The 56,771-nt window shown below is 73.1% G+C and carries 49 protein-coding genes, 2 pseudogenes and 1 riboswitch (1 of these 52 cut by a window edge); of the genes and pseudogenes, 27 read left to right on the top strand and 24 right to left on the bottom strand.

What is annotated here, in order from left to right; genetic code table 11:
* Window positions 1–228 carry the start of a TetR/AcrR family transcriptional regulator gene (locus AC07F0_RS34225; RefSeq protein ID WP_467370234.1) on the bottom strand. Its footprint begins 363 nt before the window's first position, so the window shows 228 of its 591 coding nt (coding positions 1–228); its start codon is at window positions 226–228; its stop codon lies beyond the left edge, outside the window.
* A gap of 103 nt (window positions 229–331) precedes the next feature.
* On the opposite strand from AC07F0_RS34225, the gene AC07F0_RS34230 reads away from it, so the two are divergent.
* Both AC07F0_RS34230 and AC07F0_RS34235 read left to right on the top strand, forming a co-directional pair.
* A complete protein-coding gene (locus AC07F0_RS34230) occupies window positions 332–1,549 on the top strand; it encodes an FAD-dependent monooxygenase (RefSeq protein WP_478983813.1) in 1,218 nt (405 codons plus the stop codon).
* Window positions 1,550–1,562: 13 nt separating this feature from the next.
* Window positions 1,563–2,468 carry a Gfo/Idh/MocA family protein gene (locus tag AC07F0_RS34235; protein WP_478983814.1) on the top strand — a complete coding sequence of 302 codons (906 nt, stop codon included), beginning with the start codon at window positions 1,563–1,565 and terminating at the stop codon, window positions 2,466–2,468.
* On the opposite strand, the gene lnt is transcribed toward AC07F0_RS34235, so the two are convergent.
* The 5 genes from lnt to AC07F0_RS34260 form a co-directional block, all read right to left on the bottom strand.
* A complete protein-coding gene (gene lnt, locus AC07F0_RS34240) occupies window positions 2,392–3,957 on the bottom strand; it encodes an apolipoprotein N-acyltransferase (protein WP_478983815.1) in 1,566 nt (521 codons plus the stop codon). The genes AC07F0_RS34235 and lnt overlap by 77 nt on opposite strands.
* A 70-nt stretch (window positions 3,958–4,027) precedes the next feature.
* Window positions 4,028–4,498, bottom strand: coding sequence for a nuclear transport factor 2 family protein (locus tag AC07F0_RS34245; protein ID WP_478983816.1), 471 nt, complete (start codon window positions 4,496–4,498; stop codon window positions 4,028–4,030).
* 52 nt (window positions 4,499–4,550) lie between these two features.
* On the bottom strand, window positions 4,551–4,730 hold the full coding sequence (locus tag AC07F0_RS34250; RefSeq protein WP_436727691.1) for a hypothetical protein: 180 nt from the start codon (window positions 4,728–4,730) through the stop codon (window positions 4,551–4,553).
* 97 nt (window positions 4,731–4,827) lie between these two features.
* The gene (locus AC07F0_RS34255) at window positions 4,828–5,703 is read right to left on the bottom strand and encodes an undecaprenyl-diphosphate phosphatase (protein WP_478983818.1); all 876 of its coding nucleotides are present in this window, start codon (window positions 5,701–5,703) and stop codon (window positions 4,828–4,830) included.
* A gap of 162 nt (window positions 5,704–5,865) precedes the next feature.
* Window positions 5,866–6,336: a winged helix-turn-helix transcriptional regulator gene (locus tag AC07F0_RS34260; protein WP_436727689.1), complete on the bottom strand. Its 471-nt coding sequence runs from the start codon at window positions 6,334–6,336 to the stop codon at window positions 5,866–5,868.
* A gap of 93 nt (window positions 6,337–6,429) precedes the next feature.
* Here AC07F0_RS34260 and AC07F0_RS34265 point away from each other — a divergent pair, with 93 nt between their 5' ends.
* Window positions 6,430–7,599, top strand: coding sequence for a thiolase family protein (locus AC07F0_RS34265; protein WP_478983819.1), 1,170 nt, complete (start codon window positions 6,430–6,432; stop codon window positions 7,597–7,599).
* A gap of 46 nt (window positions 7,600–7,645) precedes the next feature.
* On the opposite strand, the gene AC07F0_RS34270 is transcribed toward AC07F0_RS34265, so the two are convergent.
* Window positions 7,646–8,437, bottom strand: a complete 792-nt coding sequence (locus AC07F0_RS34270; RefSeq protein ID WP_478983820.1) for a TVP38/TMEM64 family protein — start codon at window positions 8,435–8,437, stop codon at window positions 7,646–7,648.
* Window positions 8,438–8,789: 352 nt separating this feature from the next.
* Here AC07F0_RS34270 and tuf point away from each other — a divergent pair, with 352 nt between their 5' ends.
* A complete protein-coding gene (gene tuf, locus AC07F0_RS34275) occupies window positions 8,790–9,959 on the top strand; it encodes an elongation factor Tu (RefSeq protein ID WP_478983821.1) in 1,170 nt (389 codons plus the stop codon).
* Between the two features lie 87 nt (window positions 9,960–10,046).
* Window positions 10,047–10,892, top strand: a complete 846-nt coding sequence (locus AC07F0_RS34280; RefSeq protein ID WP_478983822.1) for a spermidine synthase — start codon at window positions 10,047–10,049, stop codon at window positions 10,890–10,892.
* Here AC07F0_RS34280 and AC07F0_RS34285 read toward each other — a convergent pair.
* Both AC07F0_RS34285 and AC07F0_RS34290 read right to left on the bottom strand, forming a co-directional pair.
* Window positions 10,854–12,167: an MFS transporter gene (locus AC07F0_RS34285; RefSeq protein WP_478983823.1), complete on the bottom strand. Its 1,314-nt coding sequence runs from the start codon at window positions 12,165–12,167 to the stop codon at window positions 10,854–10,856. The genes AC07F0_RS34280 and AC07F0_RS34285 overlap by 39 nt on opposite strands.
* 111 nt (window positions 12,168–12,278) lie before the next feature.
* Complete coding sequence (locus AC07F0_RS34290; RefSeq protein WP_478983824.1) at window positions 12,279–13,298, bottom strand: DUF8017 domain-containing protein; 1,020 nt, start codon at window positions 13,296–13,298, stop codon at window positions 12,279–12,281.
* A 160-nt stretch (window positions 13,299–13,458) separates the two neighbouring features.
* Between AC07F0_RS34290 and AC07F0_RS34295 the strand changes: the two genes are divergently transcribed.
* From AC07F0_RS34295 to AC07F0_RS34310, 4 genes are all read left to right on the top strand, one after another.
* The gene (locus tag AC07F0_RS34295) at window positions 13,459–13,911 is read left to right on the top strand and encodes a DUF4442 domain-containing protein (RefSeq protein ID WP_236711722.1); all 453 of its coding nucleotides are present in this window, start codon (window positions 13,459–13,461) and stop codon (window positions 13,909–13,911) included.
* A gap of 309 nt (window positions 13,912–14,220) precedes the next feature.
* Window positions 14,221–16,059 carry a ricin-type beta-trefoil lectin domain protein gene (locus AC07F0_RS34300; RefSeq protein ID WP_478983825.1) on the top strand — a complete coding sequence of 613 codons (1,839 nt, stop codon included), beginning with the start codon at window positions 14,221–14,223 and terminating at the stop codon, window positions 16,057–16,059.
* 185 nt (window positions 16,060–16,244) lie between these two features.
* Entirely contained in the window at window positions 16,245–18,632 is a 2,388-nt protein-coding gene (locus tag AC07F0_RS34305; RefSeq protein WP_478983826.1) for a phosphoketolase family protein, read from the top strand.
* A gap of 71 nt (window positions 18,633–18,703) precedes the next feature.
* On the top strand, window positions 18,704–19,327 hold the full coding sequence (locus AC07F0_RS34310) for a DedA family protein (RefSeq protein ID WP_436727680.1): 624 nt from the start codon (window positions 18,704–18,706) through the stop codon (window positions 19,325–19,327).
* A gap of 12 nt (window positions 19,328–19,339) precedes the next feature.
* On the opposite strand, the gene AC07F0_RS34315 is transcribed toward AC07F0_RS34310, so the two are convergent.
* A complete protein-coding gene (locus tag AC07F0_RS34315) occupies window positions 19,340–19,867 on the bottom strand; it encodes a gamma carbonic anhydrase family protein (RefSeq protein WP_478983859.1) in 528 nt (175 codons plus the stop codon).
* 112 nt (window positions 19,868–19,979) lie between these two features.
* Here AC07F0_RS34315 and AC07F0_RS34320 point away from each other — a divergent pair, with 112 nt between their 5' ends.
* The gene (locus AC07F0_RS34320; RefSeq protein ID WP_478983827.1) at window positions 19,980–20,777 is read left to right on the top strand and encodes an acyltransferase; all 798 of its coding nucleotides are present in this window, start codon (window positions 19,980–19,982) and stop codon (window positions 20,775–20,777) included.
* A gap of 15 nt (window positions 20,778–20,792) precedes the next feature.
* Here AC07F0_RS34320 and AC07F0_RS34325 read toward each other — a convergent pair whose 3' ends face one another.
* Window positions 20,793–21,650, bottom strand: a complete 858-nt coding sequence (locus AC07F0_RS34325) for an EamA family transporter (protein ID WP_478983828.1) — start codon at window positions 21,648–21,650, stop codon at window positions 20,793–20,795.
* Window positions 21,651–21,747: 97 nt separating this feature from the next.
* Here AC07F0_RS34325 and AC07F0_RS34330 point away from each other — a divergent pair, with 97 nt between their 5' ends.
* Together AC07F0_RS34330 and AC07F0_RS34335 are read left to right on the top strand one after the other, a co-directional pair.
* Window positions 21,748–22,320, top strand: coding sequence for an XRE family transcriptional regulator (locus tag AC07F0_RS34330; protein ID WP_359038179.1), 573 nt, complete (start codon window positions 21,748–21,750; stop codon window positions 22,318–22,320).
* A gap of 42 nt (window positions 22,321–22,362) precedes the next feature.
* Entirely contained in the window at window positions 22,363–22,920 is a 558-nt protein-coding gene (locus AC07F0_RS34335) for a YbaK/EbsC family protein (protein ID WP_478983829.1), read from the top strand.
* Between the two features lie 9 nt (window positions 22,921–22,929).
* Here AC07F0_RS34335 and AC07F0_RS34340 read toward each other — a convergent pair whose 3' ends face one another.
* Complete coding sequence (locus tag AC07F0_RS34340; protein ID WP_478983830.1) at window positions 22,930–24,000, bottom strand: cation diffusion facilitator family transporter; 1,071 nt, start codon at window positions 23,998–24,000, stop codon at window positions 22,930–22,932.
* 62 nt (window positions 24,001–24,062) lie between these two features.
* Here AC07F0_RS34340 and AC07F0_RS34345 point away from each other — a divergent pair, with 62 nt between their 5' ends.
* Window positions 24,063–24,422, top strand: a complete 360-nt coding sequence (locus AC07F0_RS34345; RefSeq protein ID WP_478983831.1) for an ArsR/SmtB family transcription factor — start codon at window positions 24,063–24,065, stop codon at window positions 24,420–24,422.
* 1 nt (window position 24,423) lies between these two features.
* On the opposite strand, the gene AC07F0_RS34350 is transcribed toward AC07F0_RS34345, so the two are convergent.
* On the bottom strand, window positions 24,424–25,647 hold the full coding sequence (locus tag AC07F0_RS34350; protein WP_478983832.1) for a 4-hydroxybenzoate 3-monooxygenase: 1,224 nt from the start codon (window positions 25,645–25,647) through the stop codon (window positions 24,424–24,426).
* Between the two features lie 91 nt (window positions 25,648–25,738).
* Here AC07F0_RS34350 and AC07F0_RS34355 point away from each other — a divergent pair, with 91 nt between their 5' ends.
* Together AC07F0_RS34355 and AC07F0_RS34360 are read left to right on the top strand one after the other, a co-directional pair.
* Entirely contained in the window at window positions 25,739–26,269 is a 531-nt protein-coding gene (locus AC07F0_RS34355; RefSeq protein ID WP_478983833.1) for a hypothetical protein, read from the top strand.
* A complete protein-coding gene (locus AC07F0_RS34360; protein ID WP_478983834.1) occupies window positions 26,266–30,606 on the top strand; it encodes a hypothetical protein in 4,341 nt (1,446 codons plus the stop codon). Before AC07F0_RS34355 ends, AC07F0_RS34360 begins: the two co-directional genes overlap by 4 nt.
* Before the next feature lie 13 nt (window positions 30,607–30,619).
* Here AC07F0_RS34360 and AC07F0_RS34365 read toward each other — a convergent pair whose 3' ends face one another.
* A complete protein-coding gene (locus AC07F0_RS34365; RefSeq protein WP_478983835.1) occupies window positions 30,620–32,260 on the bottom strand; it encodes an APC family permease in 1,641 nt (546 codons plus the stop codon).
* 133 nt (window positions 32,261–32,393) lie between these two features.
* Window positions 32,394–32,822 (bottom strand): CoA-binding protein, encoded by a 429-nt coding sequence (locus AC07F0_RS34370; RefSeq protein WP_478983836.1) that lies wholly within the window; start codon window positions 32,820–32,822, stop codon window positions 32,394–32,396.
* 96 nt (window positions 32,823–32,918) lie between these two features.
* A riboswitch (cobalamin riboswitch) is annotated at window positions 32,919–33,079 on the top strand.
* Window positions 33,080–33,114: 35 nt separating this feature from the next.
* Here AC07F0_RS34370 and AC07F0_RS34375 point away from each other — a divergent pair.
* The 9 genes and pseudogenes from AC07F0_RS34375 to AC07F0_RS34415 all read left to right on the top strand — a co-directional run.
* Window positions 33,115–33,818, top strand: a pseudogene (locus tag AC07F0_RS34375) (ABC transporter ATP-binding protein); the annotation flags it as partial.
* 292 nt (window positions 33,819–34,110) lie between these two features.
* The gene (locus tag AC07F0_RS34380; protein WP_478983837.1) at window positions 34,111–35,046 is read left to right on the top strand and encodes a hypothetical protein; all 936 of its coding nucleotides are present in this window, start codon (window positions 34,111–34,113) and stop codon (window positions 35,044–35,046) included.
* Window positions 35,043–35,585, top strand: a complete 543-nt coding sequence (locus AC07F0_RS34385; RefSeq protein ID WP_478983838.1) for a SixA phosphatase family protein — start codon at window positions 35,043–35,045, stop codon at window positions 35,583–35,585. Before AC07F0_RS34380 ends, AC07F0_RS34385 begins: the two co-directional genes overlap by 4 nt.
* Window positions 35,586–35,633: 48 nt before the next feature.
* Entirely contained in the window at window positions 35,634–36,260 is a 627-nt protein-coding gene (locus AC07F0_RS34390; protein ID WP_478983839.1) for a YigZ family protein, read from the top strand.
* Between the two features lie 93 nt (window positions 36,261–36,353).
* A pseudogene (locus AC07F0_RS34395) lies at window positions 36,354–36,467 on the top strand (DsbA family oxidoreductase); the annotation flags it as partial.
* 292 nt (window positions 36,468–36,759) lie between these two features.
* On the top strand, window positions 36,760–37,923 hold the full coding sequence (locus AC07F0_RS34400; protein WP_478983841.1) for an exonuclease SbcCD subunit D: 1,164 nt from the start codon (window positions 36,760–36,762) through the stop codon (window positions 37,921–37,923).
* Window positions 37,920–40,916, top strand: coding sequence for an AAA family ATPase (locus AC07F0_RS34405; RefSeq protein ID WP_478983842.1), 2,997 nt, complete (start codon window positions 37,920–37,922; stop codon window positions 40,914–40,916). Before AC07F0_RS34400 ends, AC07F0_RS34405 begins: the two co-directional genes overlap by 4 nt.
* 58 nt (window positions 40,917–40,974) lie before the next feature.
* Window positions 40,975–41,487, top strand: coding sequence for an immunity 21 family protein (locus tag AC07F0_RS34410; protein ID WP_478983843.1), 513 nt, complete (start codon window positions 40,975–40,977; stop codon window positions 41,485–41,487).
* Between the two features lie 109 nt (window positions 41,488–41,596).
* Entirely contained in the window at window positions 41,597–42,442 is an 846-nt protein-coding gene (locus tag AC07F0_RS34415; RefSeq protein WP_478983844.1) for an SDR family oxidoreductase, read from the top strand.
* A 21-nt stretch (window positions 42,443–42,463) separates the two neighbouring features.
* On the opposite strand, the gene AC07F0_RS34420 is transcribed toward AC07F0_RS34415, so the two are convergent.
* Both AC07F0_RS34420 and AC07F0_RS34425 read right to left on the bottom strand, forming a co-directional pair.
* Window positions 42,464–44,155: a DUF885 domain-containing protein gene (locus tag AC07F0_RS34420; RefSeq protein WP_478983845.1), complete on the bottom strand. Its 1,692-nt coding sequence runs from the start codon at window positions 44,153–44,155 to the stop codon at window positions 42,464–42,466.
* 32 nt (window positions 44,156–44,187) lie between these two features.
* Window positions 44,188–44,679: an Lrp/AsnC family transcriptional regulator gene (locus AC07F0_RS34425; RefSeq protein WP_356923810.1), complete on the bottom strand. Its 492-nt coding sequence runs from the start codon at window positions 44,677–44,679 to the stop codon at window positions 44,188–44,190.
* A 59-nt stretch (window positions 44,680–44,738) separates the two neighbouring features.
* Here AC07F0_RS34425 and AC07F0_RS34430 point away from each other — a divergent pair, with 59 nt between their 5' ends.
* A complete protein-coding gene (locus tag AC07F0_RS34430; protein WP_478983846.1) occupies window positions 44,739–45,971 on the top strand; it encodes a trans-sulfuration enzyme family protein in 1,233 nt (410 codons plus the stop codon).
* Here AC07F0_RS34430 and AC07F0_RS34435 read toward each other — a convergent pair.
* The 4 genes from AC07F0_RS34435 to AC07F0_RS34450 all read right to left on the bottom strand — a co-directional run bounded on the left by AC07F0_RS34435 (window position 45,960) and on the right by AC07F0_RS34450 (window position 51,472).
* Window positions 45,960–47,231, bottom strand: coding sequence for an N-acetyltransferase family protein (locus tag AC07F0_RS34435; RefSeq protein WP_478983847.1), 1,272 nt, complete (start codon window positions 47,229–47,231; stop codon window positions 45,960–45,962). The genes AC07F0_RS34430 and AC07F0_RS34435 overlap by 12 nt on opposite strands.
* 108 nt (window positions 47,232–47,339) lie before the next feature.
* On the bottom strand, window positions 47,340–48,914 hold the full coding sequence (locus AC07F0_RS34440) for an alkaline phosphatase D family protein (protein ID WP_478983848.1): 1,575 nt from the start codon (window positions 48,912–48,914) through the stop codon (window positions 47,340–47,342).
* A gap of 140 nt (window positions 48,915–49,054) precedes the next feature.
* Window positions 49,055–50,503, bottom strand: a complete 1,449-nt coding sequence (gene pdxR / locus AC07F0_RS34445; protein ID WP_478983860.1) for a MocR-like pyridoxine biosynthesis transcription factor PdxR — start codon at window positions 50,501–50,503, stop codon at window positions 49,055–49,057.
* Window positions 50,504–50,641: 138 nt separating this feature from the next.
* On the bottom strand, window positions 50,642–51,472 hold the full coding sequence (locus tag AC07F0_RS34450; protein WP_478983849.1) for an alpha/beta fold hydrolase: 831 nt from the start codon (window positions 51,470–51,472) through the stop codon (window positions 50,642–50,644).
* A gap of 163 nt (window positions 51,473–51,635) precedes the next feature.
* Here AC07F0_RS34450 and AC07F0_RS34455 point away from each other — a divergent pair, with 163 nt between their 5' ends.
* Complete coding sequence (locus tag AC07F0_RS34455) at window positions 51,636–52,520, top strand: RNA polymerase sigma-70 factor (protein WP_478983850.1); 885 nt, start codon at window positions 51,636–51,638, stop codon at window positions 52,518–52,520.
* Between the two features lie 169 nt (window positions 52,521–52,689).
* Window positions 52,690–53,451 carry a GntR family transcriptional regulator gene (locus AC07F0_RS34460; protein ID WP_478983851.1) on the top strand — a complete coding sequence of 254 codons (762 nt, stop codon included), beginning with the start codon at window positions 52,690–52,692 and terminating at the stop codon, window positions 53,449–53,451.
* A gap of 114 nt (window positions 53,452–53,565) precedes the next feature.
* On the opposite strand, the gene AC07F0_RS34465 is transcribed toward AC07F0_RS34460, so the two are convergent.
* The 3 genes from AC07F0_RS34465 to AC07F0_RS34475 all read right to left on the bottom strand — a co-directional run bounded on the left by AC07F0_RS34465 (window position 53,566) and on the right by AC07F0_RS34475 (window position 56,657).
* Window positions 53,566–54,723, bottom strand: coding sequence for an ROK family transcriptional regulator (locus tag AC07F0_RS34465; protein WP_478983853.1), 1,158 nt, complete (start codon window positions 54,721–54,723; stop codon window positions 53,566–53,568).
* A gap of 87 nt (window positions 54,724–54,810) precedes the next feature.
* A complete protein-coding gene (locus AC07F0_RS34470; RefSeq protein ID WP_478983854.1) occupies window positions 54,811–55,473 on the bottom strand; it encodes a response regulator transcription factor in 663 nt (220 codons plus the stop codon).
* Window positions 55,474–55,487: 14 nt separating this feature from the next.
* Complete coding sequence (locus AC07F0_RS34475; RefSeq protein WP_478983855.1) at window positions 55,488–56,657, bottom strand: sensor histidine kinase; 1,170 nt, start codon at window positions 56,655–56,657, stop codon at window positions 55,488–55,490.
* Window positions 56,658–56,771: the final 114 nt, after the last annotated feature.

Here is a 56,771-nt window from a genome sequence, read left to right on the forward strand (position 1 = left end):
CTCGTGCAGCGCCAGCACCCGCGCCTCGCGGTCGGCCAGGCGCCGCACCGCCAGTTCCAGCAGGGCCTGCCGAGTGCGCGCGAGGTTCGACGTGGAGCCCTGGGGGAGCCCGGCCGCCTCGTCGACCGCCCGGTGCGTGAGGCCCCGCATCCCGCGCTCGGCGAGCAGGGCGAGGGCGGTGTCGGCGACGAGGTCGGAGCGGGAGGGGCCGGCGGTGCGTACGGACATGGACCTCACGCTACCCCTCTCACTACAGCCGTAGTAAGCTCACGGTGAACTACAGGTGTAGTCACCGGCCGGGCTGGTCCGGCCGCCGGTTCGAGGAGGAGCCATGACACAGGCGAGGCGAGCTGTCGTGATCGGCGGCGGCATCGGAGGCCTGACCGCGGCGGCCGCACTGCACCTGCTCGGCTGGCGGGTCACCGTGCTGGAGCGCGCCCGTTCACTGGAGCCGGTCGGCGCCGCCATCTCCCTCGCCCCCAACTCCCTGCGCGCGCTGGACGTCATCGGCCTCGGCGACGAGATCCGTGACCTCGCCGCCTGGTCCGGGGACGGCGGGCTGCGCACACCGTCCGGCCGGTGGCTCTCGCGCTCCTCCGCCGACGCCGCCGCCGAGCGCTTCGGCGGCCCGCTCGTGCTGCTGCACCGCGCCACCCTGGTCGAGCGCCTGACCGCACTGCTCCCGCCGGACGCGGTCCGCACGGCCGCCGCCGCGACCCTCGCCCACAGCGGCGACCCCGACCGGCCCGCCCGCGTCACCACCGCGGACGGCGAGTTGGAGGCCGACCTGGTGGTGGGCGCCGACGGCGTCCGGTCCGCCGTACGCAGGGCGCTCTTCCCCGGCCACCCGGGGCCCGTCTACTCCGGGTTCACCACCTGGCGGGTCGTGATCCCCGTGCCCGGCGCCGAGTTCGCCTCGCACGAGACCTGGGGCAGGGGCCACATCTGGGGCACGCACCCCCTCAAGGACGGCCGCGTCTACGCCTACGCCGCCGCCGTGACACCCGCCGGAGGACGCGCCCCCGACGACGAGAAGGCCGAGCTGCTGCGCCGCTTCGGCGACTGGCACGACCCGATCCCCGCCGTGCTCGCCGCCGCCCGCCCCGAGGACGTCCTGCGGCACGACGTCCACCACATCGCCCCACCCCTGCCCGCCTACCACCACGGCAGGGTGGCCCTGGTCGGCGACGCCGCGCACGCCATGCCCCCGACCCTCGGCCAGGGCGGCAACCAGGCCATCGAGGACGCGATCGTCCTCGCGCACCACTGCGACGACCTCCCCGCCTACACCGCCGCCCGGCTGCCCCGTACGACCGCCGTCGCACGCCAATCCGTGCGGGTCGCCCGCCTCAACCTCATGACCGGCCGCCTCGGGGCAGTCGTACGCGACACGGCCCTGGCCGCGCTGTCGAAGGCCGGACCGGCCCTGTTCCTGCGGAGCTTCGACGGCATCGCCGACTGGCGGCCCCCTGGGGGCACCGCCCGCTCGGGCGAAGCCGAGAGCGGGGGAAGCCGTATGCTCCGAGCAGACCCGGCAGGCAACCGTTAGAGGAGAGCACCCCGTGAAGGTCGGCTGCATCGGACTCGGCGACATCGCGCAGAAGGCCTACCTTCCGGTGCTCGCCTTCCAGCCCGGGGTGGAGCTGCACCTCCAGACGCGCACGCCCGCCACGCTCGACCGGGTCGCCGACGGCCTCCACATCCCGCGGGAGCGGCGGCACACCACCCTCGACTCCCTCCTCGCGACCGGCCTCGACGCCGCCTTCGTGCACGCGCCCACGCTCGTGCACCCGGACATCGTGACCCGGCTGCTGGAGGCGGGCGTGCCGACGTACGTCGACAAGCCGCTCGCCTACGAACTCGACGCGTCCGCACGGCTGGTGGCGCTCGCCGAGGAGCGGGACACGAGCCTCGCGGTCGGCTTCAACCGGCGTCACGCCCCCGGCTACACGCAGTGCGCCGACCATCCGCGCGAGCTGATCCTGATGCAGAAGAACCGCATCGGGCTCCCGGAGGAGCCGCGCACGATGATCCTGGACGACTTCATCCACGTCGTCGACACCCTGCGGTTCCTGGTGCCCGGCGAGGTCGACGACGTCACCGTGCGCGCCCGCGTCCAGGACGGCCTGCTGCACCACGTCGTGCTCCAGCTCGCCGGGGACGGCTTCACCGCGCTCGGCGTGATGAACCGGCTCAGCGGTTCGGCCGAGGAGATCCTCGAGGTGTCAGGGCAGGACACCAAGCGGCAGGTGATCAACCTCGCCGAGGTCGTCGACCACAAGGGGCAGCCGACCGTGCGGCGGCGCGGCGACTGGGTGCCGGTGGCCCGGCAGCGCGGCATCGAGCAGGCGGTGCTGGCGTTCCTGGACGCCGTGCGGGCGGGCAAGGTGCTCAGCGCCCGGGACGCGCTGGAGACTCATGAACTGTGCGAGCGGGTGGTACGCGCGGTCCAGGAGCGGACCGCCTGAGCCGCAGCGTCCGTACGCCCTCGCCGGCGGCCCACGCGGCGAGGATGAGCATGGCCGCGTGCACGGTCCAGTCACCGAGGCGCACATACGGCGTGGTGCCGTGGGCGAGGGGCACGTCGTAGACCTGCGTGGCGGACGCGTCCGTCCCCAGCCACGGGCCCAGGCCCTGCCCGCTCGGGCCGTAGACGGCGGAGACACCCGTCAGCGTCGCGTGCACCATCGGGCGGCCGGTCTCCGCGGCGCGCAGCGCGGCGAGCGAGGCGTGCTGATCGGGCGCCCAGCTGTTCTGGAACGTGGAGGTCGACGACTGGCCGATCAGCACGTCGACGCCCTCGCGGGTGAGGTGGCGGGTCATGTCGGGGAAGGCCGTCTCGAAGCACACCATCGGGCCGACGCGCAGGCCGTCCCCCACGTTCATCACGACCGGCTGGGAGCCGCGCATGCGGTCCTCGCCCGCCGCCTTGCCGACGGAGGTGGCCCAGCCGAGCAGGGAGCGGGCCGGGACGTACTCGCCGAAGGGGACGAGCCGCATCTTGTCGTAGCGCTCGCCGGTGAGGCCGTCGGGGCCGACCAGGATGGAGCTCTTGTAGATGCCGGGCTTGTCGGAGCGCCGGGCGTCCACGTTGACCAGGATGCCGGCGTCGGTCGCACGGGACAGGTCCGCGAGCCGCCGGGCGAGGTCGGGCCGGTCCCCGAGGTCGAAACCGACGCTGCTCTCGCCCCAGACGATCAGGTCGACGTCCTGTCCGGCGAGCCGGCGCGTGAGCTGTTCCTCGCGTGCGAGCCGGTGGCTCGGGCCCTCGATGACACCGGGCTGGACGACGGCGATCCTGACCTGGCCGTCGACGTCGGGGCGGGGCGAGAGGGACCAGGCGGCGGAGGTGGCGGCGGCCGTGGCGACGAGCCCGGCCACGGCGGGCACGCGGGCCTGCCGGACCGCGACGAGGATGGCGACCGCGACGTTGACTACCACGAGCAGGAAGCTGAGCAGCCACACTCCACCGACCGAGGCCAGCCGCAGCGCCGGCTCGACCTGCCACTGACTGGAGCCGAGCATGCCCCAGGGGCCGCCGAGGCCCTGCCAGGAGCGGACCAGCTCGACGGCCAGCCAGCCGGACGGCAGGACGACGAGCGCGGCTGCGATCCGCCGCCGCGAGGGCAGGCCGGCCAGCAGCCGGTGCACGAGCCACCCCCACAGGGCCCACAGGGCGCCGAGCAGCGCGGCGAGGACGAACGTGAACACGTGCAGGAAGGGCAGCAGCCAGTGGTGCATGGCCAGCATGAAGCCGAACCCGCCGCACCAGCCGTCGTACGCCGCGCGCTTGCCGGTCGGCGCGGTGCGCATCAACAGGATCCAGGGGACCAGGGCGACGTAGGCGCACCACCACAAGGAGGGGGCGGGATAGGCGAGTACGGGAAGGGCGCCCGCGATCACGGCGGCGGCCGAGCGCCGCCACGGGGAGGCGAGCCAGTCACCGAGCGTCTTCATAGGCGCCTCCTACCCCGCGGGTGCCTCCAGTGTGCGCCCTGCGGACGATCTAGGACAGACGCCCGCCGGGTCAGTGGACCACAGGTGCCGTCCGCCGCTCGGGAAGGCGCCGCCACTTCTCCCGGACGACCACCTCGGTCAGCCGCCAGCCGTCGATCGTGCGCCGCAGCGCGAAGGAGTACCGGCCGCCGCACACGAAGTCCGGCGCGTGCCCTTCGGTGGCCATGGGGTTGATGTAGTCGGCCTGGACCTGGGCCGTGTCGCCGGTGTCCTGCTCCCGGACGCCGAAGCGCACCCGCCGGTTGACGATCAGGTGCTGTCGCATCGGAAAGAGCCGCATGCTCTCGGCGAGCCACGCGGCGACCGCCGTGGCCTCTCCCTCGATGCCGCCGGCCGAGCGGTAGTCCGCCCGTCCCTGAGGGACGAACAGCCCCCGGTACCCCTCCCAGTCGCCGTCGTCGACCGCCACCGCGTAGTCGGTGATCAGTCCGTCGACGGCCAGCCGGTCCCTCACGGTGGCGAGCTCCACGCGCTGCGTCATCGGCTCAGTGTTGGGCATGGGAAGCGCGGAGCCAAGGGGTGTGCGGTGAGCGTCAGGCCGCCTTGACGACGGCGCCGCGGATCGCGGTCGCCCACTCGACGACCAGCAGCTCGTACTCCGCGCGCTCCTCGGGCGACAGGGTGCCGCCCGTGCGCCGCCAGAGCGCACGGATCTCCTCGTTGACCTCGGCGGCGGACCGCACGGAACCAGGGGGCACGAAATCGGGGGACATGCGGACAAGCGTAGGGGCAGCCACTGACAGCCCGCTACCGGACGGCTACCCCCGCGCTATGCGGTTGGTCACGAGATGCGGGTCACAGACCGCCGGGTCAGCCCGCCGACTCGGCCGCGTGCGGGCTCAGCGCACCCATGGACACCAGCACGATGATGAGGACGCCGAGCGCGATCCGGTACCAGACGAACGGCATGAAGCTCTTGGTCGAGATGAACTTCATGAACCACGCGATCACCGCGTAGCCGACCCCGAAGGCGATGATCGTCGCGAAGATCGTCGGTCCCCACGAGACATGGCCGCCCTCCGTCGCGTCCTTGAGCTCGAACAGGCCGGAGGCGAGCACCGCGGGGATCGCGAGCAGGAAGGAGTAGCGGGCCGCGGCCTCGCGCTTGTAGCCCATGAACAGGCCGCCGCTGATGGTGGCGCCGGAGCGGGAGACGCCCGGGATGAGCGCCATGGCCTGGCAGACGCCGTAGATCAGGCCGTCCCGCACGCCCAGGTCCTCCAGGGCCTTGCGCTGCTTGGGCGCGCGGTGCTTGCCGCCGCTCTCGTCCCGTGCCGCGAGCCGGTCGGCGACGCCCAGGACGATGCCCATGCCGATCAGCATCGTCGCGGTGATCCGCAGGTCGCGGAACGGTCCCTCGATCTGGTCCTTCAGCGTCACGCCGAGCACACCGATCGGGATCGAGCCGACGATGACCAGCCAGCCCATCCGTGCGTCGGGGTCGCTGCGCAGCTCCTTGCTCGTGAGCGAGCGCGTCCACGCCGAGATGATCCGCCCGATGTCCTTGCGGAAGTAGATCAGCACGGCGGCCTCGGTGCCGATCTGAGTGATCGCCGTGAAGGCCGCGCCCGGGTCCTCCCAGCCCGAGAAGGCCGCCGTCAGCCGCAGGTGAGCGCTGGAGGAGACGGGGAGGAACTCGGTCAGCCCCTGGACGAGTCCGAGGATGAGTGATTCGAACCAAGACATGAGGTAGCGGAGTCCAAGTGCCGATCGTGGAACGGACGACGGGCACACCGGGCCGCCGGGTGTGACGACCGGGGGATCAGATGTGCCGAGGGGGAAGCGTAGCGCCCCCGGATGGCCGCTCCGACACAGGGGTTTGGCCGGTGCTCCGCGGCAGGGGCGGGATCAGGCCGCCGTCGGTCCGGTCACCGTCCAGCCGGGCGACTGGGGGTGGGCCCTGAGGTCCTCGTGTCGCACCTCGTCGCCGCAGGCCCGGCAGGTGACGACCGGGGTGAGCGCCCGGCCGCAGGAGTGCTCCACGACCATCGGACGGTCGCCGTCCGTCCGCAGATGGCGGTCGCCCCAGGCCATGAGGGTCATCAGCACGGGCTCCAGTTCCAGCCCGGCCCGGGTGGGCCGGTACTCGAAGCGCTGCGGGCGCTCGCTGTAGGGCTGCTTGACCAGGATCCCGGCGTCGACGAGCCGGCGCAGCCGCGTGGCGAGGATGTCGCGCGGTGCGCCGATGTTGCGCACCAGCTGGTCGAAACGGCCGTTGCCCAGGCACACCTCCCGCAGCACGAGCAGCGAGTACTTCTCGCCGACCAGGGCCAGGGTGTCGGCGATGGAGCAGGGGCGCGGGTCTTTGCTGGCGGCCATGAGGCTCAGTCTAAGAGAGGGTTGGAATTTCAAACCCATGGGGCTACGGTGAGTTTGAATTTCCTACTCGCTGGTAGTCCTGGAGGCCGCACCATGCGTGACGCAGTCATCGTCGAAGCCGTACGCACCCCGATCGGCAAGGGCAAGCCGAACGGCGCCCTCGCGCACGTCCACCCGGTGGAGCTCCTCGCCCACACCCTGCGCACCCTCGTCGAACGCTCCGGCGTCGACCCGGCGCTGATCGACGACGTCATCGGCGGCACCGTCGACCAGGTCGGCGAGCAGGCCATGAACACCACCCGCTACGCCGCCCTGTCCGCGGGCTTCCCGGAGTCGGTGCCCGCGACCACCGTGGACCGCCAGTGCGGCTCCTCCCAGCAGGCCGTGCACTTCGCGGCCCAGGGCGTCCTCGCGGGCGCGTACGACCTCGTCGTGGCCTGCGGGGTCGAGTCGATGAGCCGGGTGCCGATGTGGTCGAACGTGCCCGCGGGCAAGGACCCGTTCGGCCCCGGGATCGCCGAGCGCTACCCCGAGGGACTCGTCCCGCAGGGCATCAGCGCCGAACTCATCGCCGCCAAGTGGTCGATCGGCCGCGAGCAGATGGACGAGTTCGCCGTCTCGTCGCACCGCAGGGCCGCGGCGGCCTGGGACGGCGGGCTCTTCGACGCCGAGGTCGCGCCCCTGGAGGGCGTCGCGCGCGACGAGTGCGTACGGCCCGGCAGCACCACCGGGATCCTCGCCGGCCTCAAGCCCGCCTACTACGACCCCGGCTTCGCCGAACGCTTCCCGCAGATCGAGTGGAACGTCACGGCGGGCAACGCCAGCCCGGTCAACGACGGCGCCTCGGCGGTGCTCATCACCTCCAGCGAGACGGCGGCCCGGCTCGGCCTGCGCCCGCTCGCCCGGTTGCACAGCTTCGCCGTGACCGGCTCCGACCCGCTGCTGATGCTCACCGGCGTCGTCCCGGCGACGGAGAAGGTACTGCGCAGGGCGTCGCTGAGCCTCGACGACATCGACCTGTTCGAAGTCAACGAGGCGTTCGCGGCCGTCGTCCTGGCCTGGCAGCAGGAGACCGGCGCCGACCTAGCCCGGGTCAACGTGCACGGCGGCGCCATAGCGCTCGGCCATCCGCTCGGCGCGAGCGGCACCCGCCTGACGACGACGCTGGTGCACGCGATGCGGGAACGGGGCGCCCGGTACGCGCTCCAGACCATGTGCGAGGCCGGCGGGCTCGCCAACGCCATGGTGCTGGAACGAGTGTGAGCCCGGCGGGCGCAACGGGTGTGCGCCCGCCGGGCTCAACGGTTCGTCAGAGCTGGCGCAGGCGGTGCCGCTTGCGCCAGGCCACCACCACGCCCGCCAGCGCGGGCAGGGCGATGCAGGCCAGGGCGATCAGGAAGGCCGGGGACGTCGGGGTGGAGGCGCGGGCGCCGGCGACGGCGTAGGCGGCGGTGTTCGGGATCGAGCCGAGGCCCGTCGCCAGCAGGAACGGCAGCAGGCCCATGCGGGAGAACGAGGCGCAGTAGTTCGCGGCCCAGAACGGCACTCCGGGGAAGAGCCGCACCACCAGCATCGAGCGGAAGCCGTGCCGGCTGAGCTGACCGTCCGCGGCCTTCAGCCAGCGCCCCCGCAGCAGCGGCCGCAGGGCGTCCTGGCCCAGTGCGCGCCCCAGGCAGAAGGCGATCCCGGCACCGAGCACCGTACCCGCCAGCGCCACGCCGGTGCCCAGCTGCGAACCGAACAGCGCCCCCGCCGCGAGGTTCAGCAGCGGCCTCGGCACGAACGCCACCGTGCACACGCCGTACGCCACCGCGAACACCAGCGCCGCCATGGCGCCGCCGAGCTGCGGCGGCCAGCCCTGCGTCAGCAGCCGCTGCGGCTCGAACAGCAGCACCCCGCACGCGCCCGCGGCGAGCAGCGCGACGAGCAGGGACAGCCTCGACCACGGGGAGAGCAGAACTCTGGTGCAGCGAGCGGTGAAACCGGTGGACGGAACGGGCGAGGCGGTCGTTGCCGAGGGGACGGCGACGGCGAGCTCCGCGGTGCTGGCCCGGGGAGAGGCCGTGGCGGTGCCCCCAGAGCGGGTGGTGGCATCGAGCATCCGGCGACACTAACCGACACATGTGTGTGATCGCCGTATGGTTCGTCTCACGAGCGTCACAGGCGGTCTCGCTCAGCGCCGCCCGGGACCGGCGGGACGGGCGCCGAAAACCATTCGACGTGCGGTAAAGCGTCGGCAATGATCTGACACATGTTCCGGCACGCCTTCACCCTCGCAGCATCCGTGGTCACGGATGCCCCGAAGGCTGCCGTCGTGGTTCTCACGGCCGTCGTGGACGGCGCCCGAAGCTGACCCTCTCCGGCTCGTCCGGCGGACCCCGCAAGGGGAGGGTCGGTCAGGTTCTCGGGGTCCCCCTTTCTTCTTCGCTGATCAGACGCTTCGAGGTACAGCCATGTCCAAGACGGCCTACATCCGTACGAAACCGCATCTCAACATCGGCACGATGGGTCATGTCGACCACGGCAAGACCACGCTCACGGCCGCCATCACCAAGGTCCTCGCCGAGCGCGGCACCGGCACGTTCGTGCCGTTCGACCGGATCGACCGGGCGCCCGAGGAGGCGGCGCGCGGCATCACCATCAACATCGCGCACGTCGAGTACGAGACCGACACCCGGCACTACGCGCACGTCGACATGCCGGGCCACGCCGACTACGTCAAGAACATGGTCACCGGCGCCGCGCAGCTCGACGGGGCGATCCTCGTCGTCTCCGCGCTCGACGGGATCATGCCGCAGACCGCCGAACACGTGCTGCTCGCCCGGCAGGTGGGGGTCGACCACATCGTGGTCGCCCTCAACAAGGCCGACGCGGGGGACGAGGAGCTGACCGACCTGGTCGAGCTGGAGGTACGCGACCTGCTCACGGCGCACGGCTACGGCGGTGACTCCGTACCCGTCGTACGCGTCTCGGGACTGAAGGCGCTGGAGGGGGACCCGCGCTGGACGGCCTCGATCGAGGCGCTGCTCGACGCGGTGGACACGTATGTGCCGATGCCGGAGCGGTATCTGGACGCGCCGTTCCTGCTGTCCGTGGAGAACGTGCTGACCATCACCGGGCGGGGGACCGTGGTGACCGGTGCGGTGGAGCGGGGCACGGTGCGGGTCGGGGACAAGGTCGAGGTGCTCGGGGCTGCCGTCGAGACGGTGGTCACCGGGCTGGAGACCTTCGGCAAGCCGATGGAGGAGGCACAGGCCGGGGACAACGTGGCGCTGCTGCTGCGGGGCGTGCCCCGGGACGCTGTCCGGCGGGGGCATGTGGTGGCTGCGCCGGGGAGTGTGGTGCCGAGTCGCCGTTTCACGGCGCGGGTGTATGTGCTGTCCGCGCGTGAGGGGGGTCGTACGACGGCTGTCTCCAGCGGGTACCGGCCGCAGTTCTACATCCGGACCGCGGATGTGGTGGGGGTGGTCGACCTCGGTGAGGTGGCGGTGGCGCGGCCCGGTGACACGGTTGCCATGACCGTGGAGCTGGGGCGGGAGGTGCCGTTGGAGCCGGGGCTCGGGTTCGCCATCCGTGAGGGTGGGCGGACTGTGGGGGCCGGGACCGTGACCGTGGTGGGTTGAGGTGGTGGGGGACTGCGGGGCCGTTGTGGCCGGTCGCGCAGTTCCCCGCGCCCCTGGGGGGCGTTGTCGCCCAGGCACAATGAGGGTGTGAACGAGCCTGTACCCGTCGCCCGGTCCGTCGATCACGGGTTCGCCAAGCTGATGCCCGACGTCGACCGGGAACGGGCCTGGTTGCTGACCCTCGACGGGGCTCCGCAGTCGTACGTGGACCTGGATGATCCGACGCATCTGGAGTTCGAGTACGCGCGGCGGCTCGGGCATGTGCTGGATGTCGTGGCGGCGCCGGGGGCAGCGTTGGACGTGCTGCATCTCGGCGGGGGTGCGCTGACCATGCCCCGGTACGTGGCCGCGACCCGGCCGGGGGCACGGCAGGACGTCGTCGAGGCCGATCGGGGGCTGCTGGAGCTGGTGTCCGAGCACCTGCCGTTGCCGGAGGGGGCCCGGGTCGCGCTGCACGCGTCGGATGCCCGGGCGTGGCTGGAAAACGGCCCCTCGGACTCGGCGGACGTCATCGTGGCCGATGTGTTCGGCGGGTCGCGGGTGCCGGCGCATCTGACGTCCGTCGACTACGTCCGCGAGGCCGCGCGTGTGCTGCGGGACGGTGGGTTCTATCTCGCGAACCTGCCCGACGCCGCGCCCTTCGCCTTTCTGCGGTCGCAACTCGCCACCCTGGCCACCGTCTTCGAGGAACTCGTGCTGATCGCCGAGCCGGGGGTGCTGCGGGGGCGGCGGTTCGGGAACGCGGTGCTCGTGGCCGGGCACGAGCCGGTCGACGTCGCGGCCCTGGCCCGGCTCATGGCCGCCGACGTCTTCCCGGCGAGAGTCGAACACGGCGCCGCCCTGCGGGACTTCATCGGGGACGCGCGGGCCGTGCGGGACGAGGACGCCGTGCCGTCACCCGAGCCCCCCGACGGGGCGTTCGGTATCGGCTGACGCGTGCCCGGTGCCGCCCTGGGCCACCGGTGTGGTCCTGCGCCGCAGGTTGCGTACGTCCGGTACGCACAGCGCGGCCGCCGTGACCAGGACGACCAGTCCGGCGCAGCCCCACAGCGCGGCCGTCCGCCCGAACGCCTCCTCGGCGGGGCCGGCCGCGGCCGTGGCGAGCGGCACCAGCGCGACCGAGCCGAACCAGTCGTACGCCGAGACGCGGGAGAGCTTGTCCTCGGGGATCTCCTGGTGCAGGGCCGTCATCCAGGACACGCCGAACACCTCGATCGTGGCGCCGGCGACGAACATCACCACATAGAGGACGCCGATCGGCACCGGGACGGCGAGCGCGGCCGAGGGCAGGGCCAGAGGGAAGACGCAGAGGGTGCCGGCGAGGAGCAGGCGGCGGGGTTTCCAGCGGGTCATCAGCACGGCCCCGGCGACGGTGCCCGCCCCGAACGCGCCCAGGGCGAGACCCCAGGGGCCCGCGCCGCCGAGGTGGTCGCGGGCGACGAGTGGGCCGTACACCGCGTCGGCGGCGGAGACGACCGCGTTGGCGATCGAGAACTGGACGACGACGGCCCACAGCCAGGCCCGGCCGGAGAACTCCCGCCAGCCCTCCCGCAGATCGGCGAGCAGACCGCCGCCCGGTGCGCGCGGCGGGATGTGCCCGACGTCGAGGAAGGCCCGCAGTGCCCCGGCGACGGCGAAGGCCGCGGCGTCGGCCGCCAGCACCCAGCCGGGCCCGACCGCGGCGACCATGGCACCGCCGACCGCGGCACCGCCCAGGGCCGCGCCCTGCATCGCCATCCGGAACACGGCGAACGCGCGGCCCGCCTGCTCCCCGGAGACCGAGGACATCAGCATGCCCTCGGCGGCCGGGCCGAAGAAGGCCTGGCCGGTGCCGCCGAGGGCGGCGAGCAGCATCATCTGCCACAGCCGGGGGTCCCCGGTCAGCACGAGGGCGGCGAAGGCGGCCTGGGAGAGGCAGTTCAGGGCGTTGGCCGCCACCATGACGCGGTGCCGGGGCAGCCGGTCCGCGACAGCGCCGCCGATCAGCAGGAACAGCACCAGGGGGAGCGTCCGGGCCGCCGCGACCAGGCCGACGTCACCGCCGTCGCCGCCCGTTTCGAGGACGGCGAACGCCGCAGCGACCAGGGCACCCTGGCTGCCCAGGTTGGTGACGACCGCGGCGGCGGTGAGCAGGGAGTAGTTGCGTCCCGCCCAGTCGGGCCGGCGGGGGCTCCGGGCGGAGGCGGTCGGGGTGGCGGGGGATGTCACCGGCCGACTATCGCCGCCGGCGGCGCGTCCTGCCAAACCGTTTTGCGCGGTGTCCGGCACCGCGGCTGTCCGGGCTCGCTCCTGCCGGGGCGGGCCCGTTCGGCGTCCGCGTCAGCCTCCGGTCGGCTCGCCGTGCAGCCGGACGGTGCTGAGGATCTTCAGGATGGTCTCCTTGGGCACCTCGCCCTTGACGCCCTTGGCCCCGAAGAAGCTCCACGCGACGAAGTCGCCCGCCGAGTTCTTGAAGCCGAACGTGACCGCCTTGCCGTCGCTCGCGCACTTGCCCTTGTCGGGCGTGTTCTCCGACCACGCCCAGGCGACGCTGCCCTTCACACCGGCGGCCGTGGTGTAGGGCTTGGCCTTCTTCTCGGTCTTGACGCTCTTCTTGTCCGGCTGCGTGTAGCCGCCGTACACCCACGAGGCCGCCTGGTTGAGCGCGACCTCGTCGGTGTTCTTCGCGCCGTCCGCACCCTTGGTGCCGACCCCGGCCAGGGACTCGCTCTCGGTCCTGCCGTCCTTGTTGTCGTCGCTCGTGCACCACTCGGACTTGTAGAAGGCCGGCGCCGACATGAGGATGAGCGGCCTGCCGTCGTCGGACTTCTCGTCCTCGAAGAAGACGTACGACGTCGGGGAGGCGACCTCCCAGTCCGCCGGGACGTCGAAGGCCGTGCCCCACTTGGGGTTGATGACGACCTTCCAGCCCTTGACGGTGGGCTTCTCCTCCTCGCCGCCGCGGGGGTTGTCGCCCGTGCCGGGTGCGCTCGGCTCCGCGGAGGGGCTCGCCGGAGCCGTGTTCTTCTCGCCTCCGCCCTTGCCGCCGTCCGCGGTGTCGTCCTTGTCGCCGCCCAGCACCAGGAAGCCGGTGACACCGGCCGCCACGACGACCGCCGTGGCCGCGATGATCGCGACCAGTTTCGTCCGGTTGCCGCCGCCACCGCCCTGCGGGGGCTGCGGCGCTCCGGCCGGCCCGGGGGCACCCCACTGGGGCTGCTGCCCGTAGGGGTTGGGCTGCTGCTGATAACCCGGCTGCTGGTACGGATTCGGATTCGGCTGCTGGTAACCCGGCTGCTGGTACGGGTTGTTCGCTTGCGGGTTCTGCTCGCCCCCGGGCGGCTGCTGTCCTGGCCACATGGGCAGCAACCCTAGCCGCGCTCCGGACACGATTCGGTCACCGCCCGTGGACGGAGACGTAGCAACCCGGGAACGGCCGGCGCGGACGAGCGGGCGGGACCGCTGCGGCGGTCGTCACACGGCCTGGCCAGCCGTCTCTACTCGTGAGTAACATGCGGCCATGAGCGCAGACCAGATGTCCATCGGCGAGATGCTCGCCGCCACGGTGCCCATGGCCCGGACCCTGAACCTCGAGTTCCTCGAGACGACGCCGGAGCGGGCGGTGGTGTCCCTGCCCGACCAGGGCGAGTACCACAACCACGTGGGCGGGCCGCACGCCGGGGCGATGTTCACGCTCGGCGAGTCCGCGAGCGGGGCCATCGTGCTGGCCGCGTTCGGCGATCAGCTCTCGCGCGCCGTGCCGCTCGCCGTCAGCGCCGAGATCTCCTACAAGAAGCTGGCCATGGGCGCGGTCACCGCGACCGCGACCCTGGGCCGTCCCGCCGCCGAGGTCGTCGCGGAACTGGACGCCGGTGAGCGTCCCGAGTTCCCGGTCGCCATCGCCATTCAGCGGGCCGATGGTGCGGTGACCGGCGAGATGACTGTCGTGTGGACACTGCGCCCCAACGGCTGACCCGGCTGTCGTTGCGAGCGGGACCCCGGCCGAGTGCCGGGGTTCTCGCATGTCGAGCCGCGAACTCCGGCGTGCCGCGACGGTGTTTTCGAAAGCCGGTGCGGATACCGCCGGTAACGCATCTGCATTCCCCTCGTTTTGAACTCGGGCCATCCGCACTCCTTGTTACCTGTCAGTCGCATGTGCGAAAGTGAGCCGCCTCACAGCCGAGTCCGCAGCTGACGCGGCACAGGTATGCACCAATCACGCACCTGCTTTCCGACGGACGCGCATTCGCATGCCGTCCTGCGGCTGGAAGGAAATGGTTCAGTGCAATCCCCCTACCCCCCACGCCCGCCGTACCCGCCGCGCCCCGGAGCGGGTCCCGCGGATTCCGATCGCAATCTCCTCGCCCGGGTCGGTGATCCCGCCCCCGACGGCCCGCGCGCCGCCGCGCTGTTGCTCGCCCGGCACTGGCGGGCGGTGTACGAGTACGCCGTGATCTGCCTGGCCTCATCGGGGGACTGCGCGTCGATGGCGGCCGCCGCCGCGTTCCGCCGGGAACTCGCCCGGCCGGGCGGCGGTGCCCTGCGCCCGCGGCTGCTCGCGGCCGTTCGGGACACGGTACGGGATTGGGTCGCCGACGACGGAATTTCCGTCGTACTGCCGGAACTGCGCAAACCCGTCGGTGCCCGGGGGCTGCGTGCCGCGCGGTCCGAGACAGCTGAAAGGCGGCGGCTCGCCGAGCGCGCATTCCGGGCCCTTCCGGGGGCTTCCCAATGCCTGCTCTGGCATACGGAGGCCGAGGCCGAGCCCATATCCGTACCGGCCGGTCTGCTGGGAGTGGACCTCCGAACCGCGTCGGCCGCGCTGGAACAGGCGCGTGAGCAATTCCGGGCGGGATGCGTCAGAGCTCACCGGGAACTCGCACCGACGCGGGAATGCCGTTTTTACAACCGTTTGCTGGACGTTCCGATGCGCCGCGGCGGGTCCCTGCTGCCGGATGTGCAACAGCATCTGATGACCTGCCGCCACTGCCGGCACGCCGCCGAACAACTCAGCCATTTCGACGGCGGGTTGGAGGACCTGCTCGTCGAGACCGTGCTCGGCTGGGGCGGCCGCCGCTACCTCGCGACACGGCCGGGCCGGGCCGGGCGGCGTGGTCCCCTGCCCGCGGGCCCGGCCGGTGGCCGTCACCGGCTCAGGGCGCACGCCCTCCCGGCGGGCGGCCGGCCCGGGTCGTCGAGGAGACACACGAAGGCGCTGGCCGCCGCGGTCGGGGTGACGTCCCTCGTGCTGCTCGCGACGCTGCTCGCTGCCAGGGGCTGGACGGAGGAGGGCGGCACCGTCGCTCCCCAGGCCACCTGGGGAGCGGTCAGCGGCCACTGGGTCGACCCGGAATCCGCGGGAACCTCCTCGGGCGGCCGCCCGTCGGCCGCGTCCGCCGGCCGCCCCGCCGAAGTGGGCCGCGGGCGGCTGCGCAACCTCGACGCCGGCCTGTGTCTCGGCGTCCGGGGCGGCCGGACCCGGGCCGACGCCCGCGCCGTGCTGACCTCCTGCTCCGCCGCCGGGCCCCTGACGTGGTCGTACCAGGACGACGGCATGCTGCGCAGCGCCGCCGACCCCACGCTCTGCCTCGGCTCCGACATCGCGGAGGGCTCGGTCGCCCTGGCCGGCTGCCTCGGGCACGCAGGAGTCGTGCGCTACGACCTGACCGTGCGCGGCGAACTCCTGCCGCGCGGCGGCAAGGGACTGGCCGTCGCCCACGGCACCGGCCGGAACGTCGTCGTCACCGGGCGCGACGGATCCGAGGCGCAACGCTGGGCGCTGGAACCTCCCGGGGGTGACGCGGCGAAGAAGTCGGCGGAGCCGGGGGAACCGGGGGAGCCGGGGGAGCGGCAAGGCCGGCAGGAGAGCCGCCGGGAGAAGGAACCGTACGATCACGCCCCGCCCGGGCATCGGCCCGACCCCCCACGGAGCAAGCAGGAACGGTACGGGGCACGGTTCGCCCAGGCGGACGGCCGCGGCGCGGCCGAACCGGGACGGGCCTCCGGCACGCCCGGTACCGGCGTACTGGACCCGGCGCCCCACACCGACACCCTCGCCTCCGCGACAGTTCCCGTGGCGACGGCCGTGACGAAGGCCCTCCACTCCACCGCGCTCCCGTAGAGCGGCCCTCCTGGCGTCCGCGGAGCCCTGCCGCCGAAGTCCCGGGGGTGGGGCTCCGGCGTCATGGTCGGCTGACGTGGCGCGCACCGCACCGCCGGCGGCACATGGCCGGGAGGCGCCTGGCATCGAACCGGAACAGACTGGTACTCCTCCTGAGGCCGTCGCAGAACCCAGGGAGTCCACTCATGCCCGAGGCCCCGCGCCAGGACAGCAGTACCCGACCGACCGACGAGGAACTGCGCACGCTGGACGCCCACTGGCGGGCCGCCAACTACCTGGCGGCCGGGCAGATCTACCTGCTGGCGAACCCCCTGCTGACCGAGCCGCTGCGGCCCGAGCACATCAAGCCGCGGCTGCTGGGCCACTGGGGCACCTCGCCCGGGCTCAACCTCGTCCACACGCACCTCAACCGGGTGATCAGGAACCGCGCGCTGGACGCGCTGTGCATCTGGGGCCCGGGCCACGGCGGTCCCTCGGTGCTCGCCAACTCCTGGCTGGAGGGCAGCTACAGCGAGAAGTACCCGGACGTGACGCGGGACGCGCGGGGCATGGAGCTGCTGATGCGGCAGTTCTCGTTCCCCGGCGGCGTGCCCAGCCACGTCGCCCCGGAGGTGCCCGGCTCGATCCACGAGGGCGGCGAACTCGGCTACTCCCTCGCCCACGCCTACGGTGCCGCCCTGGACAACCCGGATCTGGTGGTGACCTGCGTGATCGGCGACGGCGAGGCGGAGACCGGCCCGCTGGCCGGATCCTGGCACGCCAACAAGTTCCTCGACCCGGTCCACGACGGCGCCGTGCTGCCGATCCTGCACCTCAACGGCTACAAGATCGCCAATCCGACGGTGCTGTCCCGCCTGCCCCAGGACGAGCTCGACGCGCTCCTGCGCGGCTACGGCCACGAGCCGATCCACGTCACCGGCGACGACCCGATGGCCGTGCACCGTGCGATGGCCCAGGCGATGGACACCGCGCTCGACACCATCGCGGAGGCCCAGCGTGCCGCGCGCGAGGAGGGTGTGACCGAGCGGCCGCGCTGGCCGGTGATCGTGCTGCGCACCCCGAAGGGCTGGACCGGCCCGGCCGAGGTCGACGGCGAGCCGGTCGAGGGGACCTGGCGCTCCCACCAGGTGCCGCTGGCCGGTGTCCGTGACAATCCGGACCACCTGCGGCAACTGGAGGCCTGGCTGCGCTCCTACCGGCCCGAGGAACTGTTCGACGCCGAGGGGCGGCCGGTCCCGGACGTCCTGGCCTGCGTCCCCGAGGGCACCAGGCGGCTCGGCGCCACCCCGTACGCCAACGGCGGGCTGCTCGTCCGCGACCTGCCCCTCCCGGCACTGGACGACTTCGCCGTCCCCGTCGACAAGCCGGGCACGACCCTGCACGAGCCCACGCGGGTCCTCGGCGACCTGCTGGCCCAGGTCATGCGGGACACCGCCGACCGTCGGGACTTCCGCCTGGTCGGCCCGGACGAGACCGCCTCCAACCGGCTCCAGGCGGTCTATGCCGCCAGCGGCAAGGCCTGGCAGGCCGGGACCCTCGACGTCGACGAGGACCTCGACCGGCACGGCCGGGTGATGGAGGTCCTCTCCGAGCACCTGTGCCAGGGCTGGCTGGAGGGCTACCTCCTCACCGGCCGACACGGGCTGTTCTCCTGCTACGAGGCGTTCGTGCACATCGTCGACTCGATGGTCAACCAGCACATCAAGTGGCTGCGCACCTCCCGGCGCCTGCCGTGGCGGGCCCCCATCGCCTCCCTGAACTACCTGCTGACCTCGCATGTGTGGCGGCAGGACCACAACGGCTTCTCCCACCAGGATCCCGGCTTCGTCGACCACGTCCTCAACAAGAGCCCCGAGGTCGTGCGGGTCTACCTCCCGCCGGACGCCAACACCCTGCTGTCCGTCGCGGACCACGTCCTGCGCAGCCGCGACTACGTCAATGTCGTCGTGGCCGGCAAGCAGCCCTGCTTCGACTGGCTGTCGATGGAGGAGGCCCGGGGCCACTGCGCTCGCGGCGCCGGTATCTGGGAGTGGGCCGGCACCGAGGACGGCTCCCGCGAACCCGACGTGGTGCTGGCCTGCGCCGGAGACGTCCCCACCCAGGAGGCCCTGGCCGCCGCGCACCTGCTGCGCCGGCATCTGCCCGAGCTGTCGGTCCGCGTGGTGAACGTCGTCGACCTCGCCCGGCTGCTGCCCCGGGAGGAACACCCGCACGGCATGAACGACTTCGAGTACGACGGCCTCTTCACCGCCGACAAGCCGGTGATCTTCGCTTACCACGGCTACCCGTGGCTGATCCACCGCCTGGCCTACCGCCGCGCCGGCCACCAGCACCTGCACGTGCGCGGCTACAAGGAGGCCGGCACCACCACCACGCCCTTCGACATGGTCGTCCGCAACGACCTCGACCGCTACCGCCTCGTCATGGACGTCATCGACCGCGTCCCAGGGCTGGCCGTGCGCGCCACGGCCGTACGCCAGCGCATGGCCGACGCCCGCACCCGCCACCACGCCTGGATCCGCGAGCACGGCACCGACCTGCCCGAGGTCGCCGAGTGGAACTGGAACGCCTGAGCCGCGGGGGACGTCTTGTCACCCGGTAGGCTTCCCGTGCTCGCAGGGAAGCACAGGGAAAGGATCCGGCGTTGCACGTCCAGGAGTGGCTCGAAACCGTACCAGCGGTCGCCGTCTACGCACTGGTGGGACTGGTCATCGGCCTGGAAAGCCTGGGCATCCCGCTGCCGGGCGAGATCATCCTGGTCTCCTCCGCGCTGCTCGCCTCCCAGCACGGTGACATCAACCCCGTCGTGCTCGGTGCCAGCGCCACGGCCGGCGCGATCATCGGCGACTCGATCGGCTACGCCATCGGCCGCAAGGGCGGCCGCCCCCTGCTGGCCTGGCTGGGCAAGAAGTTCCCCAAGCACTTCAGCGAGGGCCATATCGCCACGGCCGAGCGGTCCTTCGAGAAGTGGGGCATGTGGGCCGTCTTCTTCGGCCGCTTCGTCGCCCTCCTCCGCATCTTCGCCGGCCCCCTCGCGGGCGTGCTGCGCATGCCGTACTGGAAGTTCGCCATCGCCAACGTCCTCGGCGGCATCCTCTGGGCCGGCGGCACGACCGCGGTCATCTACTACGTCGGCATCGTCGCCGAGTCCTGGCTGAAGCGCTTCTCGTGGCTGGGCCTGGTGGCGGCGGTCCTGGTCGGCCTCACGTCCATGCTGGTCCTCAAGCGCAAGGCGAAGAAGGCCCAGCCCGTGACCGCTGCCGAGTGAGACGCCTTTCCGCTACGCGTGCACCTCACGATGGGCCTTGGCCAACTCGGCGTACATCGTGCCGTTGAGGGTGACTCCCTGCCGCTCCTCCTCCGACAGCTCCCGCCGGACCTTCGCAGGGACCCCCGCCACCAGCGACCCGGGCGGCACGACCATGCCCTGCGGCACCAGCGCCTGCGCGGCGACGAGCGACCCGGCCCCGATCACCGCCCCGTTCAGCACCGTCGCCCCCATCCCGATCAGGCAGTCGTCCTCGACGGTCGCCCCGTGCACCACGGCGTTGTGACCGATGGACACCCGCTCACCCACCGTCACAGGAAACCCCGGGTCGGCGTGCAGCGTGCAGTTGTCCTGGACGTTGCTGCTCGCGCCGACGGAGATCGTCTCGACGTCACCCCGCAGCACGGCCCCGTACCAGACACTCGCCCCAGCACCCAGCGTCACGTCCCCGATCACCGAAGCCGTCGGCGCCACGAACGCCTCCGGATCGACGTGCGGCTCCCTGCCGCCGATCCCCGTGATCATCGCCCGCTGGCCCATGCCCGCCTCCAGAAACGTCGTAGACAACGCGCAAACCGTACGGCACTCGGTGGGGCGAAGATCACAGGCCTCCAGCGCCGCGGGGTGAGCTACCGCTGAGTACCGTGACTTCGTGCCGAAGCGCAAGAACACGTTCTCATCCTGGCGGCGGGGCCTCGCGCAGCGCGCCGTCCACGCGGGCTGGGCCTGGGTGCAGCGCACGGGTTCCGTGACAGCCGAACATCCCGGGCGCTACCGATTCGGCGCGATGGGAACAGGTACCAGACTCGCCTTCCCGCTCGGCACGGTCTTCGGCGAACCCTGGATCCACCTGGGCGCCCACTGCATCATCGGCGAGCAGGTCACCCTCACCGCGGGCCTGATGCCCGATCTCGACCTCGGCCCCGACCCGATCCTGCGCATCGGCGACGGCGTCGTCCTGGGCCGTGGCAGCCACGTCATCGCGGACACGACGGTCACCATCGGCAGCGACTGCTACTTCGGCCCGTACGTCTACGTCACGTCCACGAACCACTCCTACGACGATCCCCACGAGCCGATCGGCAGGCAGTGGCCGCGGATGGAGCCGGTGGAGATCGGGCCCGGCTGCTGGATCGGTACGGGCGCGGTCATCCTGCCGGGTGCCCGGATCGGGCGGAACGTGGTGGTGGCCGCGGGCGCGGTCGTCCGGGGCGCGGTGCCCGACCATGCCGTGGTGGCGGGCGCGCCGGCCCGCGTGGTACGCCGCTGGACACCGGCCGACGGCTGGCAGCCGCCGCTGCGCACCCCGCCGCCGGTGCCGATACCGGAGGGGGTCACCCCGGAGCAGCTGTGCGCCCTGTCCGGCCTGGACGAGGAGACGGCGGCCCGGCTCGCCGAGCTGGACGAGGAGGCGACGGCCGGACTCGCCGAGCTGGAACCGGGTTCCTGAACCGCCCCGGCCGGCTCACCCCGACGCCAGCAGAACCGTCCCCACCAGGGCCAGCCCCGCACCCGCGGCCTGCACCACCCGCAGCCGTTCGCGGAGCAGGCCGCGCGCGGCCACGGCGGTCACCACCGGGTAGAGCGAGGCGAGCACCGCGGCGACGGTGACCGGGCCGTGCTGCGCGGCGATCGAGTACGTGCCGTTCGCCGCGACGTCCGCCAGGCCGACGAAGGCCAGCGCCGGAAGGGAGCGCCACGGGAAGCCGTCCGCCGCAAGGGCGGGCGCCCCGCGCCGCGCCGACACGTACAGCGCGAGTCCGCCGGCGGCGACATTCGTCACCCGCTGCACGAACAGCGCCAGGAACAGCCCGGTCAGCGTGGTCGACGCCTCGGCGATCAGGGCCATCACGGCGCCGAAGCCGAAGGCCGCGAGGAGGGTCAGGGCGATGGCCTGCCGCTGCACGGGCGCGCCGCGGAACTGGGGACCGCCGGCCAGGCAGACACCGACGACGGCGACCAGGATGCCGACGAACTGGAGCACGCCGGGACGCTCGCCCAAGACCAGGCCCACGCCGACCGGCACGGCCACCCCGATCGAGCCCAGCGGCGAGACCACACCCATCGGGCCCAGCGCGAGCGCCTTGTAGAAGGCGAGCATCGCCACCGGGCCGACCAGGCCGGCGGCCACGGCGAACCACAGCTGGGGCCCCGCCTCGCTCCAGCCGCCCGTCGCCATCACGACCGCGCCCAGCACGACCACCGCGATCGACTGCGAGACCACGACCACCGTCAGCGCGGGCGTGCGCCGGGTCAGCAGTCCGCCGCCGAAATCGGCCAGCCCCCACAGCAGGCTGGTGGCCAGGGCGAAGAGTGCTGTCATGGGACGGATGCCTCGCAGTACAGTTCGGTGAACGATCAGGTCAACCACACCGTAGTGCAGTCAGCTGCACTATCTCATACAGAATATTGGACGGAATGTGTCGGACCTCGACCTGCTGACCCAGTCCCTGGCGCGCAGCGTCAAGCACTGGCGCGCGGTGCGCGGCTTCACGCTGGACGTGCTCGCCGCCCGGGCGGGCGTCAGCCGCGGCATGCTCATCCAGATCGAGCAGGCCCGCACCAACCCCAGCCTCGGCACCGTCGTCAAGATCGGCGACGCGCTCGGCGTCAGCATCACCACCCTCCTCGACTACGAGCAGGGCCCCAAGGTCCGCATCGTCCCCGCCGAGCAGGCCGTACGGCTGTGGCACACCGAGGCCGGCAGCTACAACCGGCTGCTCGCGGGCACCGAGGCGCCCGGCCCGCTGGAGATGTGGGACTGGCGGCTCATGCCCGGTGAGAGCAGCGCGTCCGACCCGCACCCCGCCGGCACGATGGAGCTGCTCCACGTCACCGCCGGGGAGCTGACGCTCACGGTCGACGGCGTGGAGCACCGCGTCCCCGCCGGCGCGAGCGTGTCCTTCGAGGCCAACCTGCCGCACACGTACGGCAACACCGGTGAGGTGCCGATGGAGATGGTGATGGCCGTCTCGGTTCCGCCCGTGACCTGAGACCCCCGGTCCGAGGGCGTCCGGTGTTGTTAACGTGCGACCATGCGCGCATCCATCGGACACTTCGACGACGCCCGTCCGGCCCCCACCTGCCTCGACGAGCTCACCGGCCCGGTCGCCGACGCCGTACGTCACTGGCGCGGCAGCGTCCCGGCCGAGCAGATCCTCTACGTGGACACCGACCCGCGATGGGCCGACACCGCCACCTTCGTGGAGCACTACGGCCGTGACCTGCTGGAGCGGTCCGCGAACTGCGTGGTCGTCGCGGGCAAGCGCGGCGGCGGGACCACGCTCGCCGCGTGCGTGGTGCTGTCCACCACCCGGGTCGACGTCAACGGCGTCGTGCGCCGCCAACTCGGCGCTCGCAAGGCCTCGTTCGCCGCGACGGACACGGCGACCGGGGAGACCGGCATGGAGTACGGCGGCATCACCCCGCTCGGACTGCCGGGCGGCTGGCCCGTGCTGGTGGACGCGGCCGTCGTCGACCTGCCGTACGTGCTGGTCGGCAGCGGCCGGCGGCGCGGCAAGCTGCTGGTGCCGGGCAAGGCCTTCGCGGAACTGCCGGGCGCGGTGGTGCTGGAGGGGCTGGGCGTCGCCTGAGGGGCAGCCCTACGCCGCCGCGTGGTGGGCCAGCGGCTGGTGCGGGTCGGCCTCGCCGGGGGCCGGTTCCGGGTCGGCGTGGACCAGGGCCGCGGTGAGCCGGGGCACGGCGTGCAGCAGGGCGTGCTCGGCGTCGACGGCGATGCGATGGGCCTGGCGTACGGTCACGTCGCCGTCCACCACGACCGCGACCTCGGCGCGCAGCCGGTGACCGATCCAGCGCAGCCGCAGCTCGCCGACCCCGCGTACCCCGGCGACCTCGGCCAGTGCCCGCTCGGCCCGGTCCACCAGGCGGGGGTCGACCGCGTCCAGCACCCGGCGGAACACCTCCCGCGCGGCGTCCCGCAGCACCAGCGCGATCGCCGCCGTGATCGCCAGCCCGACGATCGGGTCGGCCAGTTGCCAGCCCAGGGCCGACCCGCCGGCGCCCAGCAGCACCGCCAGGGAGGTGAAGCCGTCGGTACGGGCGTGCAGTCCGTCGGCGACCAGCGCGGCCGAGCCGATCGCACGGCCGACGCGGATGCGGTACCGGGCCACCCACTCGTTGCCCGCGAAACCGACGAGGGCGGCCACGGCGACCGCCGGGACGTGCTGGACCGGACGCGGGTCGAGGAGGCGGTCGAACGCCGTCCAGCCCGCGAAGGCCGCCGACGCGGCGATCGTCAGCACGATCACCAGGCCCGCCAGGTCCTCGGCTCGCCCGTAGCCGTAGGTGAAGCGACGGGTGGCCGCGCGCCGGCCGAGCACGAAGGCGATCCCGAGCGGTACGGCGGTCAGCGCGTCCGCCGTGTTGTGGACCGTGTCCCCGAGCAGCGCCACCGAGCCGGAGGCGGCCACCACGACCGCCTGGGCCAGGGCCGTCACGCCGAGCACCGCGAGCGAGACCCAGAGCGCCCGCATCCCGCGGGCCGACGACTCCAGGGCGGAGTCGACCTTGTCGGCCGTCTCGTGGGAGTGCGGGGTGAGGAGGTGGGTCATCCGGTGGAGCAGGCCGTGCCGGTGCCCGTGCCCATGCGGGTGGGAGTGCTCGTGCGGTCGCGAGTGCCCGTGCGGGTGGGAGTGCTCGTGCCGGTCGCTCACGTGGGTCTCCTTCCGGTGCGCGCGAGTGGACGTCCACCCGCCCATGGAGTCATTATGTGCGTATGAGCGCACGCATGCACCTGTCAACTGCGCACGATGCGCATCCGCGCAGCCCCGGCGAGGAACAGTTCGCGCTCGCCGCCGAACTCCTCGCCCTGCTCGGCGACCGCACCCGCCTCACCCTGCTGCACGCGCTGGCCGAGGGAGAGGCCGACGTCACGACCCTCACGGAGAGGTGCGGGGCGGCCCGGCCCGCCGTCAGCCAGCACCTGGCGCGACTGCGTCTCGCGGGGCTGGTGAACACGCGCAAGGAGGGCCGCCGGGTGATCTACTCGCTCCGCGACGGCCATCTGCGCCGGCTCGTGGACGAGGCGCTGAACGTGGCCGACCACCGGCTCACCGACCGGCCCCTCCACGACTGAGTCAGTACCGCGCGGCCGTCCCCAGGTACTGCTCGGCGAAGGCCGCGGCGGCCGACGGCGAGGTGAACAGGCGGCGCAGCCGGGCCAGTGTGGTGCCCGCGCGGAACGGGTCGCCCGCCGCCGTGCCGTGGTACACCTCGGACAGCCACTGCGAGAACTCCTGGTAGTCCCACACCCGCCGCAGACACGCCTGCGCGTAGCCGCCGAGGCCGCTGTCGTCCCCGCCGGTCAGGTGGGCCACCAGGGCGTCGCCGAGCAGGAAGGCGTCGTGCAGGGCGAGGTTCATGCCCTTGGCGGCGATGGGGGCGACCAGGTGGGCCGCGTCACCGGCGAGGAACAGCCGGCCGGACACCATCGGCTCGACCACGTAGTCGTGCATGTCCAGCACGCGCCTCTCGATCAGCCGCCCCTCGGTCAGCGGCGGCACACCGGACGCCCCGAGCCGCTCCTGGAGCTCCGCCCAGACGCGCTCGTGCGGCCAGTTCTCCGGATCGTCTCCCGGCGGGCACTGGAGGTAGTAGCGGGTCACCTCCGGGCTGCGGGGCATCTGCCCGGCGAACCCCTTGGCGTGACAGCCGAACAGCACGCAGTCGGCGGACGGCGGCGCCTCGGCGAGCAGGGCCAGCCAGCCGATGCCGTAGTCGTGCCGCGCGACACGGACCCGCTCCGGCGGCAGGGCGGCCCGGGTCACCCCGCGCGCCCCGTCGCAGCCGGCCACGAAGTCGCAGTGCACGACCCGGTGTTCACCCGTCTCCGGGCAGGTGTACGACACCGACGGCCGGTCGGTGTCGATGTCGTGCACCCGCACGTCCCGGACCCCGAAGCGGATCTGCCCGTCGCGGACGTCGGCGTACTCGCGCACCAGGTCCGTCACCAGCAACGGCTGTGGGTAGACGAAGTGGTGACTGCCGGTCAGCTCGGCGTAGGGGAACCGGTACCGCTCGCCGTCGAAGCGGAACTCGCACGCGGTGTGCAACTGCGCGCGGTCCAGCAGGTTCCGGGCGAGGCCCCGCTTCTCCAGGCCCCGTACGGCCCATTCCTCGATGACTCCGGCCCGGGGCCGCTGTTCGATGAACTCCCGGGTCTCGGTCTCCAGTACGAGGCAGTCCACGGCCGCGGCCCGCAGGATGTTGCCGACGGTCAGCCCCGCGGGACCGGCGCCCACGACAACGACGGGAACGCGGCGCGGGGACGGCGAGTCGGTGCCGGGGACTGTCGAGGCCACCCGCACATTATGCCGACCCGACCGCCCGGCGAGGAGGACGCCGCAGCGGTAGTGTGGTGGGCCCTGACGACAGCGAGGATCGGTTGCCGCCATGACGGATCTGCTCCCCCTGGCGGCACTGTCCGCCGCGGCCCTCACCGAGGGCGTCAGATTCCTCTACGACCAGGCGGGCGAGCTGCTCAGAGCCCGCCGTGAACGACGCGCGGAGCAGTCCGCCGCGGACACCCCCGCCGTCGTCGCCGAACCGGCCGTCCTGCCCGCGGCCGACCCCACCGCTGTGGAGCGGTTCTCCGGGGAACTGCGTGCGCTGCGCGCCGATCTGCACGAAGTCGCCTCCGGAGTCGACGAGATCGACCCGACGGACGAGGCGCTGGTCCGGCGCGTCGACGCCCTGCGCCGGGTCCTCGAGGCCGTGTACGGCATCGCCGTGACGTTCGACGGGGAGACGGGATCGCAGGACGTGCCGCGCACCCACGGACGGATCGACGTCGACGCCGTCGCCGGCTACGTCGCGGCCGTCCGGGCCGATCGGCCCGCCGGCTGGATCAAGGGCGACGTCCGGGCCGGGCGGGTCGAGGCGGGCGGCGAGGCGGTCGGCGTCGACCTCCGCGACCAGCGGTGACGGCCCCGGCCACGGGAACCGGCGGCAGCGGTCCCGTGCTGCACTTCAAGGACCTGATCACGGACCGCGCCACGGCGTTCGTACCGCGCCCCTGGCTGGCCGGCGACATCGAGCGGTGCCTGTCGGACGCCACCACACGCATCGTGCTCGTCACGGGTGAACCGGGGGCGGGCAAGACCAGCCTGCTCGCCGGCCTGGCCCGCGCTCATCCCGAGTGGCAGCACTACTTCATCCGCAAGGACAGCCGGACCGCGCTGGTCGGCAGCGACCTCCAGTCGTTCCTGCTCACCATCGGTCACCAACTGGCCCGCGCCCGGCCGGAGTTGTTCGAGCCCCAGCGGCTGGAGGTCACCGTCGACCAGCGCATCGGCACGGTGGAGACGGGAGCCAGGGCGGTCGGCATCCGCATCGACGACCTGCGTGCATCCCCGTTCCACCGGACCGCGTCCCTGCGCGTCCGGCAGGACGTCCTCCGGGTGTCGGGCAGCGCTCTGGGCGTCGAGATCGGGACCGCCACCGTGGAGCCGCGACTGCTCGAACCGGCGGTCCTCGCCCACCTCGCGCTGATCGGTCCCGCGCAGGTGCTGCTGTCCGACGCGCCGGACGAGCGGATCGTGCTCCTCGTCGACGCCCTCGACGAAGGCGCCCACGAGCCCGGTGCGACCCTGCTGGACTGGCTCGCCACGGGCCCGCAACTCCCGGCGAACGTACGGGTCGTCGTCACCTCGCGCCCGCACGCCGCGCTGGACAGGCTCCGCTCCGCCCGCGGCGCGAGTCTCGCCGAGATCACCATCGACCCGTCCTCGCCGCAGGTGCGGGACGATCTGCTCACCTACGCCGACCGGGAACTGGCCCCGGAGACTGTCGCCGAGGCGCTGCGCGCGAACGGACGCGACCCGGTGGAGTTCGCCCGCGCACTCGTCCGGCGGGCGAGCGGCAACTTCCTGTACGTGGCGATGTATCTGCGGGCCCTGCGCCAGGCGATCGACCAGGACGACGCACCGCTCACCACCCGCCTGACCAACGCCGACGCCGTTCCGGACGGCCTCCACGGCCTCTACGCGTTCTTCGTCGAGACCGCGCGCACGGACCTCGAACGCCTCGGCATGCTCGACGTCAGCGACCCCCTGACCCCCACCGATCTGGTCACTCCCGCCTGGGAGGGAGCCGCCCAGCCCCTCCTCGGCGTCCTGACCGTCGCGCGCGAGCCACTGACCCCCGAGCAACTGCGTACGCTGGCCGGGATCCGGGTCTGGCCGCGTGCCGTTCTCTCGGTGCTGGGCCGGATCCGCTGGCTGTTGTCCGTCCGGGACGGCCGGTACGCCTTCTACCACCCGTCGGTCGCCCAGTTCCTGACGGACCCCCAGGTCGCCCGCGAGCATCCCGGCTGGGGCGTCGCCGAACAGGAGTGGCACGAGCGCATCGTGCGCCACTACCGCGCCGGGGCCCCGTCCTGGGCGGAGGTCGACTGGCCGGCGGTGGACCGGTACGGTCTGGCCCACCTCGCCCACCACCTCGTACAGTGCCGGCCCGCCATCGCCGCCGAGGCGCCGGACCTGGTGTGCCCGGGGCTGCGCCTGGCCGGCCGGGCCGCGTTCGGCTCCGACCGGTACTTCGCCAGGGTCGTCGAGACGGCCGCCGACCACCTGCTCGACGGCGCTCCCACACCGTCGGACACCCCGACGGTGCTCTTCCTGGCCACCGTACGGCGCCAGTTGCGGCGGGCGACCTCCATGGCGGCCCCCGCCGTGTACGGCCTGCTGGCCCGGCTCGGCCGGGTCGACGAGGCCATGACGCGGCTCAGCGCGCTGGCGCCGTCCGGCCAGCAGGTGGCCGCCCTGCTCGAGGTGCACCGGCACACCGCGCATCCGGTGCGCCGGGCGACCGTGCGCGAACTGCTGGGCGAGGCCGCGTCCGTGGCGCCGCTCGACTCCCACGGCCTGGCGCGGCGTTTCGTGGAGGAGGCGGCACGCAGGCTCGCTCCCCACGACCTGCGGCTGGCCCTTCATCTCTGGGAGCGGGCCCAGCACGAGGCCTGGAAACCGGCTCCTCCGGACGACGTGCTGCGGGCCGCGGCCGACGAGGCCGACCACGGCGACGCCATCGAACTCGTGGCGGGGATGAGCTCCGGGCGGTGTGGCGCCTACCTCGACCTCGCGGACCGGGCCCACGGCGGTGACCGGGACGAGTTGCTGGCGTGGACCGGGCGCGCCCTGCGCCACGCCGCTCCCGCGGAACGGCTGACGTCCCTCGTACGCCTCGCCGGCACCCTGCGGGCGACGCGACCCGAGCACGCCGACCGCCTCGCCGAGCAGGCGCTGCGCGAACTGGCCGAAGCCTGGCCCGGGGAGGACGGCGCGCTCGCCCAGGCGGTGGCCGAGGCGGCCGAACATGCCGCAGGACCGTACCCGGCGCTGTCGCGAGAGCTGCTGCGCCGTCTGGACACCGTGGAGGTGACGGGCCTCGTCGACGACGCCTTCTTACAGGCCGCACGCGTCTGGGCGGCCCTCGGCGACGTCCGCGCCGCGCGCCGGCTGATCGACCGGGTTCTGCGCTTCAGCAACGGCGTCTGGTACGCGAAGAAGGCCGCCAAGGTACTCGCCGCCTTCGACGGCGAGGCGGCGACGGCGGTGATCGACGCCGCCTGCGCCCGGGTTCCCCCCGAGCCGTCGTCGCGGGACATGCTCAGCCGGCTGCATCACGACGGGGACCTGGAGACGCTCGCCGAGGCCCTGGCCGACCGCGCCCCGGAGCGGGCCGTGGCCTACGCCCGCGCGATCGCCACCACCGAGTGGCAGCCGCTCTCCAAGGACCGCTATTCGGCCCTCGCGCTCGTCGCCCACCGGCGCGCCGACGCAGGCGACCTCGCCATGGCCCGCGCGATCCTGGACGAGGCGCTGCTCGCCGCCGAGGAGGTACCGCCCGTGGCCGACCCGCCGCTGTGGGGCTTCTACCACCTGCCGGGGGAAGAGGGGGGCGCGGCCCGGGGGAACGCCGTCAGCGACCCCATGGCCGAGATCCCCATCGTGATGAACCACACCAACGACTGGCAGCGGCTCGTCGAACAGCGCTTCTACAGCGACCCGTCGGACGTCCTGCGCGCCATGACGCCCAGCACCTGGTCGGTCGGCCACCCGTACTCCTGGGCCCGTACGATCCGCTGCTTCGCCGAGGCCCTCGCCGTACGGGACCTGGACCGCGCCCGCACGCTCGTGCACGCCCTGACCGATCCCGGCGAGCGGGTCGTCGGACTCGCCGGGCTCTTCGGGACCGCCGCCGCCGGAGCGGACCGGGCGGCGGCCGACCGGCTGTGGGCCGAGTTCGGACAGGCGTACGCCGCGATACCCCGGTACGAGTGGAACCTGCCGCAGCAGCAGGACGGGCCACTGGCCTATGTGCGCCCCGACCACCGCAGCAGATTCGAGGCCGCGGTGCGGCTCCTGCCGTGGGAGGCCGACCCGGCCATGGCCTTCCTCGGCGCCGACGGCACTCCGTACCTGCTGTCCATGTTCCACTTCGCCTTCGGTGCCGACGCCTCCCGCCGCTACGCGTTCGACGTGATGAACGGCCGGCAGCCCTACCCGCCGTTCGCCCACACGCACCGGTCACTGCTCCGGATGCCCCTGGACGTCCACGGGCCGCTGCTCACCGGTGTGATGCTCGCCCCGGCCATCGTCAACGAGCGCCTCGCGACCGCGTCCGGCGCGCCCCCGGCCGTCGAGTCCCCGCCGGTCCTGGAGGACGACCTGTACGCGGCCTACGTGGACGTGGCTCTCCTCGGCCCGAAGGCCGGCGCCGCACGGGTGCGACCGCTGCTGGACTCGCCGAGGCTTCCGGCCGTGGCGGCGCTGGTGGCCCGCACGGCCGAGATCCATGGTGCGGGCGATCCGGCCGTGGCCGCGCTGTGCGCCGACGTCGTGGCCGCGGCGGAGCGGGCCGAACCCGCCCAGCACGTGGTGACGTTGCTGCAACTGGCCCGGTCCCCGGCCACGGCCGGCCTGGTCGACGCGGAGGACCTGCTGGAGCGGACGCTCGCCCTCTCCGGCAGTCCCTGGGAACGCGTGGAGCGTGATGAGGTGCTGCGCGAGCTGTTCGCCATCCTGCTGGGCAGGTCTCCCGGGACGGCGCTGCGGCTGCTGTACGACCGGACCGCGGATGCCTGGGCCATGGTGACGGCGATGCTGGAGAACGCCGTCATCCCGCTGCTCGACGTCCTGGGACCGGAGGCTCCGCTGCTGCTCCACCGGGCCCTGCGGCGTGCCGTGGCCTGCGTATCGGCGCGGGGCCGTACGGACGTGCCGTCGATCGACGGTGTCCGTACGGCCCTCGGCGACTGACCGGGTCGGGCCGTCAGTGGACGGCCACCTCGGTGACGGCCACCTCCTCGATGCTCCGCTCGATCTCCTCCGGCCGGGACGCCGACGCCCGGGCCCAGTAGTAGATCGCCAGGGAGAACACCGTGATGAGCGCGATGTCCCACCACAGTCCGATGTGTCCCTGGCCGCCGAAGCCGCCCTGCCAGGAGATGACGCCCATGCCCAGCAGATAGACGGGCAGCCACTGGGCGGCCCTCCAGTCGAGCCGGGGTGCGTCGGGCAGGCCCTTGCGGGTGGCGTACCAGGCGTATCCGCCGAGCAGGACGTAGCCGAGGACGATGGCCACACCCAGCCGCCACAGCGTGTCCCAGGTCGACCAGTAGATGATGAGGTTGGCCACCACGAACGACAGCGGGGAGACGACGTTCCCGCCGGGCAGCCGGTAGGGCCGGGCGCGGTGCGGCAGCCGGTCGGCGAAGACGCCGTACGCCAGCGGGGCACCCGCGTACATCAGCACGCTCGCCGAGGTGATGAAGCCGACCAGCTGCTGCCAGCTCGGGAACGGCAGGAAGCAGACCACGCCGGTCACGAACGAGACGATCAGCCCGAACCACGGCACGCCGCGCGCGTCGGTGCGCGTGAAGATCTTCGGCGCGTAGCCGTTGCGGGCCAGACCGTAGGAGACGCGGGAGGTGGCGGTGGTGTAGATCAGGCCGGTGCCGCCGGGGGAGACGACCGCGTCCAGATACAGCACCACGCTCAGCCAGCCGAGCCCCAGCAGGGTGGCCAGCCCCGCCCAAGGGCCGCTGAGACCGGGGTAGTCGAGCTTGGTCCAGCCGTGCGCGAAGGTGGCCAGCGGCAGGGCGGCGATGAAGACGATCTGCAGCAGGACGTAGATCGCGGCTCCGATGGCGACCGAGCCGAGCGTCGCACGGGGCAGGTCACGGGCCGGGTCGCGGCTCTCGCCCGCCAGCTGGATCGCCTGCTCGAAGCCCAGCAGGGCGAAGATGATGCCGCTGGAACTGACGGCGCTCAGCACGCCATGGGCGCCGAACGGGGCGAAGCCGTGCTCGGTGAAGTTGCCCGGGTGGAAGTTGCCCGCCGCGATGATGAAGATCGCGGCCAGCGGCACGGCCACTTTCCACCAGGTGGCGGCGCTGTTGGTGTGCGCCAGGAGCCGCACACCGAGGAAGTTGATCACGACGAACACGGCCATGAGGAGCACGGCGACGACGAACCCGCTCGTCGTCAGCGTCCCGTCCTTGGCGTGCTGGAAGCCCTGCGCCCAGTGCCAGTGCCCGGCATAGCCGATCATGGCCTCGACCTCGATCGGTGCCACGGTCGCCGCCTGGAGCCAGGAGAACCAGCCGAAGGACATGCCGGCCAGTCCGCCGAACGCGTAGTGCGGATACCGCGCCGTGCCGCCCGCGACCGGGAACATGCCGCCGAGTTCCGCGTGCACCAGGGCCAGCAGCACGATCGCGACCGTGCCGATCAGCCACGACAGAACGGCCGCGGGGCCGGCCGCCACGACCGCCTTCTCGGCTCCGTACAACCACCCGGAGCCGATGATGGAACCGACCGACGCCCACATGAGCCCGATCAGTCCGACGTCCCGGCGCAATCCGCCGGGACCCCCTTTTACCCCCGCTGCTGCCTGGTCGACGCTCACCATGAATCAGGGGCCTCTCATAGAAGAACTCGGTGAGTTCTGCGAGCAAGAGGCCTCAGGTTAGGAATCGGTCAGCCGACGGCAGAAGGCGCGTTGTACAGCCTTGACCGGGCGCGGGCGTTTCCTGGAAAGCGCTTCAGGAATTCTGTACGCGGCGAAGAGGAAGTCGTGGGATCTCGATCGCCGGGCAGCGGTCCATCACCATCTCCAGGCCCGCGGCGCGGGTCCGGTCGTACGCCGCCTCGTCGATGACGCCGAGCTGGAACCAGACGCCCTCGGCGCCCTTGGCGACCGCCTCGTCCGCCACCGCTCCGGCGAGATCGCTGTTCACGAACACGTCCACGACGTCCACGTCGAAAGGGATGTCCGCGAGACTGGCGTACCCCTGCTCGCCGTGCACCGTCTCCGCCTTCGGATGCACGGGCACGACGCGCTTGCCGAAACGCTGGAGCACGGCGGCGACGCCGTACGCCGCCCGCTGCCGGTTCGACGACAGGCCCACCACGGCCCAGGTGTCGCCGAGCTCCGTGAGGATCCTGCGGACCGTTGCCTCGTCGCCGTACACCGGCGGCCTCCTGGAGAGTCGCGGAAGAACTGTTGTCCGCACAACGCCGTACGGCGCGCGGTGATTCCCCCGCGCCCTCCGTGATAGCTTGCCGAGGCCAGTCGAACCCATGTACGTGGGTCAGGGAATCCGGTGCGAATCCGCAACTGACGCGCAGCGGTGAGGGGGACGGGCGGGGCCTCGGCCACTGGACGTCGCGTGTGACGTCCGGGAAGGCGCTCCGCACCGGACGAACCCGAGTCCGAAGACCTGCTGGCGGCCCCCGCGGCCGTACGCGGCGGGGGAGCACGTGCTCGCGCCCGAGGCCGGTTCCACCGTCGGCGTCCTCGGCCCGAACGGCTCCGGCAAGTCCACGCTGCTGAGGCTGCTGGCGGGGTTGCTCACGCCGACCGCCGGAGTCGTCACCCTCGACGGCACGCCGTTGGGCGACCTGCCCCGCCGCACCGTCGCCCGCCGCCTCGCCGTCGTCGAGCAGCAGGCCGACACGCAGGTCGAGCTGACGGTGGTGGACGTCGTACGGCTGGGCCGCGTGCCGCACCGCCGTGCCTGGACGCCCGGCTCGGCGGACGACGAACGGGCCGTGCGCGAGGCCCTGGAGCGCGCCGGCCTCGCCGACCGCGCCGACCAGCCCTGGCACAGCCTCTCGGGCGGCGAACGCCAGCGGGTGCAGATCGCCCGCGCGCTCGCCCAGGAACCCCGCGAACTCCTCCTGGACGAGCCGACGAACCACCTCGACATCCACCCCAGCTCGATCTGCTCGCCCTGGTCACCGGGCTGCCGGTCACCACTGTCGTCGCCCTGCACGACCTCAACCTCGCGGCGATGTACTGCGACGAGGTCGTCGTGCTGAGCGCGGGGCGGGTCGTGGCGGGTGGTGCTCCGGGTGAGGTCCTGACGGAGGAACTCATCGCCGAGGTGTACGGCGTGCGCTCTGCCGTCACGCGTGACGGCCCCGAGCAGCGGCCGCATGTGCGGTTTCTGGGGACGCTGGGCTGAGGGGGCCGGGCGGCGGGCGGGGTGGGTGGGCGATTCACGCCGTGGTGGTCCGGCCCGAGGGGTGCATCGTCGGCCGGGCGGTTTCCGGTGTGGTGGTGTCCCGGCCCGACGGTGTGTCGTCGGCGGGTGGTTCCCGCAAGGCGGTCTCACGACCGGCGCGCCGGTCGTGAGGCGATTCCCGCCTCGGCGAACTGGTCCGTCCGGCACGCCATTGGTGGGGTGTTCCCGCCACGGTGGCCGAAAAAACCGCACTTGCCTGCGTGTGCCCGCCCACCCGGCCTACGCTCGCCTCGTGCTGCGCATCATCGACGCCCGGACCGGCGAGCCGGTCGACGCCGCCCCGGCCCGCCGGGGCCTGACCCGTGTCGAGGTGCATGCGCCCGGCTCCGGCCTGACCGATCTGCGGGTGCTGCTCGTGGCGGACCTGCTCGTGCGGGCGCTGGAGCTCGGCGGCACACCGGTCTGGGCCCTGCTGACCGGCGGGCGCCGCCAGGCCGAGCTGCGTGCGGACGCAACGGCCCTCGGTATCCGCCCCTTCGAGGACAGCCCCGACGTCAGCGCCGGACTCGGCGAGGCCCAGGTCGTCCATGTCACGGCCGAGGGTGGGGCGACGCCTGACGGGGTGCGGATCGCTGTGGCGCCCGTCGAGACGAGCGGACCGGCCACGTCGGTCGGTGCGTCGGCGGGATCGCGCCTGCCGGTCGGCGAATCGGCGAAGCCCGGCCCGCCCAGCGGCCGGCCGACCGCGCCGGAACCGTCGGCCGGTGAGTCGGCGATGTCGAACCCGCCGGCCGCCCGGCCGGTCGAGCCGGGCCTGCCGGCCGGTGAGCCGGTGACGTCGGACCCGTCGCGCGGCCAGTCGGTGGGATCCGGCCCGCTGGGCGGTGTCGATCCCGCCGTCCTGCGTCTCGCCCTGTTCACCCGGCACCACAACGCCCCCGTCCGGCTGGAGGCGGACGTCCTCGGTGAGGCCGAGGCCGCCCTCGCCCGTTGGCGCGGTGCGGTCGCCCGCTGGGCCCGGCGGCCCTCCCGGCCCGTGCCCGACGACGTGCGCGGGCGGTTGCGCGACGCCTGGGACGACGATCTGGACGTGCCCCGGGTGCTGGACGTGCTGCGGGACGTCGAGAACGAGCGGGACCTTCCGGACGGCGCCCGGTTCGAGACGTACGCCTATGCCGACCGGCTTCTCGGCCTCGAACTCACCCGCGACCTGGGGGCCGCTTCATGAGGGAGCGCTCCGGCGCCGGCCCGCTACGCCGCCTGGTCGTGCTGCGGCACGCCAAGTCCGCCTGGCCCCTGGACGTCGCCGACCACGAGCGCCCGCTGGCCCCGCGCGGCCGCCGTGACGCCCCCGCGGCCGGGCGGGCCCTTGCCGAGGCCGACTGCCTGCCCGACCTCGCGCTGTGCTCCACCGCCGTACGCGCCCGCCGGACCTGGGAACTGGCCGCCGCCGAGTGGGGCACGCCCCCGCCGGTGCGGTTCGACCGGCGCCTGTACGCCGCGAGTCCCGCCGGCCTGCTGGCCGTTGTGCACGAGGTGTCCGCCGAGGTGGAGACGCTGCTGCTGATCGGGCACAACCCGGGCCTGGAGGAACTCGTCCTGGCGCTCGCCGGTGACGGCCTCGACGACACGCTGGAGCGGGTCCGCACCAAGTTCCCGACGTCGGCCATCGCCGTCCTGTCCTGGTACGGCACGTCCTGGCGGGCCCTCACCCCGGGCACCGCGCTGCTCTTTTCCCTGACCGTGCCCCGGGGCGAGAAGAAGTAGCCCCGGGCCGGTCCGGCCCGTCCCCGGAACCGTGCATAGGGTGGCCGGATGCAGGACGAATACCGCACGGTCGCCCGCGCCGGCGTGCACGAGACCGAGGTCAACCGCTCCCGCTTCCTGTGCGCCCTCGCCCCGGCGGCCACCGAGCAGGAGGCGCAGGACTTCATCGCCGCGGTCCGCAAGGAGCACGCCGACGCGTCCCACAACTGCTGGGCCTACGTCATCGGCGCCGACGCCTCCGTCCAGAAGGCGAGCGACGACGGCGAACCCGGCGGCACCGCCGGCGTCCCCATGCTCCAGATGCTGTTGCGCCGCGACATGCGGTACGTCGTCGCCGTCGTCACGCGCTACTTCGGCGGGGTCAAGCTCGGCGCGGGCGGACTCATCCGGGCGTACGGCGGGGCGGTCGGCGAGGCCCTGGACACCCTCGGCACGCGCACCCGCCGCCGGTTCCGGCTGGCCACGGTCACCGTCGGCCACCAGCGGGCCGGCAAACTGGAGAACGACCTGCGGACCACCGGGCGTGAGGTGCGGGACGTCCGCTACGGGGAGGCGGTCACGATCGAGATCGCCCTCCCGGACGCCGAGGTGGAGGCCTTCCGGGCGTGGCTCGCCGACGCGACCGCCGGAACGGCCGGCTTCGAACCGGGCGGGGAGGCGTACGGCGACGCCTGACGCGCGGTCGGCCTCGCGCAAGGCACCCGGGAACCGGACCGGCGGGTGCCGGACCGGCTCCCGTGAACAGTGGCTACCGGCCGGTGTCGGTGACCGCACCGCGACGAGGTCGAGGTGGTGCACCGCTCCTTCGAGCTGGACCCGGGCCGCGCCAAGGACGACATCCAGCCCGTGATCACAATGCTCACCAGGAAGTACGGCGGGTCCGGACGCTTCCGTGCCGCGCAGATCCGTGCCGCGCGCGCCGCCCGCGACGGTCACCAGGCCGTCCAGCCGGCCCAGCCGGGCGGCCGAGTCCCGTACGAACGCCGTGACCTTTTCCACGGCATACGTGCGGACATTTCCCCTGAATCGACGCCCGATGAGTGGCCCATCCCGAGGTTCGTGAGGGACCAGGGGCTCGCACGGGTTAGCGTGGTGGGTGCTGACAGCGAGCCGTGCCGGCTCGTGCGGGTCGTGGAGCGGTAGCAGGGGGAGCCATGCAGGTCGGAGCGGCGTCGTGAGACTGCTGCACACGTCCGACTGGCACCTCGGCCGGTCGTTCCACCGCGTGAACATGCTCGCCGCGCAGGCCGAGTTCATCGGCCACCTCGTCACGACCGTGCGCGAGCGGGCCGTGGACGCGGTGGTCGTGTCGGGGGACGTCTACGACCGGGCCGTGCCGCCGCTCGCCGCGGTCGAGCTGTTCGACGACGCCCTGCACCGCCTCGCCGACCTCGGCGTGCCGACGGTGATGATCTCCGGGAACCACGACTCGGCCCGCCGGCTGGGCGTCGGCGCGGGGCTCATCGGGCGGGCCGGCATCCACCTGCGGACCGAGCCGTCGGCGGCCGGCACCCCCGTGGTGCTGGCCGACGCCCAGGGGGACGTCGCCTTCTACGGACTGCCCTACCTCGAACCGGCCCTGGTGAAGGACGAGTTCGGCGTGGACAAGGCCGGGCACGAGGCCGTGCTCGCCGCCGCCATGGACCGGGTCCGCGCCGACCTCGCCGCGCGGGCGCCCGGCACGCGCTCCGTGGTCCTCGCGCACGCCTTCGTCACCGGCGGCGAACCCAGCGACAGCGAACGGGACATCACCGTCGGCGGCGTGGCCGCGGTGCCCTCCGGTGTCTTCGACGGCGTCGACTACGTGGCGCTCGGGCATCTGCACGGCTGCCAGACCCTCACCGACCGCATCCGCTACTCCGGCTCCCCGCTGCCCTACTCCTTCTCGGAGGCCGCCCACCGCAAGAGCATGTGGCTCGTCGACCTGGCCGCCGACGGCACAGTCGACGCCGAGCGCCTCGACTGCCCGGTGCCGCGTGCCCTGGCCCGGATCCGGGGCACGCTGGAGGACCTGCTCGCCGACCCGGAGCTGGCACGGCACGAGGAGGCCTGGGTCGAGGCGACCCTCACCGACCCGGTCCGCCCGGCCGACCCCATGGCCCGGCTCACCGAGCGCTTCCCGCACACCCTCAGCCTCGTCTTCGATCCCGACCGGGCCGAGGACGACCCCGAGGTGTCGTACGCGCGGCGCCTGGCCGGCCGCAGCGACCAGCAGATCGCGGAGGACTTCGTCGCCCACGTGCGCGGCGCGGGGCCCGACGCGCACGAACAGGGCGTCCTGCGGGAGGCGTTCGACGCGGTGCGGGCCGACGAGACCGTACGGGAGGTCGCCCGGTGAGGCTCCACCGGCTGACGGTCACCGCCTTCGGACCCTTCGCAGGCAGCCAGAGCGTCGACTTCGACGAGCTGTCCGCGGCCGGGCTGTTCCTGCTGCACGGACCCACCGGCGCGGGCAAGACCTCCGTCCTCGACGCCGTGTGCTACGCCCTGTACGGCTCGGTGCCGGGCGCCCGGCAGGGCGGCGGACAGGGCACGGCACTGCGCAGCGACCACGCCGCGCCGGCGACCCGCACGGAGGTCACCCTCGAACTCACCGTGGCCGGACGCCGCCTGGAGATCACCCGGCAGCCGCCCTGGGAACGCCCCAAGAAACGCGGCACCGGCACGACCCTCGACAAGGCCCAGACCTGGCTCCGCGCGTACGACACCACGGCCGGGGCCTGGAAGGACGTCAGCCGCTCCCACCAGGAGATCGGCGAGGAGATCACCCAGCTGCTCGGTATGAGCCGGGAGCAGTTCTGCCAGGTCGTGCTCTTGCCGCAGGGCGACTTCGCGCGGTTCCTGCGCGCCGACGCCGAGGCCCGCGGCAAGCTGCTGGGCCGTCTGTTCGACACCCGCCGCTTCGCCGACGTCGAGAAGCGCCTCGCCGAGCGCCGCCGCGCCACCGAGGCCCAGGTCCGGGACGGGGACGCCGCACTGCTGGCCGACGCCCACCGCATGCAGCAGGCCGCGGGCGACGCCATGCGCCTGCCGGACCTGGCCCCCGGCGACCCAGGACTCGCCGAGGCCGTGCTGGGCGCCGCCGCCGTCGCCCGCAGCACCGCCCGCGAACAGCTCACCGTCGCCGAGTGCACGCTCGCCGCCGCCGAGTCCGCGCAGGCCGCCGCCGGCCGCGCCTTCGATGAGGTACGCGAACTCGCCCGCCTCCAGCGGCGGTTCACCGAGGCGCGGGAACGGGCGGCCCGTCTGGAGGAGGGAGCCGGGGCCTACCGGGAGGCGCAGGCGCTCATGGAGCGGGCCCGCAAGGCCGAGGCCGTCGCGCCCGCCCTGGACCTGCGGGAGACCGCCGAGGCCGAACACCGGCGGGCGGCCGCCGCCGAGGCACGCGCGCGTGCCCTGCTGCCCGAGACCTACGCTGACGCGGGCGCGGCCGGACTCGCCGCCGCCGCCCGCCGGGCCGCCGAGGAACTGGGCGGACTGGACTCGGCCCGCCGCGCCGAACGGCGGCTGGCCGAACTCCTCGACGAACGCGCCGGCCTGGACCGCCAGGAACGCGCCGACGCCGACGTCCTTCAGGAAGCGGACGCCTGGCTCGACGGCTGGGAGGAGACGCGCGCCGCCCTCCAGGCCCGTGTCGACTCCGCGCAGCAGGCCGCCTCCCTCGCCGAACAGCTCGCCGTGCGGCGCGAGCCCGCGCGGCAGCGGCTGAAGGCGGCCCGGCTGCGCGACCAGCTCGCCGAGGACACGAACCAGGCCGTCGAGCGGGTCCGCACGGCGCAGCAGGAGGCGCTGCGCGCCAAGCAGCACTGGCTCGACCTCAAGGAACAGCGCCTGACCGGCATCGCCGCCGAACTGGCCGCGCACCTCACCGACGGCGAGCCCTGCGCCGTCTGCGGCGCCACCGAACACCCCGCGCCCGCCCGCAAGGTCGCCGGGCACGTCGACCGCGAGGCCGAGGAACACGCCCTGGCCGCCTACCAGCGCGCCGACGAACAGCGCGCCGAGAACGAGCGGAACCTCGGCGTCGTACGGGAGGCCCTGGCCGCCGCCACCGCCGAGGCCGGTGACACACCCACCGAGCAACTCGCCCGCGAAGCGGAGGAACTTCAGGAGCAGTACGCGCAGGCCCGCCGGGGCGCCGCCGAGCTGCACGCCGCGCAGGAGCGGCTGCGGCAGGCCGGGCACGAACAGGAGCGGCGCGTCGCCGCCCGGCAGGAGGCCGCCGTGCGCAGCGCCGCCCGGGTCGGCCACCGGGAGCGGCTGGAGAGCGAACGCGCCGCCCTGGAGGAGGAACTGGACCGGGCGAGGGGAGCCCTGGACAGCGTCGCCGCCCGGGCCGCGCAACTGGAGCGCCGGACCGCACTGCTCTCGGACGCCGCCGACGCCGCCCGCGCCGCCGAGGACACCGCCCAGCGGCTCAAGGACGCCGACGCCCGGCTCGCCGACGCCGCCTTCCGCGCCGGCTTCGACACTCCCCGGGACGCGGCCGCCGCCCTCCTCGACGACACCGCCCACCGCGAGCTGCAGCGCCGCCTGGACGCCTGGCAGAACGAGGAAGCCGCCGTGCGGGCCGTCCTGGCCGAGGCCGACACCGCGTCCGCCGCCCGGCAGCAGCCCGCCGACCTGACGTCGGCGCAGCTCGCCGCCGACACCGCGGCCCGCAGGCTGCGCGAGGCCGCCTCGGCCCACGACGCCGCCGCCCGGCGCTGCGCCGAACTCGACCGGCTCTCCGCCCGGGCGACCGCCTCCGTCCGCCGGCTGGCGCCGCTGCGCGAGGAGTACGACCGGGTCGCCCGCATGGCCGGCCTCACCGCCGGCACCTCGGCCGACAACGAACGCCGGATGCGCCTGGAGTCGTACGTTCTCGCGGCCCGCCTGGAACAGGTCGCCGCCGCCGCGACCGTACGCCTGCGGCGCATGTCGTCCGGCCGCTACACCCTCGTCCACTCCGACGACCGCACCGGACGAGGCCGCAGCGGACTCGGACTGCATGTCGTCGACGCCTGGACCGGCCGCGAACGGGACACGGCGACGCTGTCGGGCGGCGAGACGTTCTTCGCCTCGCTCGCCCTCGCCCTCGGCCTCGCGGACGTCGTCACGGACGAGGCGGGCGGGGTGCGGCTGGACACCCTCTTCATCGACGAGGGCTTCGGCAGCCTCGACGACCAGACCCTCGACGAGGTCCTCGACGTCCTCGACTCCCTGCGCGAACGCGACCGCAGCGTCGGCATCGTCAGTCACGTGCCCGACCTGCGGCGGCGGATCCACGCGCAACTGGAGGTCGTCAAGGGCAGGTCCGGGTCGGTGCTGCGGCAGCGCGGCGTGAGCTGAGGCAGGCCTGCTGACCCCCCGGACTTTCAGGGAAGTTGACCCTGTAGGTTCTTGCGCCATGGTGCGATACGCGGAGCCGGGCGTCGTGGAGTGGGTGGAATCGGGCGGTGGGCCGCTGATAGCGGTGCCGGAGACGGTTCTGCCGTTCTGGGCGGGTGCCGACGGCGAGGAGACGGCGTCGGACTACGACCGGGCCTGTGAGGTGGACGGGCACGTCGGGCTCCTGCCGGTCGGCGACTGCACGGCGCTGGTGCTGGGTGACGAGCCCGCCTCGACGGCGTATCTGCCCGACCAGGGGATGTTCGTCCGGTGGTGCGCGGGGAATTCCGAGGACGAGTTGCTGGCGAGTGTGCCGGTGGCTGTGGATTCGGCGGAGTGGGAGCCGGAGGTTGTCTGGGAGGTGCCGGGCGCTGTGCTGCTCTTTGATGCGGCGTGGCCCGGGTCTTCGGGGAGCGAGCGGGTTCGGGTGGGGCTGGAGCCGGGGCGTTACGGGGTTCGGGCGGCTCGGGTGCAGCCGGGGGCTGAAACGTGGTTGGGGTTGGTTCAGTTGCGGTTGCTTGCGCCTAGGTGACCGTGGGTGCGTTGGCTGTTTGGCGTGTGCGGGTCGTCTGTGGCTTGTCGCGCAGTTCCCCGGGCGATATTCGGATGCGTCGGTCCGGAGGCCCGGCCACGATGATCGTATGCCTCGACTTCCTCAGCCCACCCCGGAGGAGCTCCGCCGTGACCCCCTGCCCCTGCGCGGCCGGACAGCGCTCGTCACCGGTGCCAGCCGGCGCGGCGGCATCGGGCATGCGGTGGCCCGGCGGCTTGCCGCCTATGGCGCCAGTGTCTATCTGCATCATCATGTGCCGCACGATGCCGGCCAGCCCTGGGGCGCCGATCGTCCCGAGGACGTCGTCGCGTCCGTGCGTGGAGCGCTCGGGGATCCCGAGGGCGTGGTCGTCGCCGGGCCCGGGGATCTGGGCGATCCCGCTGTGGCCGGTGAACTCGTCGGCAGGGCCGCCGAGGCGCTCGGCGGGCGGCTCGACATCCTCGTCGCCAACCACGCGCAGAGCGGGTTCGACGGCTCCCTGGACGAGATCGACACGGCGATGCTCGACCGGCACTGGGCGGTCGACACCCGCTCCGTCATCCTGCTGATCCAGGCCTATGCGCGGCTGCGGTCCGCACTGCCGCCACGCAGCCCGGGCGGACGCGTGATGATGATGACCTCCGGCCAGGACATCGCGGGCGGCATGCCCGGGGAGCTCGCCTACGCCCTGCAGAAGGGTGCCCTCGCCTCCGTCACCCGCTCCCTTGCGACGGCGCTCGCCGACCACGCGGTCACCGTGAACACCGTCAACCCGGGACCTGTCGACACGGACTACATGACCGGCGAGGACTACGAGGCCGTCGCGGAGCGCTTCCCTGCCGGGAGGTGGGGCATGCCCGACGACCCGGCCCGCCTCATCGCATGGCTCGCCACGGACGAGGCGGAGTGGGTCACCGGGCAGGTCATCGACTCCGAGGGCGGCTTCCGCCGCTGACCTCCGGAGAACTGATTCCCACTAGAGCTGGGACAGTTCGTCGACCAGGTCGTCCAGGCCCAGCGAGCCCTGCGACAGCGCCGCCATGTGCCACGCCTTCGGGTCGAAGGCGTCACCTCGCCGGGCGCGGGCCTTCTCGCGGCCCAGCAGCCAGGCCCGCTCGCCGAGCTTGTAGCCGATGGCCTGGCCCGGCATGGACAGGTAGCGGGTCAGCTCGCTCTCCACGAAGTCCGCGGGCCGGCTGCTGTGCGAGCCGAAGAACTCCTGCGCCAGCTCGGGGGTCCAGCGCTCGCCCGGGTGGAAGGGCGAGTCGTCCGGGATCGTCAATTCCAGGTGCATGCCGATGTCGATGATGACGCGCACGGCACGCATCATCTGCGCGTCCAGGTAACCGAGCCGGCGCTCCGGGTCCGTCAGGAAGCCCAGTTCGTCCATCAGCCGCTCCGCGTACAGGGCCCAGCCCTCGGCGTTGGCGCTCACCATGCCCACACTCGCCTGGTAGCGGGAGAGGTTCTCCGCCACGTGCTTCCACTGGGCCAGCTGGAGGTGGTGGCCGGGCACGCCCTCGTGGTACCAGGTCGACACCAGGTCGTAGACGGGGAAGCTCGTCTCGCCCATGGTCGGCAGCCAGGTGCAGCCCGGGCGCGAAAAGTCGTCCGACGGCGGCGTGTAGTACGGGGCCGCGGCGCTGCCCGCGGGGGCGATGCGCGACTCCACCCGGCGCACCCGCTCGGCCAGGTCGAAGTGGGTGCCGTCGAGCGCGTCGATCGCCTCGTCCATCAGGGACTGCAGCCAGGCGCGGACCTCGTCGACGCCCTCGATGCGCGTGCCGTGCTCGTCCAGGTGCGCCAGCGCCACCCACGGTGTGGCGGCGCCCGGCAGGATCTTCTCGGCCTCCGCCTTCATCTCGCCGAGGAGGCGGTGGTACTCGGACCAGCCGTACGCGTACGCCTCGTCCAGGTCGAGATCCGTGCCGTTGTAGTAGCGCACCCAGCGCGCGTACCGCTCCCGGCCCACCACGTCCGGGGCGCCCTCGATCGCCGGTGCGTACACGTCCCGCATCCAGTCGCGCAGCCGTACGACCGCCTCGGTGGCCGAGCGGGCCGCCGTGTCCAGCTCGGACCGCAGCGCCTCGGGGCCGGCGGCCGTGAAGGTCTCGAACCAGCCTCCGCCGTCGCCGCCGGCGTCCGCCCACTCGCCGAGCTGCTCCACGAACGTGGCCGTGGCACGCGGTCCGCCATGCAGCTTCCGCTCCAGGCCGAGCGCCAGGGACTCCCGGTACCCCTCCAGCGCGGCCGGGACCGCGCGCAGCCGCTCGGCGATCGCCGCCCAGTCCTCCTCCGACTGCGCCGGCGTCACCGTGAACACCTGCCGCACCGCATGGGCGATGGAGCTCAGGTTACTGACGGACCGCAGGCTCTCCTCGGCCTCGTGCACGCCGAGTTCGGCGTTGAGCCGCTCACGCAGCAGCCGCGCACACCGGCGCTCGATGTCACTGTCGGCGCCGGGCAGCCGCTCCGCCTCGTCCAGCCGGGCGAGCGTCCGGCGCGCCAGCTCGGCGAGCGCCTCCTGGCCCGCGGGCGAGGTGTCGGGCAGCCTGCTCGAACTCTCCTTGACGCCGAGGAACGTACCGGTGATCGGATCGAGGGCGACGAGCTCGTCGACATACGCGTCGGCGACCTCACGGGGCAGCGGGCTCTTGATCTCAGACATGCCGCCCATCCTCGTACGCGCGGCAGCGCACGTCATCCGGATTGAGCCGAGGGCGAAGGGGGCAGCAGCGGCCCGCATTCCCACTGCTGGAAGATCAGCCGGGTCTCCACTCGCGCCACCTCCCGCCGCGAGGTGAACTCGTCCAGCACGAGCCGCTGGAGGTCGGTCATGTCGGCGACCGCGACATGGACGAGGTAGTCGTCCGGTCCCGTCAGGTGGAAGACCGTCCGCGACTCCGGCAGGGCGCGGATCCGCTCCACGAACGGCCCCACCAACTCCCGCCGGTGCGGCCTGACCTGCACCGACAGCAGCGCTTCAAGACCCCGCCCCAGCTTCGCCGGGTCCAGCTCCAGCCGATGCCCGAGGATGACGCCCGAGCGGCGGAGCCGGGTCACCCGGTCCAGACACGTCGACGGCGCCACCCCGACCTGCGCGGCGAGATCCCGGTACGTCGCCCGGGCGTCGTTCTGCAACAGCCGCAGCAGGTGGAGATCCACCGGGTCCAGTACGACAGATTCGGCCATCGGCCGAACGTAACACGGGGTTCCCACCCATGAGCCCGGCCGCTGTTCACCCTTCCGTCATGGACACAGCGAGCACGGGCGCCCACGACGCCGTACGCACCGCACGGAGAGCACTCGCCACCGAGGCCGTCCACGCCGGACGGGACGACCTCGCCCGGCAGGGTCTGCACGCCCCGCCGATCGACCTGTCCACCACCTACCCGTCGCACGACAGCCGGAGCGAGGCGGCCCGGATCGACGCGTTCGCGGCCACCGGCGCGGACCCGGACGGCCCGCCCGTCTACGGACGGCTGGGCAACCCGACCGTCGCCCGTTTCGAGACCGCGCTGGCCCGACTGGAGGGCACGGAGGCGGCGGTCGCGTTCGCCAGCGGTATGGCCGCCCTGAGCGCCGTCCTGCTCGTGCGCGCCTCCATGGGGCTGCGGCACGTGGTGGCCGTACGTCCCCTCTACGGGTGCAGCGACCATCTGCTGACCGCCGGGCTGCTGGGCTCGGAGGTGACCTGGACCGACCCGGCCGGAATCGCCGAGGCACTGCGTCCGGACACCGGGCTGGTCATCGTGGAGTCCCCGGCCAACCCCACGCTCGCCGAGGTCGACCTCCGGGCCGTCGCACACGCCTGCGGCTCGGTGCCGCTGCTCGTGGACAACACCTTCGCCACGCCGGTGCTCCAGCGCCCCGCCGAACAGGGCGCACGGCTGGTGCTGCACAGCGCCACCAAGTACCTCGGCGGCCACGGGGACGTCCTGGCGGGCGTGGTCGCCTGCGACGAGGAGTTCGCCGGCCGGCTGCGGCAGGTCCGCTTCGCCACGGGCGGCGTCCTGCACCCCCTGGCCGGCTATCTGCTGCTGCGCGGCCTGTCCACTCTCCCCGTCCGGGTACGGGCCGCTTCGGCCAACGCCGCCGAACTCGCCCACCGCCTCGCCGCCGACCCACGCGTGGCCCGCGTGCACTACCCGCGCATCGGCGGCGCGATGGTCTCCTTCGAGATACACGGCGACCCCCACGAGGTCATCGCCCGCGTCCGCCTCATCACCCCGGCGGTGAGCCTCGGCAGCGTGGACACCCTGATCCAGCACCCGGCCTCCATCAGCCACCGCATCGTGGACGCGGACGACCGCAGGGGGGCCGGGGTGAGCGACCGCCTGCTGCGCATGTCGGTGGGCCTGGAGGACGTGGACGACCTCTGGTCGGATCTCGACCAGGCGCTGAGCTGCAGGGGCGCGGGGAACCGCGCGATCGACCACAACGCCCCCGCGCCCGCCGGCACGCAACTGCCCCTACGACGCTGAGGCGCTCCCCAGCTCCCCAGCACCTGCGGAAACGGACTCACCCAGCCGCGCAGTGATGACCAGGGTCCCTTCCTCGACCTGATAGTCGAGGGGGAGGCCCAGCCCCCGCATCGCCGCGACCATCCCCGTGTTGGACGCCTGCGTCACGGCATACACGCTCCTGCAACCCCCCTCCGCGGCCATCGCGACCAGCCGCCCCAGCAACTCCCCGCCGACACCGCGCCGCTGCCACGCGTCCTCGACGATCAGCGCGACCTCCGTCTCGTCCCCGTCCCACAGCAGATGCCCGAGCCCGACGAGCCGCCCGGAGGCCGTCTGCACGGCGAGGGTCCGGCCGAAGCGCGGACTGAGCAGGTGGTTGAGATAGCGGTCGGCGTCACCGACCGGCCCGTGGTAGCGCAGCCGGAGCGTGCGGTCCGAGCATCGCTCGTGCATCGCCCTGGCCGCCTCCAGATCACGCGTGTCGGCGCGGCGTACGGTGATGTCGCTGCCCTCGGCCAGCGTGAGCACGTCGCGGCCGTGCGGGAGGCGCGGCCCGAGCCGCGCGTCCAGTTCGACCAGGGCCCTGGCCCGGGCGAACTCGGTCGGTGTGAAGGGCAGATACGGTCGCTCCACGGTGATCACGCCGCCCTCCGGTGCGCGCAGGCGCATCACCGTGTCGTCGAGGGCTCCCTCCACCGGGACACCGTCGGGCACCCGGCCGCCGCCGGCTGGCGCGGGCTGGGAACGGATCGTGCACCGGCCCAGCAACTGGCGCAGCGCCAGGGGCAGTTCCGCGGCGTCCAGCGCGGTCCGGGCGGCGAGTCCGAGGATCCGGGTCGGCGCGTCCACCAGGTCGTGGGCGTCGGCCCGCTCGATCCAGGTGTCGGTACCGCCGGCCGTCCGGACCGCCGTGGCGATCCCGGCGGCCGGCAGCTCGCCCGGGGCGCGCAGCAGGAACTCGTCCACCGTGCCCTCGGCCAGCGGATGCGTCTGGAGGCTGAGGATGTCGACCCGCTGCCCGGCGAGGGCCGTGCACAGGGCCGCCAGCGATCCCGGCTCGTCCTTCACCGTGGTCCGCATCCGCCACAGTGTGTTCGCCCCGTGTGTGTTCGCCCCCGGCACCGGCTCCGGTGCCGGGGACCCGGTATCGCCCGACGGCGGCGCGTGTTCGTGGCGTCGTGTTCGCCAGGTGTGGAAGGCCGCCGTGACCCGCTGCCAGGAGGTGGCGGAGCGGCAGTCGTTCTTCAGGTCGGTCACTGCAGTCACTTTTCGCGTCATGCACCCACTGTGACGGAATGGTGTTGCGTGATCGCGAACGCTTTGTGACCGGCGGGTAAAGAGGGCAGTGTGCCCCCTTTATCGGCGCTTCAAACGTTGTGCTCCGTACTACTGGCCGACCAGTCCCGGCTGGAGCGCCTTCGTGAACAGCACGGTGCCGTCCTGCTCGCGTAGACGTACCGTCAGCTCGCCGCTGCCGCCGTCGATGTCGACCTCCCCGAAGAACTGGTAGCCGTCGGTGGGGGAGACGTTGGCGGTCGTCGGCGCCTTCAGGAACACACGGTCGGGACCGAAGGTGCCGTCGAGCGAGTTCGCGGGAAACGCACCGGCGTTGAGAGGGCCCGACACGAACTCCCAGAACGGTTCGAAGTCGGTGAACGCGGCCCGCGACGGCTGGTAGTGCTGTGCCGAGGTGTAGTGGACGTCGGCCGTGAGCCACACCGTTCCGGTGATCCGGCGGTGCTTCACGAAACGCAGCAGCTCGGCGATCTGCAGCTCACGGCCCAGCGGGGCACCGGGATCGCCCTGGGCGACGGCCTCGATGTTGGGCTTGCCGTCGCCGGTGTCCGGGACGACCAGGCCGATCGGCATGTCGGAGGCGATCACCTTCCACACCGCGCGGGAGCGGGCCAGCTCGCGCTTGAGCCACTCCAGTTGCTCGCGGCCGAGGATGCCCTGCGGGTCGGAGGGCTGGTCGTCCGGCGAGTTGGCGTTGCGGTAGGTGCGCATGTCGAGGACGAAGACGTCCAGCAGCGGGCCGTGGTGCTGCACGCGGTAGACGCGGCCGTCGGGGCGGCGCAGCGTGGAGATCGGGAAGTACTCCGAGAAGGCGCGGCGGGCGCGGGCGGCGAGCACGTCGACGTTCTTCTCGGTGTACCGGGTGTCGCCGAGGATCTCGCCCGGGTACCAGTTGTTGGTGACCTCGTGGTCGTCCCACTGGATGATGGAGGGGACCTGGGCGTTGAAGGCCCGCAGGTTCTCGTCCAGCAGGTTGTACCGGAAGTTGCCGCGGAACTCCGTCAGGGTCTCGGCGACTTTCGCTTTCTCCTCGGTGGTGATGTTCCGCCAGGTGCGGCCGCCGGGCAGGGCCACGGTCTCGGTGAGGGGGCCGTCGGCGTAGATGTTGTCGCCGCTGCAGAGGAAGAAGTCCGGGTCGAGAGCGGCCATCGCGTCGTAGATCCGGTAGCCGCCGAGTTCCGGGTTGATGCCCCAGCCCTGGCCGGCCAGGTCGCCGGACCAGACGAACCGCACGCCGTCACGCCGCTTGCCGGACGCCGTGCGGAAGGTGCCGGTGACCGGTTCGCCGGTGCGGCGCGGGTCGTCCGGGTCGGCGAGCAGCACCCGGTAGTGGATCTGTTCGCCGGACGGCAGACCGCGCAGCCGGGTCGTGCCGGTGAAGTCGGTGCCCGGGCCCAGCAGCGGGCCGTGCCATCTGCGCGGGTTGCGGAACGACTCGGTCGCCGACGTCTCGACGATCATCCGGGCGGGCCGGTCGGACCGCACCCACACCAGCCCGGAGTCGCAGGTCACGTCTCCCGCCTGCACACCCCACCCCGCCTGGGGACGCCCCGACCGTGCGAAGGCGGGTGCCGCGCCGAGAGCGGTGGGCAGGGTGAGGGCCGCCGACGCGGCGAGGGAGCCCCGCAGGACGCTGCGGCGCGCGGGGAACGGACGGTGTGACATGGATGCGCCTCCAGGGACGGGATCCGGCCAGTGTGCACAGCCACACCTACTGGCACGCCGCGGCGCGCACACGAACCCCAAGTGAACAACTGACCCCGGGGGGAGGGGAACCGGCGGGAACCCGTGAGCTGCGCCGGGGGTCACCTCGTGGCCGCCTCCGCCATCAGGCGTATGCCCTCGTGGATCCGGGCCGGAGGGACGTGTGCGTAGCCCAGCACGAGCCGCACCCGCTTCGGTCCGTCGGGCTCCTCCCGCGCCGGACTCGGATGCGCGTAGGCCGACAGGGGGTGTACGGCCACCCCGGCCGCTGCCACGCGGGCGAGGAAACGGTCCTCGGGGCCGTAGCGCTCCGGCAGTGTGGCGATCACGTGCAGGCCCGCGGCGATGCCCGAGACCCGGGAGCCGGGGAAGTGCTCGTCGAGGGCGGCGGTCAGGGCGTCACGGCGCTCGCGGTAGGCGCGCTGGCAGCGGCGCAGCTGGCGGTCGTAGTCGCCGCGTTCCAGGAACCGGGCGAACATCGCCTGGTCCAGGGTCGGGTGGCCGAGGTCCATGGTGCGCTTGCGTTCGACGATCTCCTCCGCCCAGGACTCGGGCACCAGCAGCCAGCCCAGCCGCAGTCCCGGCGCGAGGGACTTGCTGACCGAGCCCGTGTAGGCGACGTGGTCCGGGTCGAGGCCCTGGAGCGCGCCGACGGGAGCGCGGTCGTAGCGGAAGTCGCCGTCGTAGTCGTCCTCCAGGACGATGCCGTCCACGGACCGCGCCCAGTCCAGCAGTTCGGCGCGACGGCGGGCCGAGTAGGCGATGCCGGTGGGGAACTGGTGGGCCGGCGTCGTCACCACGGCCCGTACGCCCGACGCCCGCAGCGGCTCCAGGGCGATTCCCCCGCCGTCCACGGGCAGCGGCACGGCGGTGACCCCGGCCGAGGCGTACAGCGCGTCGTGCTGGGGACTGCCCGGGTCTTCCACACCCACCGAGCGCACCCCGCGCGCGTGCAGGGCGAAACCCAGCAGCGTCGCCGCCTGGGTCACCCCCGAGACCACCACGATCCGCTCCGGGTCGGCCACCACACCCCGCCGCCGGGCGAGCAGTCCGGCCAGCGCGGTACGCAGCCGGGGCAGCCCGCGCGGATCGGGGTACCCCAGCTCCTGGTGCGGCAGTTCCGCCAGCACACCGCGCTGCGCGGCGGCCCACGCCGAGCGCGGGAACAGCGACAGGTCCGGCGTCCCGGGCACGAAGTCCACCCGGGCACCACGGGGGCGGGGAGCGAGGTCGCGCGCCCGCGCCCGGGCGGCCCGTACGGCCGAGCTCACCCACGTCCCGGCGCCCCGGCCGCTGCGCAGATAGCCCTCCGCCGTCAACTGCTCGTACGCCTCCGTGATCAGCCCGCGCGACACCCCCAGGTCCGCCGCGAGATCCCGGCTCGACGGCAGCCGCGTGCCCGGCGCGAGCCGGCCCGAACGGACTGCCTCGCGCAGCGCCGCCTGAAGTGAACGGCCACGCGTGCGGGCCGGCGCGGAGGCGGCCGGAAGCAGCAGCTCCCAGGCGGGCGACACGGGCTCGTCGCGGTCCACGCGGTCCACGCGGTCCATCCGGTCCATGCGGTCCATGCGGTCCATGCGGTCCCTGCGGTCCCTGCGGTCCATGCGGTCCATGCGGTCCCTGCGGTCCATGCGGTCAGTCTGCCGGATCCGCGGCCGGGTCGTCCGCCGGGCCCGATGCCCCGCTGGTCAGCGGCTGCCGTCGAGGACGACCCGGGCGACCAGTGCCGGGTCGTCGTTCATCGGGACATGGCCGCAGCCGGGCAGCCGTACCAGCCGGGCGCGGGGGATGATGCGCTTGGCCCGCACGCCCTGACGGGGGATCAGCAGCCGGTCCCGGCTGCCCCATGCCACGGTGACCGGCGTGCCGACGATGTCGTCGGTGAACTGCACGGTCCTGCCGGAGCGGAGAGTCTCGGAGAACCCCTGCGCCCGGGCCAGCGCGAGCGTCTCGGCGACCACGGCCTCGGGCGAACGACGGCCCGGGCGGGCGTAGATGGTGCTCGTCAGCAGAGTGCGGCCGATCGCCGGGCGGGCCAGCCGTTCGACGACGGGCAGTGGCATCCGCTGGGCTATCTGCCGCATCGTCATCAGCACCGTGAAGGCGTAACGGCGCTCGACATCGTTCCAGAACCCCGCGGGGGACAGGGCGGTGACGGAGCGGACGAGCTGCGCCCGGGCCAGGTCCAGGGCCAGCAGGCCGCCCAGTGAGTTGCCCGCCACGTGCGGCCGCTCGATCCGAAGCGCCCCGAACAGCGCCGCGAGGACGGTGTTCATGGTCGGCAGGTCGTGGGCCATGCCGTCCGGGAGCGCCGGTGACTCGCCGCACCCCGGCAGGTCCGCGGCGATCACGTCCCGCTCGGCGGCCAGCGCGGGTATCACCGGGTCCCACACCTGCCGGTGGTGACCGATGCCGTGCAGAAGGAGCAGCGGCTCGCCGCTGCCCTGACGCGTGTAGGACAGGGTCACGCTCTGCTCGCCGTGTGCGGAGGCGACGTTGAAGGAGACGGTGGCGGACATGCGGTGCTCCTAGGCTGTACTCGCTGACGGACGCGATAGACAGCTTGTCAGCAATTGCTACCGGCGGGTAGCCCCGAGTTGTCGCCACTTCCCAGGACGCGGCCGGCCGGGGACGGGCGATTTCGCCTGGACAGGGCGGGACCGGTGGGCTGGGATGGAACCCGTGACCACCGAGACCGCGACCGACGTCTTCGAAGCGCACCGCCCCGTCCTGCTGGGCGTCGCCTACCGCATGCTGGGCCGCGTCGCCGACGCCGAGGACGTGGTCCAGGAGGCCTGGCTGCGCTGGTCGGGCAGTGACCGCGGCGACGTGCGCGAACCGCGCGGCTACCTCGTACGGATCACCACCCGCCTCGCCATCGACCGGCTGCGCCAGATCAAGGCCCGCGGGGAGACCTACGTCGGCCCCTGGCTGCCCGAGCCGTACGTCACCGACTTCGGCGACACCGTGCCGGACAGCGCCGAGCGGGCCGTGCTCGCTGATTCCGTCTCGCTCGCCGTCCTCGTCGTGCTGGAGTCGCTGTCGCCGCTGGAGCGGGCGGTGTTCGTGCTGCGCGAGGCCTTCGGCTTCCCGTACGCCGACATCGCCGCCATGCTCGACCGCGGCGAACCGGCGGTGCGCCAGCTGGCCGGGCGGGCGCGCAGGCACGTCGAGGAGCGGCGGCCGCGCTACGAGGTCGACCCGGTCCAGCGGCGCGACCTCACCGAACGGTTCCTCGCCGCCGCCGCGGACGGCGACCTCGAAGGGCTGATGGAGCTGCTTGCCCCGGACGTCCGGCTCGTCGGCGACAGCGGCGGCAAGTCGCGGGCACCGCTGCGGGTCCTGCAGACCGCGGACAAGGTGGGCCGCTTCCTCATCGGCGCCGCGCAGAAGGGCGTCCCCGACTTCTCCCTGCGCTTCCTGGAGCTCAACGGCGGCCCGGCCGTGCTGGTCCTGTCCGGCGGCAAGCCCGACTCCGTCTTCCAGCTGGACGTCGCCGACGGCCGCGTCCAGGCGGTCTACATCGTCCGCAACCCCGACAAGTTGCACTCGCTGGCCGCCTTCTGAACGGCGAAGCAGGAGCCCGCCGCGGCCTCGCATGAACGTCCCGTGAACGTTCCCGGCCATTGGTCTTGACCAAGGATCAGGGCCGCCCTATGGTCGCAGAGAAGTGAAACAACCTTTAAAAAACAAGGGCGCTAAAACGCTGCCGACCACGGCGATCGCGGAGGACAGGGTGGGGACCACGCAGCTGGAATCGGTGCCGGAACCGAAGTACTGGCATCTCAAGACCGTGCTCAGTGAGGCGCTCGACTCGGAATTCGCCGTGGGGGAGATCCTGCCCAACGAGCGCGACCTCGCGGCCCGCTTCGGCGTCGCCCGCGCCACGCTCCGCCAGGCCCTGGAGCAGCTCGAACTGGAGGGCAGGCTCCAGCGCCGCCGCGGTGTCGGCACGACCGTCGCGCCGCCCCGCATGGGCGTCTCCCTCGGCACCGGCCCGCACACCTGGCCGGGCGGCCCCGAGGACGCCTGGCAGCCCGTCGACTGCACGGCGGCGGTGCCGCCAGCGGCGGTCGCCGAGGCGCTCGAGACCGGCCTGGAGGAGTCCGTCCACATCGTGCGGCGCTCCCGGGTCTCCCAGGGCCGGCCCGTCGCCGCCGAGTTGCTCTACATCCCGCGGTCCTCGGTGCACGAGCTCTCCGGCATCGACGCGCCCTCCGGGTCGGCACGCGCGCGTGCGGTGCTGCGCGAGCTGCAGCGGCTGGAGCTGGACCGGCAGGAGAACGCGGTGGAGCTCGGCTCCGCCGGAGCCGACGACGCGAAGGAACTGGACCGGCTGCCGGGGGCGCCCGTGCTGGTGGTGACGACGCGGTTCGTGGCCGTGGGGCGCGTGGCCGCGTTGTCCGTCGCGACGTATCGCGCTGACACGTGTCGGTTGACCTTCGGTGACGCGGGGGGTGTGGAGATCGACGCCGGGCCGCAGCGACAGGCGTCCTGAGCGTGACGCCGTGGCGGTGCGGTGTGTGGCGCTGCCGGTTCGTCGTGGCTGGTCGCGCCCACGCGGCGGAGCCGCGTGTCGACACGGCCCCGCGCCCCCTTGGGGGCGTTGGCCTCAGCGGCGTGGTGTGGTCGGGCCCTCCACGCTGAACAACTGCTCCTCCACGTGGTCCAGGGCCAGGCGCAGGGCGCCCGTCGCCACAGCCGCGTCTCCCAGACGGGACAGGGTCACCTGCGGGGGACGCAGGCAGTAGCGGGCCAGTTCCTGGCGCAGGGGGTTCAGGACGCCGTCCAGGCCCGCTGCCCAGCCGCCGATGACGACCAGTTCCGGGTCGAGGGCGAGGACCAGGGCCGCCACGTCGTGGACCAGGCGCTGGAGGAAGCGGTCGACGGCCGCGCGGGCCCGCAGGTCGCCCTCGCGGGCCCGCGCGAAGACCTCGGCGACGGCCTGTTCGTCAAGGGGATGGAGAGGTTCGCCCGTGGTGGACAGCAGCGTCTCCGGCGTCACCTCCCGGCCGAGGAGATGCAGTGCCCCGATCTCGCCGGCCGCCCCGCCGTAGCCCCGGTGCAGCCGTCCCCCGATCAGTGAACCGGCGCCCGGGCTGAGCCCCGCCAGCACGAACACCACGTCGTCCGACTCGGTGGCCGCGCCCTTCCAGTGCTCGGCGACGGCCGCCGCGTTGGCGTCGTTCTCGACCAGGACCGGGCACATGAACGACCGGCTGAGCCGCTCGCCCAGCCGCAGCCCCGTCCAGCCGGGCAGCGCCGTGCCCAGCCGTACCGTGCCGTCGGCCTCGACGATCCCGGGCGTCGCCACGCCCACCGCCCGCAGCGAGCCGCGTGCCACACCGGCCCGGCGCAGCAGCTCGGCGACGGTTCCCCGCAGCCGCTCCAGCCGCTCGTCGGCCTCCGCCGTCCCGGGCACGTCCTTGGCCTGGGAGCCGATCACCCGGCCGTCCAGGTCGGCCAGCAGCGCGGCCACCCGGTGCGCGCCGATCTCCAGCCCCAGCAGATGCCCGGCCTCCGCCCGGAACCGGAACCGCCGCGCGGGCCGTCCCTGCCGCCGGGCGGCGCCCTCCTCGGCCGCCTTCTCCACGACGAGACCGGCCTCGATGAGCCCTTCGACGACGCCCTCGACGGTCGGCCGGGACAGCCCCGTCACCCGGGTGATCTCGGTCAGCGTCGCGCCGTCCGTGGCACGCAGCGCGTGCAGCACCACCGCGGAGTTGATCCTGCGCAGCAGCGAGGGATCCCCGCCGGTCAGCCGCCCCACCGTCCGTCCTCCCAGCTCGTGCGAGTGTCTGGCCGGATCGTACTCGGCGCGGCGGACCCCGGCGAGGGCCGGACACCGGCCCGCCGATCACCCCGGCGCCACGAACCCCGACTCGTACGCCGCGATCACCGCCTGCGTGCGGTCCCTGGCCCCCAGCTTCGCCAGTACGGCGCTCACATGCGACTTCACGGTCTCGGTGCCCACGACCAGCCGGGTGGCGATCTCCGCGTTCGACAGGCCCCGCGCCATCAGCCGCAGGACCTCGCCCTCCCGCTCCGTCAGCTGGGCCCGCTCCATCGCCGCCCGCGCGGCCCGGTTCCCGCTGCCTTCGCCGTACTCGGCGGCCAACTGCCGTACCGAGGCCGGGAACAGCAGCGACTCGCCCTCGGCGATCAGCCGCACCGCGTGCACGATCTCGGCCGGCCGGGCCCGCTTCAGCAGGAACCCGTCGGCGCCCGCCCGCAGCGCCTCGTAGACGTACTCGTCGTTCTCGAACGTCGTCACCACGAGGATCCGCGGCGGCTCGTCGACCGTCCGCAGCAGCGACCGGGTGGCCTCGATACCGTCCAGCAGCGGCATCCGTACGTCCATGGCGACCACGTCGGGCCGCAGTTGCCGCACGAGCGGGATCACCGCCGCCCCGTCCGCGGCCTCCCCGACGACCTCGATGTCGGGCTGGGCCTCCAGCACGGCCCGCAGACCCGCGCGCACCAGGGGTTCGTCGTCGACGAGGAGGACGGTGATCGGCATCGGACCAGCGTAGATCAACTCAACGGCAGCTCGACATGAACCTGCCAGTCACCTTCGTCGGGGCCGGTCCGGGCCAGTCCGCCGAGCAGGGCAGCGCGCTCGCGTATGCCGCGCAGGCCGCTGCCCCGCCCGGGGCCGGGTACCGGCTGAGTCAGCGGGTTGCGTATCGCGAGGACGAGCAGGTCGCCGGTGACGTCCACGCGGACCCGCACGGGTACGGCTCCGGCGTGCCGCAGCACATTGGTCAGCGCCTCCTGGAGGATCCGGTAGCCCTCCCGGGACACCGGCCCGGACACGGTGTCCACCGGGCCGGTCACCTCGGCGTCGATCTTCGCCCCGGAGGCGCGCGCGGACTCCAGCAGCCGGTCGGCGTCCGCGAGGGTCGGTCTGCTGCTCACCGGCTTCCTCGACTCGCGCAGGACGCCGAGCACCCGCTCCAGATCCTCCAGGGCCGCCCGGCCGGTCTCCTCGATGGCGACCAGCGCCCGGTCCGTGAACTCCGGGTCACCGGCCGCCCGTGCGGCCCCCGCCTGCACGACGGCGACCGTGAGCGCGTGGCCGATGGAGTCGTGCAACTCGCGGGCGATGCGCGTGCGTTCCAGGAGCTGTTCGGTGCGCTCCTCCATGGCCGCGAGACGCTCCGCGGGTGACGGGCCGAGGAGCCGCACGGCCAGCGCGGTGACGAGGTGGCCGGACCAGACCACGACCACGGCCAACAGCAGGAGCGGCACGGGTGCGAGCAAGGCGTGCCACCAGTGGTGCTCCTCGACGCTCACGAATCCGCCGGCGGCCGGTTCGTGCCCCAGGCCCGTCGTCAGCAAGTCGACCGTGAGGAGAGGCAATTGCACGGAGAGGTGGGCCACCATCCAGCCGAGGACCAGCCGCGCCTCCAGCCACACCACCGTCCGGCCGCGATCGGCCCAGGTGGCCGACGGGGTGGTCGCGATCTCCGCGGCCGCACCGCCTTGCCGATGGCCGGTCAGCAGCAGCCGGGCCTGAAAGCCCTCCACGACCCGCGTGATCGGTACGAGGCCCGCGAATCCGAGCAGCACCGCGGCCGTGACCTGGGTCCACCACGCCTCCTCGATGAAAATCCACAGCGACGGCCACACGATGGCCACGACGATGTGCAGCCACCGCTTGTACGTCACCGCCCGCGTCAACGGGCGCAGCATGCGGACCATGGCGTCATCGTGCCAGCCGCCACTGACATTGATATTGGTAGGCAGGTTCCGGTGGTCGTGGCTCGGCCTCTGACTGACGTCCTGCTGGGCTGTCTTCCCGTTGTTCTGTCCGGC

Source organism: Streptomyces sp. NPDC045955 (assembly GCF_056430805.1).

Excerpts from the sequence above, each read along its gene's own strand:
- AC07F0_RS34230 (WP_478983813.1), top strand. The coding sequence starts at position 332 with ATGACACAGGCGAGGCGAGCTGTCGTGATCGGCGGCGGCATCGGAGGC.
- AC07F0_RS34245 (WP_478983816.1), bottom strand. The coding sequence starts at position 4,498 with ATGACGCAGCGCGTGGAGCTCGCCACCGTGAGGGACCGGCTGGCCGTC.
- AC07F0_RS34290 (WP_478983824.1), bottom strand. The coding sequence starts at position 13,298 with ATGTGGCCAGGACAGCAGCCGCCCGGGGGCGAGCAGAACCCGCAAGCG.
- pdxR (WP_478983860.1), bottom strand. The coding sequence starts at position 50,503 with ATGGACCGCGTGGACCGCGTGGACCGCGACGAGCCCGTGTCGCCCGCC.
- AC07F0_RS34305 (WP_478983826.1), top strand. The coding sequence starts at position 16,245 with ATGCCCGAGGCCCCGCGCCAGGACAGCAGTACCCGACCGACCGACGAG.
- AC07F0_RS34470 (WP_478983854.1), bottom strand. The coding sequence starts at position 55,473 with ATGCCGATCACCGTCCTCCTCGTCGACGACGAACCCCTGGTGCGCGCG.
- AC07F0_RS34475 (WP_478983855.1), bottom strand. The coding sequence starts at position 56,657 with ATGGTCCGCATGCTGCGCCCGTTGACGCGGGCGGTGACGTACAAGCGG.
- AC07F0_RS34325 (WP_478983828.1), bottom strand. The coding sequence starts at position 21,650 with ATGACAGCACTCTTCGCCCTGGCCACCAGCCTGCTGTGGGGGCTGGCC.
- AC07F0_RS34415 (WP_478983844.1), top strand. The coding sequence starts at position 41,597 with ATGCCTCGACTTCCTCAGCCCACCCCGGAGGAGCTCCGCCGTGACCCC.
- AC07F0_RS34355 (WP_478983833.1), top strand. The coding sequence starts at position 25,739 with ATGACGGATCTGCTCCCCCTGGCGGCACTGTCCGCCGCGGCCCTCACC.
- AC07F0_RS34390 (WP_478983839.1), top strand. The coding sequence starts at position 35,634 with ATGCAGGACGAATACCGCACGGTCGCCCGCGCCGGCGTGCACGAGACC.
- AC07F0_RS34420 (WP_478983845.1), bottom strand. The coding sequence starts at position 44,155 with ATGTCTGAGATCAAGAGCCCGCTGCCCCGTGAGGTCGCCGACGCGTAT.
- AC07F0_RS34295 (WP_236711722.1), top strand. The coding sequence starts at position 13,459 with ATGAGCGCAGACCAGATGTCCATCGGCGAGATGCTCGCCGCCACGGTG.
- AC07F0_RS34265 (WP_478983819.1), top strand. The coding sequence starts at position 6,430 with ATGCGTGACGCAGTCATCGTCGAAGCCGTACGCACCCCGATCGGCAAG.
- AC07F0_RS34385 (WP_478983838.1), top strand. The coding sequence starts at position 35,043 with ATGAGGGAGCGCTCCGGCGCCGGCCCGCTACGCCGCCTGGTCGTGCTG.
- AC07F0_RS34260 (WP_436727689.1), bottom strand. The coding sequence starts at position 6,336 with ATGGCCGCCAGCAAAGACCCGCGCCCCTGCTCCATCGCCGACACCCTG.
- AC07F0_RS34255 (WP_478983818.1), bottom strand. The coding sequence starts at position 5,703 with ATGTCTTGGTTCGAATCACTCATCCTCGGACTCGTCCAGGGGCTGACC.
- AC07F0_RS34335 (WP_478983829.1), top strand. The coding sequence starts at position 22,363 with ATGCGCGCATCCATCGGACACTTCGACGACGCCCGTCCGGCCCCCACC.
- AC07F0_RS34450 (WP_478983849.1), bottom strand. The coding sequence starts at position 51,472 with ATGTCCGCCACCGTCTCCTTCAACGTCGCCTCCGCACACGGCGAGCAG.
- AC07F0_RS34435 (WP_478983847.1), bottom strand. The coding sequence starts at position 47,231 with ATGACGCGAAAAGTGACTGCAGTGACCGACCTGAAGAACGACTGCCGC.
- AC07F0_RS34410 (WP_478983843.1), top strand. The coding sequence starts at position 40,975 with ATGGTGCGATACGCGGAGCCGGGCGTCGTGGAGTGGGTGGAATCGGGC.
- AC07F0_RS34315 (WP_478983859.1), bottom strand. The coding sequence starts at position 19,867 with ATGGGCCAGCGGGCGATGATCACGGGGATCGGCGGCAGGGAGCCGCAC.
- AC07F0_RS34365 (WP_478983835.1), bottom strand. The coding sequence starts at position 32,260 with ATGGTGAGCGTCGACCAGGCAGCAGCGGGGGTAAAAGGGGGTCCCGGC.
- AC07F0_RS34250 (WP_436727691.1), bottom strand. The coding sequence starts at position 4,730 with ATGTCCCCCGATTTCGTGCCCCCTGGTTCCGTGCGGTCCGCCGCCGAG.
- tuf (WP_478983821.1), top strand. The coding sequence starts at position 8,790 with ATGTCCAAGACGGCCTACATCCGTACGAAACCGCATCTCAACATCGGC.
- AC07F0_RS34430 (WP_478983846.1), top strand. The coding sequence starts at position 44,739 with ATGGACACAGCGAGCACGGGCGCCCACGACGCCGTACGCACCGCACGG.
- AC07F0_RS34440 (WP_478983848.1), bottom strand. The coding sequence starts at position 48,914 with ATGTCACACCGTCCGTTCCCCGCGCGCCGCAGCGTCCTGCGGGGCTCC.
- AC07F0_RS34270 (WP_478983820.1), bottom strand. The coding sequence starts at position 8,437 with ATGCTCGATGCCACCACCCGCTCTGGGGGCACCGCCACGGCCTCTCCC.
- lnt (WP_478983815.1), bottom strand. The coding sequence starts at position 3,957 with ATGAAGACGCTCGGTGACTGGCTCGCCTCCCCGTGGCGGCGCTCGGCC.
- AC07F0_RS34345 (WP_478983831.1), top strand. The coding sequence starts at position 24,063 with ATGAGCGCACGCATGCACCTGTCAACTGCGCACGATGCGCATCCGCGC.
- AC07F0_RS34425 (WP_356923810.1), bottom strand. The coding sequence starts at position 44,679 with ATGGCCGAATCTGTCGTACTGGACCCGGTGGATCTCCACCTGCTGCGG.